Here is a 47,112-nt window from a genome sequence, read left to right as displayed (position 1 = left end):
CAGCCCGAGCGCATCCTGGTCGGCGGCTGGGCCGGCCTCCAGCTCGGCACCCGCTTCCTCGAAACCGTGTCCGGCTACGCGCGGGAGTACGCCCTCACGCACCCGGCCAGCCGAACCGGCATCGGTCTCGGCACCCTCGGCCCGGAGGCGGTCACCGTCGGCGCGGCCCTGCTGCCGCTCGTCGACTTCTTCGCCCAGGGCGGCCGACGCCCCGAGAGCAAGCCACCGATCCCCGCCCCCGCCTGGCAGTCGGCCCTCCAGGACCGGGTGTCTCCCTGAAGACGACCGGGTCCCGCGTCAGGCGGTGACGGACGCCGGGCGGAAGGTGCGGCGATAGGCCTGGGGTGTGGTCCCGAGGGCGGCGTGCAGGTGTGTGCGGAGAGAGACGCCCGTGCCGAAGCCTGCCCGGTCGGCGACGAGATCGACGGGCCGGTCGGTGGTCTCCAGCAGGTGCCGGGCGAGGTCGACGCGCCGGAGGACGAGCCACTGGCCGGGACTCATGCCGACCTCGGCGCGGAACCGCCGGGTGAAGGTGCGCACGCTGACGTGGGCGTGGGCGGCCACGGCGGCGAGAGCGAGGGGTTCGGCAGGCGTTCCATGGCCCACGCCTGGGTGGGCGCGGTGCCGGCGGCGGTGGGATCGGGGACAGGGCCCGACCACACGGGACTGCGCGAGATCACCTCGCTGGTCGAGGACGGCCGCCTGCGCGTGATCGTCGACCAGGTCTTCCCTCTCGACGAAGCGGCCCGGGCCCATGCCTCGGGTGAGACCGGGCGCACCACCGGCAAGATCGTCCTCGCTGTCATCCCCTGACTTCAAGAGTCGTCAAAGAGGTTCTGAGCGTTGAGCAATGGGTGGAGCAAGGCCCGCCCGGGCGGGCCCACCGGGCCGTACGTTCCTCGTGTGACTCCTCCTTCCTCTGAACCTCACATATCCCAGAGCCCTTCCGCGGCCACGCCCTCCTCGCGCCGCACCCTGCTGCGCACCGCCCTCACCGGAGCGGCGCTGACCGCAGGGTCCTGGGCGTGGGACCTTCCGTCGGCGTCGGCGACGCCTCGGCCGAACGGAAAGCCGCGACCCGCCACGCCCGCAGCGGCCTTACGCGAGCTGAACGCGGGCAACCTGCGCTGGCGCACCCGCCACGAGCGGCACCCTCACGAGTCGCTCGCCGTCCGGAGAGAGATGGTCTCCGGACAGCATCCGTTCGCCGTCGTACTCGGCTGCATCGACTCCCGCGTAGCGCCCGAGCTCGTCTTCGACCAGGGACTGGGCGATCTGCTCACCGTACGTTCCGCCGGAGAGGTCCTGGACGAGGCGGTGCTCGGCAGCGTGGCGTACGGAGTGCTGGAGCTGGACATCCCGCTCGTCGTGGTGCTCGGACACCAGTCGTGCGGCGCCGTGTCCGCGGCCGTCCACGCCGAGCAGACCGGTGAGCGGCTTCCCGCGCACATCCAGTACATCGCCGACCGGATCAAACCCGCGATCGACCACGCTCAGGAGGGCGCCGCCCGCATCGACGCGACCGTCTCGGCGCAGGTGCGGCGGGTGCGGTCGCAGCTCGCCTCGGAGCCCGACCTCGCTCCGAGGATCGGGGCGGGACGGCTCGCGATCGTCGGCGCGCGGTACGAACTGACCAGCCAACTGGTGCACCAGGTCGACTGATTGCCACCCGAACCCACTCCTCGGCCGGTGCACAGGCCGGTCGGCGAGTGGGTGGGCCGGCCCCGGGCCGCAGCCCCGCCTCGCAGGGGTCAAGAGGCGCGTGCGCTCTTCCACGCCAAAAAGTGGGTGGTCCGCGATGCGGTTAATGGCTGGGCGCCACCCTGTCCCGGCGTGCGCGGGCACCTAGCATTCGACCATCCCCGCTCACACCGGCGGGGCGGTCGGACAGAGTTCACACGCATGATAGTTCAACCATTGCCGGTTGGACTACCCCGCTGCGTAGGTCCGGCCTACAGGATTCCCCGCACCAGGTCTCCACCGAAGTAGGTCCGTGACGGCCGCCGCCCCTGAGCGTGGCGCGCCGCATCCCAGCCCGTGGCGCGACGCACCCGTGCGTCCGCGCCCGTCGGGAACCGAAGCACCGGATGGGAGAAACATGAGAGTTCCCCTGCTCGTCAGCGCGGCGGTCGCCGCCCTGTTCGCCTCGGCCCTGCCCGCCCAGGCCGGCCCGGGGTCGATCGTCGACCCGCCGCCGGACAGGATCGTCATCGACATCGCCACGGTGAACGGATCCGGCTGCCCCCTGGGCACCGCCGCCATCGCCGTGTCCGAGGACAACACCGCCTTCACCGTCACCTACAGCGAGTACCTCGCACAGGTGGGCGGCGGATCGTCCCCCACGGCGGCCCGCAGGAACTGTCAGCTGAACCTTCTGGTGCACGTGCCGCAGGGGTTCACCTACGCGATCGCCAGCGCCGACTACCGGGGCTACGCCTCGCTCCAGCGCGGAGCGAGCAGCACGGAGAAAGCCTCGTACTACTTCCAGGGCTCGCCGAACACGGCCTCCCGCACGCACACCTTCAGGGGCCCGTACGAGGACAACTGGCAGGCGACCGACGACACCGACTGGGCCCAACTGGTGTGGGCGCCCTGCGGTGTACAGCGCAACTTCAACATCAACACCGAACTCCGGGTGAACGCCGGCACGTCGAGCCCGGGCGCCACCAGCTACATGACCATGGACTCCACGGACGGTGACATCAGCACCGTCTACCACCTGGCGTGGAAGGAGTGCCCGGCCGGCTGACGCGCGCGGCGGCCGTGGCACCCCGCCGCGGCCGCCGCCCGGCTTCGGCCGCCGCACGGCGGCCCTCCCACACCGCACCGCGCTCCGGCGTCCGTCTCACTGAGGAACCGCGGCTTCCGCGTAGTACTTGAGGATGATCCACTGCCCATACGGAGACGGACATTGCCACCGATGAGGAACCCGGGCCCGGCACAACCGTCTTGATCCACGCGTCGGCTTGATCGTCGAGCCGACCCGAGGAGGTTCTGATGGCAGGTCAGGTGACGGAGATGCCGACGATGGCGTCGGCGCCGGAGTACCAAGGGGCGCTGGGGTCGCTGTCGGTGAACGCCTCCCTGCCCGAGGTACTCGCCCGGGGCGTCCGGGAACTCCGGGCGGCGGAGGAGGCCGGAGACCGGCGGGAGGCCGCGCGCTGCGGGCTGGCCGTGGCGGAGGCATGCCGCAGGCTCGGGCGGATCGATGAGGCCGACCGGGCGTGGAAGGCGAGCTATCGGGCGGCACGTTCGGCCGGTCACGAGGGAGCCATGGCGTGGGCGCTGTGGAGCGGCGGCACACTGGCCCGCCAGCGCGGTGCGCTCAGGCTGGCGTACCGGCTGCTGGGGCTCGCGGCCGAGGCGGGCGAGCGGGGCGGGGACGTCGTCGTGCGGGGCTACTCGCTGGCGGGGCTCGCCGAGACCGGGCGCATCCAGGGCGACTACGAGGCGGTGGGGCGGCTGCACGAACAGCTGCTGGCCGAGGCCCGCCGTCGCGGCGAGGCCCGCCACACGGTCTGGGCCCTGGAGGGCATCGCGCAGATGCACCGCAACACCGGCTCCTACGACAAGGCGCTGGCCCTCTTCGAGGAGGCGGCCGAGACGGCGTCGCGCGCCGAGGACCGACGCGGATGGGCATGGGCCCTGCGGGGCATCGCCGACGTGGTGTCCGTACGGGACGGGGACGTGGAGCGCGCGCTGTCCCTGCTGTCGCGGGCGGAGGAGGCATGCCGGGAGGTACGGCTGGCCGGCGCGCTCGCCTACAACCACAAGATGCGTGGCAACGTGCTGTACCGGGCGGGCCGCTACGAGCAGGCCCGTGAGCTGTACGCGCAGGCCCTTGAGGAGTTCCGCGAGATGGAGGAGCCGAGGGGGACGGCACTGTCGACGCTGGGACTGGTCAAGGCCGACGCCCGACTGGGCCGCGACGCCGCGCACACCGCCGCGGAACTCACCGGACTCCGCACGACGCTGGACCGCATCGGGCTGCGGCACGCCCGGGACATGGTGGACAAGGCCGCGGCCGAGCTGGGTGTCGGCCCACTGCCGGACCCCGCCGGAGACGGACCGGGGGAAGCCGGCCCGGTGCTGCCGGCAGTCGGGGCGGAAGCCCTGCGGAAGGTCGACGTGGAGGGGCTGCGGTGAGTGCCCTCCCGACATCCGCCCGACCGGTCTGCACCCTCACCGGCGCGCCCGGCGCCACGGCCGTGACCGCGGTGAACGGCTCCCGTGTGCACGAGGCCTCGGCGACCGGCCTCCTGGACCGGTGCCGCGACCGGGTGCGGCCCTCGCTGGTGGAGGCGGTGGCCCGGCTGCACCCCTGGACCGGTGAGATGGCGGCGTACGCGCTGGGCTGGGCCGATACGGCGGGAACCCCGGATCCCGGCGGATCCGAGGGCAAGGGCGTGCGGCAGGCGCTCGCCCTGCTCGGGGCGGAGGCGGTCGGCGCGGACGCGGCAGAAGCCGTCCCGGGTGCCGTCGCCGTCGAACTCGTGCACACCTTCTCCCTGCTGCACGACGACATCATGGACGCCGACGCGCTGCGCCGGCAGCGCCCCGCGGTGTGGAAGTCCTACGGGACCGGCCCGGCCGTGCTGGCCGGCGACGCGCTCCTCGCCCAGGCCGTGACGAGCCTGGCGGAGGCCCCGGGACCCTGCACGGGGGCCGCGGTGCGACACCTCTGCGGGACCCTGACCACGCTGGTGTCCGGCCAGGCGGAGGACCTGCGCTTCGAGGACCGCCCTTGGTCCGGACCCGGCGCGGTCGAGCCGGACGAGTACCGGTCCATGGCCGAGCACAAGACAGGCGCCCTGCTGGGCTGCGCGCTCGCGCTCGGCGCGGTCCTCGGCGGCGCCCCCGACCGGACCGTGACCACGCTCGACCGAGCCGGCCGCCACCTCGGCCTCGCCTTCCAGGCGGTGGACGACATCCTCGGCATCTGGGGCGACCCGGGAGTCACCGGAAAACCCGTCCACGCCGACCTCCGGCAGGGCAAGAAGACGTACCCGGTCCTCGTCGCACTGGCCGGCGGAGGCAAGGCCGCACACGAACTCGACGCGCTGCTCGCGTCCGGCCGGCCGATCGACGGCGCGACCGCCGCACGCGTCGCGGCGCTCGTGGAGGAGGCCGGCGGGCGGACCCGGACCCGCGAGGAGGCACGCCGGCACCAGGACGCCGCCCGCCACGCACTGCGAGAGGCGCCGCTGAGGCACTCCGCGGCACGGGAACTGGACGTGCTCTTCACCCACTTGCTCGACCGCACCTGGTGACGTGACGGCGACCGGCGCCCCCGTCGAGGACACGCGGGTGCCACCCGATCAGGACGGGTCGCGCACCCCGCGAGGAATCGCCAGGCCCGTCAGGAGCGCCTCGCCGGGGCGCAGGTCGGTCCACGGGCCGTACAGGGCGAGGAAGGCGATCGCGGACGTCGGGAACTTGGTCCGTACCCGGTCCAGGACGTCCTGGACCGTGCCCGCTGCGGCGGCCGCCCCGTCCGCCCCGGCCGCCAGCAGCAGGACCAGGTCCTCCAGGCCGGGGTTGTGCCCGACCAGGAGCAACGTCCCGACCTCGTCGGACACGCCGTGGAGGACGTCGAGCAGTTCGGGGCCGTCGGCGCCGTACAGCCGCGGGTCGTGACGGGTCGGCACGGCGTCGTCCAGCTCCGCGGCTGCGAGTTCCCAGGTGTGGCGGGCGCGCCGGGCCGGGGAGCACAGGACCAGGTCGGGCGGTCCGCCGGCCTCGGCCAGGAAGCGCCCGACGGCCGGGGCGTCACGCAGCCCGCGCGGACCGAGGGGCCGGTCCCGGTCGGCCACGTTCTCGGGCCAGGCGCTCTTGGCGTGTCGCAGGACCAGCAGTCGGCGCGGTCGGCCGTCGGAGGAGCGGACGTGCTCAGGGGGCTCGGTCGAGGGCTGCACGTCGTCGAGCGTACGGGGTGGGTCGCCGAGCGGCCATGGACGCCACGGGCGGGCCCGCGGTTCAGAGGCGGATGACGACGAGCGCCGTGTCATCGGTGTTGCGGTCGGTGTTCAAGAGGTCCGCGAGGAGGGCGTCGGCCAGAACCTCGGGGTCTTCTCGCCCATGCCTCCGCAGGGAGTCGGCGAGGCGCGCGAGGCCGACGTCGATGTCCTCCGTGCGGCGCTCGATCAGGCCGTCGGTGTACATCACCAGCGTGGCGCCCTCACGGAAGGCAGCGGTCGCCTGGGGGCCCGACACGTGTTCCGGGCGGGCGCCGAGCGGCGGGTCCGTCGCCCGGTCGAGGAAGACCACGTCGCCGCCGGGGGTCAGCAGTGCGGGCGGAGGATGGCCGGCGCTGCTGTACGTGAGGGTGTGGGTGCTCCAGTCGATGAAGGTCGTCGCCACGGTGGACGCCTCGGCGCCCTCGACGGAGCGGGCGTAGAGCCCGAGGACTTCGAGCGCCTGGGCCGGGCCGTCGGCGACGAGCGTCGCCGCGCTCAGTGCGCTGCGCAGTTGTCCTATGACGCAGGCGGCGGTGAGGCCGTGACCCACCACGTCTCCCACGGCCACCGCCATACGGTCCCCGGGGAGGCCGACCAGGTCGTACCAGTCGCCGCACACGTTGAGGCCGCCGACCGCGGGGCGGTAGCGCACGGCCGCCCGATGATGTCCGACGGGCCCGGGGGAGGGGAGCATCGCCGCCTGGAGGGCCAGCGCCACCTTGCGCTCCCGGGCGTGCGCCTTGCGCAGGCGCTCATTGACCTCCTGCAGCTCCCGGGAGCGCGTGTAGAGCTCGGCCTCCAGCCGGGCTGCCTTGGTGGTACCCGCAAGACCGCCACGGGCACGGATGAGCGAAGTGACCTCCTCCACCCGGTGCACGATCAGCACCACCTGATCGTCGGCGCCCAGCACGGGCGCGTTGACCGGGCTCCAGTAGTGCTCCTGCCAGTGGCCGGGCCGCTGGGAATCCTCGATGTCGTAGCGGAGCAGAGCCATGGTGTCGCGCTCGCCGGTGGCGACCACGCGCAGCATCGACGCCTCGGTCTCCCGCATGCCGGCGGCGGCCGGGTCGCCGGGGTTCTCGGGAAAGGCGTCGAAGATGTAGCGGCCGACCAACTCGGCGCGGGAACGCCCGGCGAGACGTGCGAAGTCCTCGTTGACGTCGACGTACACCAGGTCGGGGGTGAGCAGCGCGACCATGCCGGGCAGGGCCTGGAACACGGCTGCGTAGTCGACCTGCTGTACGTTCATTCCGCTGCCCGTCCCGAGGTCGACCGCCGTCGTGTGCTGTTCCACGATAGGAGCGATCGTGTCGCGGCGGCCGAAATGCTGTCCTTCGGAGCCTCGGACCGTCACCTGGTTGGCCCCATGGAGGGGTACGGCGAGGTGGCCGCCGACTGTCGTCGGCACCCGCGCGGCAGGGCGTCGCGGCCGTGCCTGCACGCCGGCCGGCAGAGCGCACCGTCGCGAGCAGGATCCGTGCGTGGCCCACGAGTTCGCGCAGGGCTCGTGGAGTCCGGCGGTGGGTCCGCGCCCTCGGGCACGGCGGTCCGGAGTTCCCGTGCGACGACCCCAGCGGCCGGCCCCGGCTCACCCCGCCCCGGTGGCTGCGACAGCCGGAGGGCCCGGGGCCGCCGCCCCGCCGGGAGCACCCGTACGCCCCGCCGTCCCGGTGGGCCCGCCGGCGGCGAGGGCTGTGCGGCCGCACGGCTCAGCCGACCGCGGCGAACGCCTGCTCCGAGTGGACTCCTTGAGTGGTGAGCCCGCCGGCACGGACGCAAGCTGGCGAGCGCCGACCTCGCCGGACCACGCGGCGGGCGGCCACGCCCACGCCCCCCGGCCCCGAACGGCAGGGGATGTCCGAGAGACGGGATCACATGGCGGAACAGAACATCGGTCCGGACGACCTGCCGTCCGTTCGCGGGAGCGCCCGGACCGTACGGCGCCGGACGGCGCGACACATCCCCCTGGCGAGGAGCCCCCACCGCGCGCGTACCCGGACGGCGCTCGTCGCGGCAGGCCTGGCGGTGATCGGCGCGCTCAGCCCCACCCCCGGCAGCGCGCTGTCACCCTCTGCCGAGGGGCCCGGGCCGGGACACCCGGCACGCTTCGTGCCCGGTCCGTGCCCCGAGGCTCCGGAGCCGATCCCCGGGCGGTGCGGGTTCCTGGAGGTGCCCGAGAACCGCACCCGCAAGAAGACCCGGACCATCCGGACCGCCGTCGTGATCATTCCGGCGACCGCGGCGAAGCCCGCCGCGGACCCGGTGGTGTTCATGGAAGGCGGGCCCGGCGGCGACGCGATCGGGGCCATCCCCTTCCTGATCGCCTCTCAGGTGAACCGGGACCGCGATCTGATCGTCATGACCCAGCGCGGCGCCCTCCACTCGCAGCCGAACCTCGCCTGCCCGGAGATGGACCGGTTCAACGCGACCGCCGTCGGACTGCCCTACGACGCGCCGTCCACCGGACGAGGGCTGGTCCGCGCGGCGAAGCAGTGCCGGGACCGCCTCACGGCCGAGGGAAGCGACCTCTCGGCCTACAACACCACCGAGAACGCCGCGGACTTCGCCGACCTCCGCAAGGCCCTGGGCATCAGGAAGTGGAACGTCTACGGCTACTCGTACGGTACCGACCTGGGCCTCACCTACCTGCGCCGGCACCCCCAGGGCATCCGCTCGCTGGCGATCGACTCGGTCGTGCCGCCGCAGACCGTGAGCCTGCCGTGGGCCTGGGACAGCGCCCAGGAGGGGATCAACGCGATCTTCGCGGCATGTGAGGCCCAGCCCGCCTGCAAGTCCCGCTACCCGGACCTCTCCCGCACGCTCACCGAGCAGGTCCGGCGGCTGGAGGCGAACCCCCTGAAGCTGACCGTGCCGCCGCCCGGCGGCGGAACCCCGGTCAAGGTGGTCCTCGACGGGGGCACGCTGGTGAACCTGCTGGTGACCAACGGTCAACTCGTCCCGTCCGCCGACGTCCCCGCCGCGCTCTACGAACTCGCCGCAGGCGATCCGGAGCGCCTCGCACGGGCCCAGGCCGCCGGCGCGACGCCCGCCATCGGCGAGTTCGCCCACGGGCTGACGCACTCGGTGGCCTGCGCCGAGTGGGCACCGGGCTACTCGAAGCGCGACGTGCTGGAGGCGGGCCGACGCGCCTTCCCCGGCTTCCCGGACTCCGTGCTGGCCCACGCCCCGCAGCTGCCCTTCGAGCACGACCTGTGCCGTGCCTGGAACGTACCGGACCGCACCCCGGTCCAGCGGATCGCCGCCCACAGCAGGGTGCCCGCGCTCATCATCACCGGGACCTTCGACGCGAAGACCGGAGCGAGCTGGGGGCCGTTCGCCGGCCGCACACTGCCCCGCTCGACCGCGGTGATCGTCCCCGGGATCACCCACTGGGTGGTGCCCCAGGAGCCCTGCGCCGCGTCGGTCCTGCGCTCCTTCCTGGCCCGGCCGACCGCGCCCGACACCCGCTGCGTGGCGGATGTCGTACCCAGACCCTTCACCATCATCCCCTGACCCGGAGGACGCACGATGTCCCCTCGCACGACCCCTCGTCGGCGCCCCGCCCGACGGCTACCGGCGACGCTGGCAGGAGCCACGGCCGGCGCCCTCGTCGTCGGCCTCGCCGCGATGCCCGCACACGCCGAGTCCGGCACCGACGTCCCGATCGGCACGGTCGCCCGCACTGTGGGCGACGCCCGCTTCGAACCGGGCCCCTGCCCCAGGACGGCGGACCCGATCCCCGATCTCGCGCGCGCCCGCTGCGGCACCCTCACCGTGCCCGAGAACCGTTCCCGGGCGAACGGACCCCACGGACCCCACGGCCCGAAGGAGTCCAAGGGCCCCAGGGCGCACGAAGGACGCAGGATCACCCTCGCCGTCGCGATCATGCCGGCGGAGTCCAGAAGACCGGCGCCCGACCCGATCGTGTGGCTCGCCGGCGGACCCGGCGACGACGCGGTCTCCGAGATCCCGATGGCGCTGGCCGGCCACCTGAACCGCGACCGTGACGTGATCTTCATGTCCCAGCGCGGCACCTACTCGGCCGACCCGGTGCTCACCTGCCCGAACATCGACGAGTTCAACGCCCGCGCCCTCGGTCTCGTCTCCAACGCGCCGTCCACCGGCCGCCTGCACGTCGACGCCACCCGGGCCTGCCGTGACCGGGTGGACGGCCTGGGCGCCGATCGCAGCGCCTACAACGACATCGAGAGCTCGGCCGACTACGACGTCCTGCGCAAGACGCTGGGCGTCAAGAAGTGGAATGTCTTCGGCATCTCCTACGGCACCCACCTGGCGCTCAACTACATGCGCCTGCACCCGAAGGGCATCAGGTCGGTCGGCATCGACGGCGTCCTGCCGCCGTCCCTGGGCGGCGGAGCCGTCACCTGGAAGGCCGCACGAGAGGGCTTCGACGGTCTGTTCAAGGCCTGTGCGGAGCAGCCCGCCTGCAACACCCGCTACCCGAACCTGAAGGCCGTCTTCCTCCGCCTCGTCAGTGAGCTGGAGGCCAACCCGATCACCACCACCGTCACGGTCCCGGTACACCCGGAGCCGGTGAAGGTCGTGCTGGACGGGAGCAACCTGGTCACCTGGCTGACCTCGGCCACCCACGTGGCGGAAGGAGTGCCCCGCTCCATCGACGAACTCGCCCACGGCAACGGGCAGCGGATCGCCGAGCAGCTCGCGGGCGGCAAGTACAGCCCGCAGGCCATCGGAAGGGTCGCCCACGGGCTGGTCTACGGCATCTTCTGCAGCCAGTGGACCCCGTACGAGAGCCGCGCCGACGTCATCCGGGGCGGACACCGCGCGTTCCCGTCGTTCCCCCGGTCGATGCTGGCCAACGCCCCTCAACTCGCCTGGCTCCACGACGACTGCCGCGCCTGGGACGTCCCCCCGGCACCGCCCTGGATCCGGGACGTGACCCGCAGCGACATTCCCACCCTCGCCCTGTCCGGTGGCTTCGACGCCCAGACCGCCGCCAGCAACGGGGCCTACGTGGCCCGGACGCTGAGCCGGTCCCACGCCGTCACGGTCCCCTACGTGGCCCACGTGGTCTTCGCCGACTCGCCGTGCGCGCAGACGATCACCACCTCGTTCTTCGCCGACCCGGCCGCGCCGGACACCCGTTGTCTGGCGGGCCTCCAGCCGCCGCAGTTCGAGATCGCGCCCTAGGCACGCCCGGCCCCGCACCGGAGGCACTCGACCGCCCGGCTCCCGCTCGTATCGGAGCAGGGGGCCGGGCGGCTCCACGCGGTCTGCGGCCGATGGTCCGGGCGGTGAGCACGGCACTTCCTCCCCCTGTCCGCCCGGCACCGTCCGAGAGCGGCGTTGGCCCGACCGGGTCCTTCGTACGGGCGCCCGCCGGTGTCGCCCCCCGGTCGGCCGCCGCCCCGGTGAGGATCGGGGTCCATGGGCGTCGTCCTGCCGGTCCTCTTCTCGCTCTTCGCCGCGTTCAGCAACGCGCTGGCCACGGTGCTGCAGCGGCGTGCGGCGCTCACCGTCCCGCAGTCCGACTCCTTCCGGCCAGGACTGATCCTCGACCTGCTGCACCGCCCCCTGTGGCTGGCCGGCATCCTCGCCGTCATCGCCGCCGGTGTCGGACAGGCGGCGGCCCTCGCGACCGGGCCGCTGGCCCTCGTGCAGCCCCTCTTCGTACTCGAACTTCCCCTCGCCCTGCTGATCGCCACCCTCCTGACACGCGAACGACTGCCCGCCCGGCTCTGGGTCGCCGTGGCGGGAGTCGTGCTCGGCCTCGGGGTGGCGCTCGGGGCCGCCTCGCCCACCGGCAACCGCACCCATGTGGCACTGGACCGCTGGGTGCCGGCCCTGGGGACCTGTGCCGTCGCCGTGGTGATCCTGGCCGCCATCGGACTGCGCAGACCGCCCGGGCGCGCGAGGGCCGGCTGTCTCGGCGCCGCGACGGCGATCTGTTACGCGCTCACCGCCGCCCTCATGAAGACGTCCATGCACATTCTCGGCGACGGCGGCATCGGCGCCTTCCTGACGTCCTGGCAGACCTACGCCTTCTGCGCGGCGGGGATCGCGGCCCTGCTGCTGCTCGAACACGCCATGCAGGGCGGTCCGCTCGTCGCCTCGCAACCTGCCCTGACACTCGGCGACGCCACCGTGAGCCTGAGTCTCGGTGTCCTGCTGTACGAGGAGCACGTACGGTCGGGCTGGTGGCTGTTGCCCCAGCTCGCGGGTGTCGCGCTGATCGTCCTCGGGGTGTTCACGCTGGCTCGTAGCGGCGTCGGCACGTCCTGACCACGTACTCCTCCCAGGGCGTCCGCGGCGGCCGCCGGACCCACCGACGGCGCCGCCTTCAGCGCCCGGCGAGGTGGGTCACTCCGGACGGCGCTGTGTCACTCCGGACGGCTGAAGCGTCGCGCCGCCCAGAGGAGCGCGATGACGCCCGTGGCGAGGAGGAGGCCGGCTTCGAGGGGGAGGGACGGCTGCCGGCCCGCCCATTCGATGCTGGCGGCCGCCTGCTGGTCGGGCACGCGGTGGGTGACGCAGCGGCGGAGCAGGTCCACCGCGTAGGCGAGCGGGTTGGCGGCGGCGAGGGTGTGAGCCCAGCCGGGCAGGGCGTGCAGGGGGAAGAAGCCGCCGGAGAGGAACAGCAGCGGCATCATGATCAGGCCGAGGAGGGTGTGGAACGTCTCCGCCCTGCGGAGGGACACGGCCAGGGCCAGCGCCAGAGCGGTGATGGTGAACGAGGCCAGGATCATCCCGCCGAGAAGCAGGACGAGGAGCAGCGGGTCGTAGGGCAGGCCGACCGTGCCGGCGAGGCTGAGCAGTACGGCGCCTTGCGCCGTGGCGGTCATGGTGCCGCCGGCGCAGAGTCCCAGGAGGAGGGTGGCGCGGCTGACCGGGGCCATGAGGAGCTCCCGCAGGTAGCCGCTCTGCCGGTCGGTGATCAGACGGATGCCGACCATGATGGCCGGTGTCTGCACCGTCATCATCAGCATGCCGGGGAAGAGATACGTCTGGTAGCCGACGCCCAGGGAAGCACGGGGGATGAGGGCGGCCAGTCCGCCTCCCAGCACGAGGAGGTAGAGCATCGGGTGGAGCAGCATCAGCGCGGTGTGGGTGCGCTGGCCCGCCAGCCGGAGCAGGTCGCGGTGGACCAGGGCGTGGATCGCGCGCAGTTCGTGCCGGAGACGGGCCGGCCACCCGCTGCCGTGGACGCCCGTATCGCCGGACGGGGCGGCGGCACCCGGGGCACCCGGGCCTTCCGGAGTGCGGGGAGCGTCCGGGGCCTGCACGGTGAGGTCGGTCATCGGCTGCCGCCGGTCTCCGACGTGGTTGCGCACGGCGCTGCGGGGGCGGCCGGCGTGGGGTGGCGCTCGGTGGTGTCGAGGCTCCGCCCGGTGTGGTGGAAGAAGACGTCGTCGAGCGTGGGCGGGGCCGCGGCAGCGGCGTGTACGGCGATGCCGTGGCGTTGCAGTGCCGCGCAGAGGCGCGGAATCCAGGTGCTGCCGTCCGGCACGCGCAGGGAGACTCCGCCGCTGTCCGCCGCGACGGCGCGGTCCGGCGGAACGACGCCACGCACGACTCGTCGGGCCGCGGTGTCGTCGCTGGTACGCAGGACGACCAGGTCGTCCCCGATCGCGGCCTTCAGCGCGAGGGGCGTGCCCATGGCCACCACGCGGCCGCGGTCGATGATGGCGATGCGCTCACAGTTCTCCGCCTCCTCCAGGTAGTGGGTGGTGACGAAGAGGGTGCTGCCCTGCCGGTCGCGCAGCGCCCGCAGATGGTCCCAGACCTGGGCGCGGGCGTGCGGGTCGAGTCCGGTGGTCGGCTCGTCCAGGAAGAGCACACGGGGGGAGTGCAGCAGGGCCCGCGCGATCTCCAGACGGCGCCGCATGCCGCCCGACAGGGTGCGTACCGGGGAGCGCCGCCGGTCGGTCAGCCCGGCCGTCTCGAGTACCTCCGCGGCGCGTGAACGGGCATGGCGGCGGGACAGCCCGTAGAGCCGTGCGTGGATGTGGAGGTTCTGATCGGCTGTCAGGTCCGCGTCCAGAGCGCTGTGCTGGAAGAGCATGCCGACTCGTCGCCGCACCTCGTGGGGTCGGCTGAGCACGTCGGCGCCGGCGACGGTGGCGTGACCTGCGGTGGGGCGGGCCAGGGCACACAGCACCGCGATGGTCGTGGACTTCCCCGCGCCGTTGGGCCCGAGGAAGGCGAAGGTCTCGCCCTGCGCCACGTCCAGGTCCACGCCGCGCACCGCGTGGGTGGTGCTGCCCCGCGGGCCCGGGTAGCTCTTGACCAGGCCGCGCACGCTGATGGCGTACACGGGCTCGGGGACGTGCTGGGCGACGTGCCGGCCGGTGACGGCGGTCGGCACGGGGACGGTGGGGGCGAGGACGTCGGCACCGGCGAGGCGTTGCACGGGGTCGGGTCGGTCCGCGTCACCGGCGGGCAGCTGCATGCGGTCGGGCTCCTCTACGGGTTCGCCGGCCGTGGCCACCTGGGCGCACGGCAAGGGGGCGCATCCGGCCGGCGGCTTCCCGGGTGGGCCGCCGGCCGGATGGTGGTGCCTGTCCTACGCGCAGCTGATGCCGATACAGACCGTGTTGAGCAGGGTCAGCAGGCCGACGCACTCACACGTCGCGGCGAACGGCGCTCCGTCGACGCCGACCGGGTCGGTCTCCGGAAGGGCGTGGAGACGGGCCAGCAGTTCGATGTCGTGGTTCTCCATGGGTCTCTCCTTTTCGTTCTGCGAGCTGGCGGCAGACGTGCTGCCGCTCAGACCGGCATCCGGACCATCCAGTGCCGGGGGTCTGCGTGACGGATCCGCAGGAGGAAAGCCAGGATTCCGGCGGATCCGTCGCTCCAGCTGGTCGAGACGTCCCCGTACTCGTTGGGGAAGACCACCTGGGCATGGCGGTGGGCCCTCTCGCTGACGATGAGGCGGGCCAGGTCCTCGGCCATGGCGCGGTGGACGGGGTCACCCGTGGCGTCGGCCATGTCGAGGAGGAAGTCACCGTTGCCCGCCAGGCCGTGGCACTGGCCGAGGGCCGCGCGGGAGGCGCGCTCGGTGACGGCGTACGTACTACGGCGGGCGAGTTCGCCGAACCTGTCGTCCCCAGTGGCCTGCCACAGCCGGACGAGGAACGTTCCGATACCGGCCGCGCCGTGGCACCAGTACGGTGCCGTGGGCAGGTCCCCGGCCTGGGCGGGCCACTGGGCCGCTTCGCCGGTCAGCACGGCGTCGCCCAGCAGGCGCTCGCCCACTTCCACCGCGAGCTCCCTGTGCTCCGGGCGCCGAGAGACGGTCGCGGCGGCGAGGAGGAAGCAGCCGATGCCGGCGCTTCCGTGGGCGAAGCCGAGGTACCGTGTGCCACCCTCGGAGGACACGGCCTCCGCGGGTACCGGCCAGCTCACACCGGACGGATCCCGCCGGGCCGCGGCGACCAGCCGGTCGGCCGCGTCGACGACAAGTTCGGCGAAGCGCGGATCACCGGTGCGGTGCCACAGGTGGACCGCGGCCAGCCCGCTGCCCGCGCTGCCGTGGGTGATGTCGTGATGCGGTGTCGACTGCTGAGGGGCCAGTGCCAGGGCCAGAGCGTGGTCCGTGAGCCCCGGGTCGTCCACGGCACGCCCGGCGTCGTACAGGGCCCAGGCGGTTCCGCGTCCGCCGAAGTGCAGGCCGGGGCGTGGGGAGCGGAGATCGGTGCGGCCCGCGATCCAGTGGCCCGCGGTGGAGATCAGCTCGGGCAGGCGGTCGTCACCGGTGAGTTCCCAGCAGCGCGTCAGCACGGCCAGGACACCGGCCGCGCCCTGCTGCACGGTGCAGGGGTCGGCCTCCCCGGCCATGGTGGACACGGGCCACAGGCGGCCCTCGTCCCCCGGGGTCATCGAAGCGATGAGATGGCCCACGATCCCGGTCACCGCGCGGTCCACGGTCCCGCTCACCGCGTCGCGCGGACGACCGTCACTCCGGCTGGCGTCACGGCGTGCGTTCCCCGGCGGGCGTGCCGCGGAGCGGTTCTGTGGCGGCAACGGGTACGTCCTCCGGACGGCCTCGCGCGCCCGGGCAGGGCCCCACCGCTCGGCGGGGTCGTCCTTCATCAGCCCGAGGACGGTCTCGGCGAGGCCGTCCGGCAGTCGGAGCGGCCCCGTGCAGGCGGTCAGCCAGGCGGCGAGCCGCTGCTCCGTGGTCCTGACGGCAGGCTCCTCCGGCAGCAGGTTCGGTACTTTCCCGGCCAGCACGAAGCACGCGGTGGCACCGAGGCTGTAGTAGTCGCCCGTAGGGCTGACGGGTGCGTCGGCCAGGCGCTCGGGGGCACTGAATCCGGGGGTTCCCACGCGGGTCGGCAGGGCGGCCTCGTCTTGCAGGACGGCGAGTTCGAGGTCGATGAGGCGCAGCTCACCGTTCGGACGGACCATCACGTTGCCGGGTGTGAAGTCCCGCAACACACAGCCTCGCGCGTGCGCCGCCGCGACCAGGTCCACCAGACGCGCGACCTGCGCCACCGCGTCGGCGCGATAGCGCTCCGCTCCGACGTCGCGGAAGTGCTCGGCGACCCAGGTGCGCAGGGTGACGCCCGGTACCTCCTCCTGCGCCAGGAAGAGGTGCCCGCCGTGCTCGAACAACGCGAGCGGCTCCGGAACCAGCCCCGTGCCCTTGAGCTTCTCCAGCGTCCGGGCCTCGGCGCGCAACCAGTCACGGACGTCACAGCCGGAGGAGTCGGCCTCCACGTGCGGGCGGGCCTCCTTGATCACCACGAGGGCGCCCGTACGGACGTCGGCCCCCCGGTAGACCCCGCCCTTGTTGGTGTGCCGGATCGCCTCCCGTACCGCGAAACGACCACCGAGCAGCACCGGAGCCTTCGCCCCGTCAGCCCCGTCAGCCCTGCCAGCCCCGCCAGCCCCGTCAGTCCCTTCCGACGCGCCTGGCACGACAGGAACCGTGGTGGGGAAGGGGCAGACAGCCCAAGAGGGCGGAGAGTACTGGCCGGTGCGCTTGTCCTCCACGGGATTGCCGTCGGGGTCCTCGATGAACCACACCAGCAGACCGTCGTCCGAGAGCCGCCTCCGGCCGACGAACGAGCCGTACCGGTAGTGCACCAGCGAGTGCACGACGTACGGCTGGTCGGACAGGATCCGGGGGCCGGCCAGCCCCGCCGTGGCCTCGTGCAGCTCGTGGGCGAGCCGGGCCGCCTCGGCGTCGGAGCGCGGGTAGACGGTGATGAACTTGCCCGAGCTTCCCCGGGGCGTGGCACGGGAGTTGAGCGCACTCACCCGGTCCAGCGACCGGGCGAACTTGAACGCCGACTCCTCCCGCAGCAGCACCTCCAGGGCCTTCCCGAGGACAGCCGGCGCGGAGGCGGCCGTCGCCGACACATGCAGCTTCCACCCCTGCTCGCGCCGTGTGCCCGACCCGGGCGTGACACGGCACCACATCTCGTCCGAGTCGGCCGCCCAACGTGCGCCCGTACCCGTGGTGTGCAGCGCCTTCCGGAGAAGGCCTTCCAGTTCGGCTTCGGTCACCTGGCTCGTCATTCGTGTCCTTCGCGACGGTGAGGTCCGCTGACCGGAAGGTGCCCGAAGGCATGACGAGACCAACACGCCCCCGCCCGTATTCACTTGATCCGGCGAGCGCACAGCGCGACGGCGCGGTCCACGGGTGCGCCCAGCGCAGAAACAGGCTCACGAATCCCGAGCGGGGGTGGCGCGCCGAGCGCGCCCGCACAGCGGCACGGCCGCCGGTGTCTCCGTTACGGCAGGATGGAGTCGACGTACCCGCCGTCCACGCGCAGCGCGCCGCCGGTGGTGGCGGACGCCTGCTCCGAAGCGAGGTACACCACCATGTGGGCGATCTCCTCGGGTTCGATGAGCCGCTGCAGCAGGGACTGCGGACGGTACTCGCGCATGAAGACGCGTTGCGCTTCGTCCCAGGGAAGGGCGCGGTCCACCAGCTCGTACACGAACTGCTCCACGCCGCCCGTGTGCGTGGGGCCGGCGATGACGGAATTGACGGTGACACCTGTCCCCGCCGCCTGCTTGGCGAAGCCGCGCGTCACCGCCAGAAGGGCGGTCTTGGACATGCCGTAGTGGATCATCTCGGCGGGGATCACCACCGCCGAGTCGCTCGCGATGTTCTGGATCCGCCCCCAGCCGCGCTCGCTCATGCCGGGAAGGTACTGACGGATGAGCCTCACCGCGGCCAGGACGTTCACCTCGAAGTAGCGTCGCCACTCGTCGTCGCTGATCTTCAGCGGATCGGCCTCGCCGAAGACGCCGAGGTTGTTCACCAGGATGTCCACGTGCGGCAGTGCCTCGGCGGCCAGCCGTGCGCCTTCCTCGGTGGCGACGTCGGCGACCACTGGAACCAGGTCCGCGTGGGGGACCTCGGCCCGCATGCCCGCGATGGCGTGCTCGACGCGTTCCCCGGTCCGCCCGTTGACGCCGACGCGGGCTCCTGCCCGAGCCAGTCCGGTGGCGATGGCGGCGCCGATCCCCTGGGTGGACCCGGTGACCAGCGCGGTGCGTCGTGTCAGATCGATGAGCATGGCCGGACTGGCTCCTTGAAGAACTCGACGAGTGCGTCGGTCATTCCGACCCGTCCCGTCTACCCGCCCGGTGACAGAAAGCATCGGACAATCCCGCACCACCCTTCGTACGGCCCACTGGGCGCAGCGCGGCACGGCGCGCTACCGCTCCGCCGCGACGGGGCCGCCGTTCCCGGCCCGCCGGGGAAGACACGGTGGCCGAACGGAGTTGACCTCCGTGTCGTTGCATTCCGAGGAGAAGGAGCGGTCATGGCGGGAGCGTTGATCGTCGGGGCGGGGCCGGGGATAGGGCAGGCGGTGGCCCGGCGGTTCGCCCGGGAGGGGCTGCCGGTCGCCCTGATCGCGCGGTCGAAGGAGACGGTGGAGTCGGCGGCCGAGGCCATCGGCTCGCTGGGGGTGCGGGCCGTGCCCCTCACTGCCGACGCCGCCGACGACACGGCCCTGCGCGCCGCCCTGGACACCGCCGCGGGTGAACTCGGCGAACCCGACGTCGTGGTCTACAACGCGGCCGTCATCCGGCCCGACGCCGTCGGCGAACTCCCGCTCCGCGACCATGCGCACACCTACGCGGTCAACGTCCTCGGCGCCCTCACCGCCGCCGCGCACATCCTGCCCGGGATGGCACGGCGCGGGCGGGGAACCTTCGTCGTCACCGGCGGGATGCCCGAGATGAAGCCGCAGTACGTGAGTCTGTCCCTGGGCAAGGCCGGTGTGCGGGCCCTGGTCGAGCTGCTGGACACCGAGTACGGACCGTCGGGGGTGCACGTCGCCACGGTCACCGTCGGCGGAGTCGTCGCACCCGGGACGGCGTACGACCCCGACGACATCGCCGAGCACTACTGGCGCCTGCACACCCAGCCGCACGGGCAGTGGGAGCGAGAAGTGCTCCACCGGGCAGGTCCAGGAGAGGCTCGCTGACGCGTGTGCGGCGGCTCGGGAGCGGGACCGCCGCACGGTCCGTCACGGCTCAGTAGCGGAGCAGTCCCGCGTCGATCCGCTCCCAGGCCGCCCGCAGCTCGGCGAGTCGCGCCGGCTCGAACGGTGCCCGGTCCGCCTGCTCGCGGGAGTCCTCGGACAGACGGAAGAGCTGGTCGCGGCCGGACTTGCCCCGGTAGTACTTCCAGTCGCCGCGGCGCAGCGCCCGCTCGCCCCGCACCCGCCAGAAGAGATCCCGCTCGGGCACGTCGGCGCCGCGGAGCAGGTGTCCGGCGAGGCTGGTGCCGTCGAGGGGGTACGCGGGGTGGGGGCGGGCTCCGGCCAGGTCGAGCAGGGTCGCCGTCCAGTCGGGCGTGAACACCGGCAGGTCGCTGACCTGGCCGCCGTCGATCCTGGCGGGCCAGCGCAGGATCGAGGGGGTGCGTATGCCGCCCTCCTGGAGCGAGCCCTTGTTGCCGGTGAGCGGCCAGTTGTAGGAGAAGCGCTCGCCGCCGTTGTCGCTGGCGAAGAAGACGAGCGTGTCCTGCTCCTGGCCGGAGCGCTTCAGCGCCTTGAGGACCTGCCCGATCGAGCGGTCGAGGTCCTCGACCATCTCCTTGTACTTCCCGACGGAGCCGCCGTCCTGGTGCCAGAGGGCGGAGCGGTCGCCGGCCTTGATCCGGCGGACGATCTCGTCGCTCGCCTCCTTGTCGCCGTCGGCGATCCAAGGCCAGTGCGGGGTGGTGAAGTTCAGGTTGAGCAGCCAGGGCTTGTCGTGGTCGCGGCCGACGTACTCGCCTGCCCTCTCGGTGAGGATCCGGGTGTAGTAGCGCAGGTCCTTGTACTCGGCATTGCCCTCGTAGAGGTCGTACTCGCCGCCGAGCCCGAGCTTGGAGTAGTACTCCAGGGCCCCGCCGAAGTTGCCGAAGAACTCGTCCCAGCCGGAACGGGTGGGCGAGTAGTCGGGCAGGTAGCCGCAGTGCCACTTGCCGATGAGGGCGGTGGCGTATCCGGAGTCCCGGAGGAGCGAGGCGAGCGTCGGATGGGTGGGTTCGAGGCCGACGGACCTGTCGGCGATCGGCTCGGCCAGCCCGCCCTCCGTACGACCCGGGTAGCGGCCGGTGTAGAGGCTGAAGCGGGTGGGGGAGCAGGTCGCGGAGCCGGAGTAGGCGTCGGTGAAGCGGACGCCCTCGCGGGCGAGACGGTCCAGATGAGGGGTGCGGATGTGCGGGGAGCCGTACGACGAGAGGTCGGCCCAGCCGAGGTCGTCGCCCAGGATGAAGAGGATGTTGGGGCGTCGTGAGTGGCGGCGTGGCTGCGCGGCTCGGAACGGCCGCTCCCGCGGGTCGGCCGCGGGGGCCGCTTGTGCGGCGGACGCGGTGGCTCCGAGGGCTGCGGCAGCTGCGGCACCGGCGGCGACCCCGCCGAGGGCACGGCGGGACAGGGGCGTGGACATACAGGTCTCCAGGAGGGCGTGCGGGCATGCCTCCGAGGCCCGGCGGGCGGGGTGAGCGGAGGAGGCGTGCGTGCGGGGCGAGTGGGAAGTCGGCCGGTCAGCCGCAGCGACAGACAGCGCTGGCGACACGGACGAGGTCCACGTGTCGGCGCTGGACGCGGGTGACCGAGCGGTCACGCAGGGGCTGCATGAGCCAGGAGTCTTGTCGAGCCGTCCTGGGCCGTCAACGGCGTACGGGCAGGTTGACGCGCGTAGTTCGCATGATCGACATGCCGGTGAACCCCAGGTCGAACCTCGGCCCGACTAGATCACCGTGTGGGTCAACGGCGGCTGCCTCCACCTCGGCGAAGTGGACGGCAACGCGATCTACGAGGCCGATGGGCACTGTCCTGCCCGGGACGCGGTCTCCTGACGGAGCACGTGTCCTGAAGGGACCAGGCGCGCTCCGGTCCGCGCCGGACTCGTCACGACGGGTACGGCTCACGTCGACGGCCCGGTGGCCGGCCTCAGCTCGGCTTGCGCCACACGGAGATGTGCTTCGTGGAGTCCTGGGTGAACGGCGACCCGTCCCAGTCCGCGACGCGCCGTTCGCACGCGAGCCCCGCGATGCGTGCCATCAGGTCGAGCTCCGCAGGCCAGGCGTAGCGGTGCCGGGAGTTGTCACGGCGGTAGTGGCCGTCGTCGCCGGCGCGGGTGAAGTGGTGCGAGACGAGGATCTGCTCGACGAGGTCGAAGGTGTCGAAGCCGAGATGCCGCTCGGAGACGTCGAACGGCACCGCGACCTGGCCGGGCGGCAGGAGCCGCAGTGGCGGCACGCCCAGCTCGATGACGAATCGGCCGCCCGGCGCCAGATGGCGTGCCGCGTTGCGGAAGCACTCGACCTGCTCGTCCTGCGTGAGCAGGTTCGTGATGGTGTTGTAGACGAGATAGACCAGGGTGAACTCGCCGGGAACGACGGTGGTGGCCATGTCCCCGATGACGACCGGGAGTGTGGCCTCGTCGGTCTTGCGCCGGAGCACCGCCGCCATGTGCTCGGACAGTTCGATGCCCACGACCGGCACGCCCCGTTCCCGGAGCGGGACGCCCACGCGTCCGGTCCCGATGGCGAACTCCAGTGCCCGGCCGTCTCCGGCGAGCTCGGCGAGGAAGGCGAGAGTCGGTCCGAGGACGGCGGCCGAGGACGTCTCGGTCTCCTCGGCGTCGTAGCGTTCGGCGGTCGCGCGGGTCCACAGCTCACTGCTCGTCACGGGCGGCCACTTTGCCGGGTACCGAAGGGCGCTGTCGACGCATTTTCCGTCCACCTGCTCCGATCAGGCGGTCCGGGACGCGCGCCCGTCGAACGCCGTGGCAGCGCCTGCAGCACTGTCTGCCCTGGATGCCAGAATCACCGGCATGCCGCTGTGCGATTACTTCTCCGCCACTGACGACCAGACCGCCGTCGCCGTCCTCCGCACTCCTGGAGGGCCGGGGGAGGCGGGACTCGACGTGGTCTTCCTCAAGAACATCGACCCGGTCGTCGCGATCGTCCAGCTCGAAGCCGTCATGACCGGGTGCAGCCATGAGGAGGCCGGCGAGCGCCCGCGGTCCGGCCGGCTGCTGTCCGAGCCGGAGGACGGCCCGCCGTTCGTGGTCAGCCTGACGGACACGCTGATCGATGCCCTCGCCACGGCAACGCCGGATGACCTCCTCCGCTCCGCCGAGCGGTGGTCGGCGACCGACGAACTCCGGCAGACGGGGATCGGCGTCGAGGCCGCGGCCGATGTCCTGGAGGCCCTGGCCGGACTGGCCCGGCGCGCTCGGGCTGCCGGCCGGCGGCTGTATTGCTGGTGGGCCCTGTGACGCGGCGGCGTCCGGCGCCGTTGCCCTTGCCCGGCAGTTCGCGGCGCCGACAGGTGCGGTAGGAGTCTTCGGCCGTCGGGGGACGTGGCGCGGCGCGGACGGCGACGCGTCGGGCGGAGCGGTCGCACCGCTCTCGCCCGGCGCCGCCGCCCTGTGGGCGCACGTCGTGCCCGTCGGGGGAGTACGGGTCAGCCGACGGGCGCAGCCGTGTCGTCGCCGGCCCTGGTGACCGCCGGGTGCACGGTCTCGGCGGGCGGGTTGGCCGTGCGCCGCACCCACAGCCAGTACAGGGCCGCGGTGACCACGAGCCCGACGATCCACGAGATGTCGGCGCCGTCGAGCCTCTTGGTGATCGCGCCGGTGTACAGCTTGGTGGCCAGGAACGGGATCTGGACGGCGACGCCCACGACGTAGCAGGTCAGAGCCGTGACGTTCCAGCGGCCGTAGCGGCCGTCCGGGTCGTACAGGGCGGGGATGTCGACGCGTTCGCGCGAGACCAGGTAGTAGTCGACCAGGTTGATCGCGCTCCACGGGGTGAACACCATCAGGATCAGGAGCACGAAGTTCTTGAAGTTGTTGAGGAAGTCGTCGCTCGCGGCCAGTGCGATGACCATCGACACGGCGGTGAAGCCGACGATGTAGGCGGCGCGGGCGGCGGCCGAGATGCGCGAGCGGCCGTCGAACGCGGTGACGGTGGTCAGGATCGACATGAAGCCGCCGTACGCGTTGAGGCAGTTGACCGTCAGCTTGCCGACCACGATCACCAGGTAGATGAGGAAGGCGAGGACCACGGGCCCGGCGAGGTCGCCGAGGAAGCCCACCTGGTCGCTGAGGAAGGTCTTGCCGGCGACGGCGGCGGTGAGCGCTCCCAGCGTCATGGCCCACTGGGAGCCGATGACGGAGCCGGCGAACGTGGACCAGAACGTCGCGCGCGTGCTGGTGTCGCGCGGCAGGTAGCGCGAGTAGTCGGCGACGTACGGACCGAAGGTCAGCTGCCATCCGGCGCCGAGCCCTACGGCGAGGAGGAAGGTCGCCGTCTCGAAGCCCTTGTTCCCGACGTGTGCGCCGACGTCGTACTGCGTGAACAGCCGCACCAGCAGGTAGCCGAGGCCGAGGACGCCGACGACGGTGGCGATGCGCCCTGCGATGTGGATGAGCCGGTAGCCGGTGACCGCGACCACGGCGGTCAGCGCGCCGAAGACGAGGATGCCGGCGTCGGTGTTGTCGATGTGCAGCATCTCGGAGAGTGCCTGGCCGGCCAGGACACTGCCGGTCGCGGCGAAGCCGAGGTACATGAGAATCACCAACAGCAGGGGCAGGACCGCCCCGTGGACGCCGAACTGCGCGCGGCTGGAGATCATCTGCGGGACGCCGAGCCGCGGTCCCTGCGCGGAGTGCAGTGCCATCACGATGCCACCGAGCAGGTTGCCGATGAGCAGCGCGGGTATCGCCCACAGGGCGTCGGCGCCGAAGACGACGGCCAGTGCACCGTCGACGATCGCGGTGATCTGCATGTTGGCGCCGAACCACAGAGTGAACTGGCTGCGCGGCGTGCCGTGCCGCTCGGCGTCGGGAATGACCTCGATGGTGCGAGTCTCCATCGAGAGTCGCTCCCCGGGGGTGTGTTGGACCGGCATGGTGGAGACCTCTCCCGCGGCGATTCCGGTGTGTTCGGACGGAGCGCAGCCGTTGACACGTGACTGCGTGCGCCGAATCTCGCATAGGGTTGAACAGGTATCAAGATCCTGAATGGAGAATTTCAAAAGGGCCCATGCCTCCCGCACTCGGGCCGCACCTCCTCTCCCGCTCCGGCCGGCGTGCGGCTGGACAGGGGAGTCGCCGGAGCGCCGCGCACAGGGCCGCACCCGGCGCGAGGCAGGCTGGCCGGACAGTGACGGCGAGCAAGGAGAGAGATCATGGCGAACGAAGAGATCTGGGGCTACCCCACCGGTTCCGGCTACGAGACAGGGAGCGACCTGGTCGGATTCAAGGTCGAGGCAACCGACGGGGACATCGGGAAGGTCGACGAGCACACCGACGAGGCCGGAACCGGCTACATCGTCGTCGACATCGGCGTCTGGATCTTCGGCAGGCATGTACTGCTCCCCGCCAGCGTCATCCGGCGGGTCGACCGGGACGGCGAAACGGTCTACGTCGACCGTACGAAGGACCAGATCAAGCACGCCCCCGAGTTCGAGCGAACCAAGCAGCCACGTGACACCGGCTACCTCGAGCAGTTCGCCCAGTACTACGGGATGCCGCACATGTGAGCCGCCGCACCCCCCGGCAAACCCGCCATGACGTCCCGCACGACCGGGCTCGGTCACTTGCTCTCTCGAACGCGTTCTTTGCCGGACCGGCAAAAGCCGCGCCATCAGAGGGGCCGGTTGGGCATGGTGGGTCCGTGACCGAGAACATCGCAGCGGGATCGCCCGCGCACGACGCTCCCTCCCCCACCGACGCCTACGTCGGAGACCCCGCAGTGCGGGCGGAGTGGGACAACCGGTACGCCGACCGGCAACAACTCTGGAGCGGCCGGCCGAACGGCGCGCTCGTGGCGGAGGTCGCCGGGCTCACCCCCGGGCGTGTTCTCGACGTCGGCTGCGGTGAGGGTGCGGACGCCGTCTGGCTCGCGCGCAGCGGCTGGGACGTGACCGCGCTCGAGGTCTCGGGCGTGGCCCTGGAGCGGGCGGCCGGGCACGCGCGGGACGCGGACGTCGCCGTGCACTGGGTCCACGCCGCACTGGCGGACGCCGCGCTCCCGCCCGCCTCCTTCGACCTGGTCTCCGCCCAGTACCCGGCCCTGCTGCGCACTCCCGACGCCGCCGCCGAGCGGGCGTTGATCGCGGCCGTCGCCGTCGGCGGTGTGCTGCTGCTCGTCCACCACGCGGGAATGGACACCCGGCAGCCGAACGAGAGCGGCTTCGACCCGGCCGACTACGTCTGGCCCTCGATGGTCACGGCCCTCCTCGGCGACGACTGGGTGGTGGAGGTCGACGAGCAGCGCGCCCGCGTGGCACCCGAGGGCGGAGCCGGCGCGCACCACACGGATGACCTGGTGCTGCGCGCCCGCCGACTGCGCTGATCCTGATCCGACGCGCAGGGATCCGGTCCCGACCGGCCGATCCTGTAGGCGGCGACGTACCGGGGCGAGGAGGGAGATCACCCCGGTCCTCGCAGAGTGGCGAGGTCGAACTAGTCTTCGCGCCATGGCTTTGCGACCTGACGAGTTCTACGACCACGCGCTCGCCGCTGCCGACGCCGAGCGTCGGCTCCCCCTCGCGCGCATGACAGGGTGGAGCATCAGCCCGTTCGAAGCGGACGGACTGCGCGTCTCGCCCCTGCGCCCTCCCGTTCTGCCCGAGCCTCCGCGACACGGAGAGGACCCGTCGGACTGCGCGTCGTGCCGTGACCGGGGCGAGGGGATCTGGTTCAACGACGGTTGGCGGCTCACGCGGATCGCGGGAGTCGGTGTGCCGCTGGTTCTCATGCTGCATCCGCTCGAGCACTACGACATGGCGGACCTCCCCGACGAACTGGCGGCCGAACTGGGGGTCCTCTCCGCTCACATCGTCCGCCACGTGCAGGCCCTGCCCCACATCTCGCGAGCCCACGTCTACCGCATCGGGGACGGAGGAGCGCACCTGCACATCTGGTTCTTCGCCCGCCCCGAGGGACAGTCCCAGCTGTACGGATCGTGGATGCCGGTCTGGGACGATCTGCTGCCGGAATACCCGGCGGACGTCGCCGACGCGGACGCGGCGGTCGTGGCAGACGCCTTGGTCGCCTCCGCCGGCGGGCGTCGCGCGGCTGCCGACGAGTCGACCGACGACTGAACCACCGGCGGACGCCGGGGCTCGCCCTCGGCGCCGACACATGGTCATGCACAGGCGTCCTGGCCGCAGTTTCCCGGCGGAGGGTTGGTTGCCGGTCCTCGCGCACGTGCGGGGACGCGAGGACCGGCCCAGGGGATACCCGTCCTGAGGGTTCCGACACGACCGTACGAACTGCCGAGTGCTTCCGCACCCGCTGAGCCGCCGCCGGGGGCCACATGAGCGCGCACCGCGTCCTGACACCGGACGCCGGCCCGGCGGGGGAGTCCCGCCGGGCCGGCGTCCGGGTGCGGGTGACGTCAGCAGGCGGAGACCCACAGGTGTGACCCGACCCGGTCGTCGACGAGCTCGCTCGTGCCGCACACGAGGATGCGGTCAACCGGCCGCGCAGGCGGGGAACATGCTGTTTCAGCAGGTCGGAACCGTCGAACGCGGCCGATCTTGGTGGCAACCGGATCCACCCTCCCGGAGGAGTCCCGCCGCCGCGGTCGACGGTCCACCACGCCCGCCCGTTGCTCACGTGGCGTCACGCCCCCACGGTGCAGCGCACCCAGGCTCCGCCCTGTCCGATGGCTCCGGGTGCGCACGGCCCCTGTGCGGCCGGTGCCGGACCACGCGGCGTGTGAACGCGACAGCGGACCGTGAGTGTGTAGCGTCCGACTCGATCGGGCCCGCAGCCACGCAGTACCCCTGGCGTGGCCTCGGCGGGCCGCGAGATCAGGAGGCTGACGTGACGGGTGAGCAGATCGGGCTGGCCGAGGTCCTGGCAGTGGCGGAGAACGCGGCGCCGGTGGACTCCCTCGATGTCGTGACGCGCGACCTGCGCGACCGGATCGATGCCCGGTACGTGTCGTTCCATTGCGTCGACGTCGTCGGCAGGCTTCTGATGCGCGTCCACGACACCGCGGCCGTACGCCAAGAGGAGCGAGAAGCAGAGGTTCCGCTCTCCGGCACCGGGGTCTACGACGAGGTCCTGCGCGGTCAACGCCTGGTGCTGGTCCCTGAAGGCGAGCAGGGGCAGCGGGTGCTCGCCCCGGTGACCCACCGCGGCGACATCATCGGAGTCCTGGAAGTGTCGCTCGACCGTGCGCCCCTGACTGTGCTGGAGCAGGTCGAGACGGCCGCGCACGCGCTCGCCTACGTCATCGTCACCGACCGCCGGTTCACCGACCTCTACCACTGGGGGAACCGCACGGCGACGGTCAGCCTCTCCGCGGAGATCCAGCGCCAGCTCCTGCCGTCGGCGTCCTGCTGCGAAGCGCTCCAGTTCACCCTCGCCGGCGCCCTGGTCCCGGCCTCCGACATCGCCGGCGACACCTACGACTACAGCCTCGACGCCCGTACCCTCCACCTGTCCATCACCGATGCCATGGGCCACGACGTGAGCGCCTCCCTCATGGCCACCTTGCTCGTCAACGCCTCCCGCGGCGCCCGTCGAGCCGGAGACGACCTGGCCGAACAGGCCCGCCAGACCCACGAAGCCCTCCTCCACCACGGCCGCCACTCCCTGGCGACCGGCCAGCTCCTGCGCATCGCCCTGGACGGATCCAGCGCCCAACTCGTCAACGCCGGCCACCCGTGGCCGCTGCGGCTGCGTGACGGAGAGGTCGACGAACTGAAGCTGACGGTCAACCTCCCGTTCGGCATCGCGGAGCAAGGTGCCTATCAGGTGCAGGACCTGGACCTGCGCCCCGGGGACCGCCTGCTGCTGCACACCGACGGGATGCAGGAACGAGACGCACGGACGGTCGACCTCCGCGGCCTCCTGCGCGAGACCGCGGAGGAGCATCCGCGCGAGGTCGTCCACACCCTCGTCGCGGCGGTCTCCGACGCGTACGGCGGCGAGCCCCCGAAGGACGACGCGACGGTCCTGTGCCTGGACTGGCGTGGCCCCTGGGGAGGACACGGCCGATGAGCGGTACGCCCGACGCCGCGTCTCCCGCGCTGCAGATCCGCGAGACACGAGGCACGCGGGGAGGCCGGGAAGGGGCCCATGGACACTCTGGAGGCGCCCGGCCACCGGCATCCCCGCGCGCGGCGGCCGAGCGGACCGGCGACTCTCCCGTTCCGCGCCTCCGCGCGCGACGATGGAAGCGTGAACCTGTCCGAGAAGTCGGGTCCGGGCCTGCGTGAGCGGGTCGGCACCAGCCTGTTCAGCCACGTCGCGGGACCCTCGGGAGCGCAGAACCGGGCCCGTATCCACGGCGCCCCCGGCCCGCGCTGGTTCGGCCCCGAGCGGCCCATCCGCACCGTCCACGGGGACGCGTCCATGTTCATCGGCGGCCTGAGCGCGCTCCTCCTGCAGTCCCTGCACCCGCGCGCCATGGCCGCCGTCGCAGGGCACTCCGGTTTCCGTGGCGACCCCTGGGGACGCCTCCAGCGGACCAGCACCTTCCTCGCCTTCACCACGTACGGCACCGCCGAGGACGCCCAGCGCGCCGTGGACCACGTCCGGGAGGTGCACGAGCGGATCAGGGGTGTCGCCCCCTCCGGCGAGCCTTACCACGCCGCCGACCCGCACCTGCTGTGCTGGGTGCACGTGGCGGAGGTGGACAGCTTCCTGCGCGCACACCAGCGTTTCGGGGCCGGTCCGCTGGACGGCGCCGGCTGCGACGCGTACATCGCCGACGCGGCTCGGGTCGCCCGCGCCCTCGGCGTCCCCGATCCGCCGCTCGACCGCACAGCCCTCGCTGCCAGGCTGGCGCTCTACCGCCCCGAACTGCGTGCCACGTCGCAGGCCCGGGACGCGGCCCGCTTCGTACTCCACGAACCCCCGCTGCCGCGTGCCGCCCGCGGCCCCTACGCCGTACTCGCCTCGAACGCGGTCCGGCTGCTGCCACCGTGGGCCCGAGCGCTGCTGGACCTCCGCACGGCGCCGTACCTGCCGGAGGGCTTCGTACGGCTGTCCGGACGGGTGCTGACGGGGACGATCCGCTGGGCGATGGCGGCTCTCCCACCCCGCGAGGAGACCGCGGCGCCACGCTGATCCGGCGCCGAGGGCGGGCGATCTCGTACGGGTGCACCGCCACGACCACGGGACCACGCCCGGCCGCTCGGTCGTGCGTCGCCCGGTCGGCCCGCCGGGACGTGCCGGACTGCCGTGACGGCTCCACAGTGGGCCCCATGAAGCAGATCGCAGGAGGAGATCACGTCGTCTGCCCCGTGGCCGTCGTGTCCCACCCATGAGGCGCCGACGGGGCCGGGGCGCGACCGGATCCTACGCGGCGCCGCGGATCCGCGCGTCCTGACGAGACCCGATGCGCGAGCCACCGACGCGGCACGCGCGCAGTGGCCCGACCACGCAGACCGCAGAAGCCCCACAGAACCCGCCAGGCGCGCCCCCTCGGCGAATCCACCGGCGAAACCCACTCCGCGACGCACGGCGAGCTCGGCGGCCGCGGCGAAAGGAAGATCCGACGTGGCCACACCCCCCGGCTCCGGCGGGCCCACCCCCGACGACCACGTCATCGTCATCTCCGGTGCCACCGGCGACCTCGCCCGCCGCAAACTCCTGCCGGGTCTGTACCACCTGGCCAGAGCGGGGCTGCTCCCCGGCCACTACCGGATCATCGGATCCGCCCCCGCCGCAGTCGCCCTCAACGACGACGCGTTCCGCGCACACGCGCACGAGGCGGTCGCCGAGTTCGGCCGGACCAAGCCCGAGGGCCGGGAATGGCGGGAATTCGAGAGCCGGCTGACCTTCGGCGCCGCCGACCCCGAGGACCCCGGCCCTCTCATCGCCGCCGTGCGGGAAGCCGAGCGGGCGATCGGCGGCACTCCAGGACTCCTCCACCACCTCGCCGTACCCCCTCAGGCATGCGCCTCGGTCGTGCGGATGCTCGGTGCCGCCGGACTCGCCCAGGACGCCCGCGTGATCGTGGAGAAGCCCTTCGGCACGGACCTCGCCTCCGCCCGAGCCCTCAACCAGGCCATCCACACCGTCTTCGACGAGTCCCGCGTCTTCCGCATCGATCACTTCCTGGGCAAGGAGTCCGTCGACAACATCCTCGCCCTGCGCTTCGCCAACGGACTCCTCGAACCGGTCTGGAACCGCGACCACATCAGCCACGTACAGATCGACGTCCCCGAGCACATCGACATCCAGGGCCGCGCCCACTTCTTCGAAGGCACCGGCACCTTCCGCGACATGATCGTCACACACCTGTTCCAGCTCCTCGGGTTCATCGCCATGGAACCGCCGGCCACCCTGGACGCGAACTCCCTGCGCGCGGAGAAGGACAAGGTCTTCCAGAGCCTGCGCCCCCTCGACCCGGCCCGGGTGGTCCGCGGGCAGTACGCCGGCTACCGCGACGAACCCGGAGTCGACCCGGCCTCCGACACCGAGACCCTCGCAGCCCTGCGCCTCGAGATCGACAACTGGCGCTGGGCCGGCGTCCCCTTCTACCTGCGCTCCGGCAAAGCCCTCGCCGAGAGCCGCCACGTCATCACCCTCGGATTCCGCGAACCGCCCCTGCGCATGTTCCCGCTGGCTGCCCGGGAGTCCGCCGACGGCCGCCACAACGAACTGGTCATCGACTTCGACGACCCCGGAACCATCACCGCACGCTTCCTCGTCAAACAGCCCGGCCCCGACATGCGTCTGACCCAAGCAGAAATGGTCTTCGACTACGCCGGTTCCTTCACGCAGGACCACGCACTGGAGGGCTATGAGCGCCTCATCCTGGACGCGATGCTCGGTGACCAGTCCCTCTTCACCGACGCCGCAGGCATCGAACGTCTGTGGGAGGTGGCTGCCCCCCTGCTCCAGTCGCCACCGCCCGTCGAGCCGTACGCCCCGGGATCCTGGGGTCCGGACAGTTTGCGACACCTCATCCGGCCCCACCGCTGGCATCTGCCCGAGGCGAGCTGACGCCGAGACCGCGGCCCCTCTCAGCCTCCGGGGCCCCGATCTCACAGCATGCGGGCCAACAGATGGTCACGGTCGAGCACCTGGTGCTTGAGAACAAGTCCGACATGCGCTGCGACAGCGACGTAGAGGAGCACCTGGGCGGCGATGTGGACGGGGAGCAGGTCGTCACCGGACAGGAGCAGGGCGAGACCGGTGGCGGGGACGGCGAACGTCGCCGCGTACAGGACGACTTCCGTGGCGTGGGCGAGGCGACGCTCCCCTGCGGTGAGGGCAGGTGCCCACGGCGGAAGCGGCGTGGCAAGCCGCCAGACGAGCCGGATGACACCCAGCAGCAGCACGGTGCCGCCGAGTACGACGTGCACGGTGAGCAGCGCGTCGTCCCCGAAGGGGGTGTACGCGTCGCCGTCCCCGCCACGCCCGCGCCCCCGTCCGGAGTCCTCGCCGCGTCCCCGACCACGTCCCCGGCCGCGGCCGCTGTCGTCCGTGTCCAGGAGGTAGCCCACGGCGAACTGCACGGCGATGGCCGCGAAAAGCGCCCAGTGCAGGGTCTTGGTGACGATCCCGTAGCCATGTGGACCGTTGCGGAAGTTGGAGCCCATGGCTCCAACGTGCCCCATCCGAAAGCCAGTCCCTGTCGCGACACAGCGAGGTCCTGCTCGGGTCGCCCCGGCCGCCGGGTCCGTCGTTTCAGGGCTGCACCTTCGAAGGGGAGGCGGGCCGGACTGCGAGACTGAGCCCATGTTCGTTCAGCTTCTCGCGGCGACGGGTGTGCTCGCCGTTCTGACCCTGGTCCCCGGCCCGGACATGGCGGTGGTGACGAAGCGAGCCCTCGCGTCCGGCTGGCGGGACGGCCTGCGCACGGTCGGCGGCATCACGGCGGGGCTGCTCGTCTGGGGCACGCTCACAGTCGTCGGCCTGGCCGCCGTTCTGGCGGCGTCCGCTACGGCCCGTCGGCGCTCTCTCAGCAACGCGTGGGCCGTCTCGTCGAGTCCCGGCGTGTCGTCGCCCCGGAGGGTGTAGGCGGACTCGTGGGGGTCGACGGTGCCGCACCAGGGGTAGCCGTGCTGCTCGAACGCGGACCGCAGGCGACCCGCGAGGCCGCTGTCCAACCGGGTACGGACATGTTCCCCACCGTCGGCACCCCGCAGCACCGGATCGTGGCCGTCGGTGACCACCTCGGCGAGCTGATCCCGCTCGACGTGGCGACCGCCGCCGGTCCTGCCGTACCCGCCCGGACCGTCGAGGCGGGTACGGCAGGACGGAGACAGGCGGTCTCCGCTCCGTCACTCCTTGACGAACGCCAGGAGGTCGGGGTTCACGGTGTCGGGATGCGTGGTCAGCATTCCGTGGGGGAGGCCCTCGTAGCTCTTCAGCCGGCCGTTGCGCAGCAGCTTCGCCGACAGGGGCGCCGAGTCGTCGTAGGGGACGATCTGGTCGTCCGTGCCGTGGACGACTAGAACCGGCACGTCGATCTGCTTCAGGTCCTCGGTGAAGTCCGTTTCGGAGAACGCCTTGATGCAGTGGTAGTGGGCGTTGGCCGCGCCGCTCATGCCCTGCCGCCACCAGTTGTCGATCACGCCCTGGGACACCTCGGCGCCGGGGCGGTTGTAGCCGTAGAACGGCCCCGCCGGAACGTCGACGTAGAACTGGGCGCGGTTGGCGACGAGCGAGGCACGGAAGCCGTCGAAGACCTCGATCGGCAAGCCGCCCGGGTTGGAGTCGGACTTGACCATGATGGGCGGGACGGCCCCGACGAGCACGGCCTTCGCCACTCGTCCCGGCTTGGCGCGGGCGACGTACCTGGCGACTTCTCCGCCCCCGGTCGAATGGCCGATGTGGACGGCATCGCGCAGGTCCAGCGCGTCGGTCACCGCTGCCACGTCGGCAGCGTAGGTGTCCATCTCGTGGCCGGTCGCGCTCTGGCCGGAACGGCCGTGTCCGCGCCTGTCATGGGCGATGACCCGGTAGCCGTGCTCCAGGAAGAAGAGCATCTGGTTGTCCCAGTCGTCGCCGCTGAGAGGCCAGCCGTGATGGAACACGATCGGCTGTGCGTCGCGTGGCCCCCAGTCCTTGTAGAAGATGCTGGTGCCGTCTTGTGCAGTCACAGTTCCCACGGATTTCCTCCGCCCAGATGTACCGATGAGATGCCCCCTGTGGGTCTGTCCACGGAAAGAGGCGGTCCGTGACTCGGACACGGCCCACGCGGAGCGACCGGCCGAGTCGCAGCCTCGTTGCAGAAACTTACCCGCATACGGCATTTCTCTCATTTGGTGCAATAAGCGCCCGAGGGGGAACTTCGTCGACTCGCGAGCGTCGTTAATCGGTCGTACTGAACGGCCGGTCGGTAAACCTGGCGTGTCCTTGCGCAGGCCGGCGGTCGCTGCGGGGCTGGAGCGGGCGGGTGCGCGGCCGCGACGGAGCCGTCCGGGACGGTCCCTGACCTGCAGAACATTCATTCGATCATCGATATGCGGGGGCACCTGTCCGGATACCGACCACGAAGATGCGATCGCTCTGCGTGTCAGACACACTCCAAAGCGCAATCGAGGCGGTGATCGCAAGGTAGATGACGCCTCAACCCTTTGAATTGAAAGCGAGTCCCCGTCATGCTTCGCCGTTTCGCTGCGGTTTCCGCGTCCGCTCTCCTCTGCCTCGCCGGCACCGCCACCGTCGCGGAAGCCCGGACCGAAAGCCTGTACACCCCCTCCGCCGTCGTGCTGAGCATCAGCAAGGGCGCGGACGCGAGTTCGGTCACCGTCCTGCGCGCGGTCACGCTCAGCTGCGCGCCGACCGCCTCCGGAACGCACCCCGCCCCCGAGGCCGCCTGCGCCGAGCTCAAGGCCGTCTCCCAGAGCGGTGCCTTCGAGGGCCTGCTGGCCTCACCGGCCCCGGACCGGATGTGCCCGCAGCACTTCGACCCCGTCACCGTCACCGTGGACGGTGTGTGGGAGGGGTCCCGGACCTCGTGGCAGTACACGTTCGGCAACGCCTGTGCCATGGGTGTCACCCTGAACGGCGGGGCGGCCTTCGCGTTCTGACGGCTCGGCCGGTGAGCCATGTGGTCGTGGCGTACCCACGCCACGACCACGGATCTCCGGGAATCCCCTTGAGGGCCGGGCACCGCGTCGACGATCGACGATCGCCGGCCCGGCCGGGCGTGTCGCAGTCCACGGACGACCGGAGCCCGTTGGAGCCTGAGGACATGACCGACCCGACTCAGGAACCCCGATTCCTCCAGGACCCCTATCCGGCCTACGCGGCCATGCGCTCCATATCCCCGGTGCGGCCCGTCCCCGGCTCCGGCGGGCGCCCCGGCTACCTGGTGACGGGCTATGCGGAAGCCCGAGAGGCCCTTGGTGACGCTCGCCTCTCGAAGGACACGACCGCGTTCTTCGCGGGCAAGGGGTCACGGCGCCGTCTGCACCCCGCAGCCGCCCGCACGATGCTGGCCGTCGACCCGCCCCAGCACACCCGGTTGCGCACCTTGGTGACCCAGGCGTTCACCACCGGGGCCGTCGCGCGGCTACGCCCGTTCATCGCCCGCGTGACCGACGAGCTGCTGGACCAGTGGCCCGCCGGCGGCACGTTCGACTTCGTGGCCGGCCTGGCGGTGCCCCTGCCGGTCATCGTGATCTGCGAGCTGCTCGGAGTTCCGCAGGCGGACCGGCACGACGTCCGGCGCTGGTCGGCGCAGCTCTTCGCGGCAGGGCAACCCGAAGTCATCGATGCCGCCTCGCACGCGATGGCCGACTACATGACGGATCTCATCGCAGCCAAGCGACAGGATCCCGGCAGCTCACTCCTCGACCGGCTCATCGCCGCTCGCGACGGAGACGATCACCTCAGCGAGGAGGAACTGGTCTCCCTGGGTGTGCTTCTGCTCGTGGCCGGCCACGAGACCACCACCAACGCACTGGGCAACGCCCTTCTGGCACTGCTCCAGCACCCGGCCGCGCTGGATCGCCTGCGGGCGAAGCCCGACGGCATCCCAGCCGCGCTGGACGAACTGCTCCGGTTCGACTCGGCGGTGAGTACGGCCACCTTCCGGTTCACCACGGAAGCCGTCACGCTCGGCGGTACCACTGTCCCGGCCGGGGTCCCCGTCCTGATCGCACTGGGGGCAGCCAACCGGGACCCCGCGCGGTTCCCGGCGCCGGACCGGCTCGACCTGGACCGGAACGCGACGGCCCACCTCGCCTTCGGCCACGGCATCCACCGCTGTGTCGGTGCGCCACTGGCGAAGGCAGAGGTGGCGATCGCCCTGCGAGCACTTCTGACCCGGTTCCCCGGCGTCCGTCTCGCCGTCCCGGCGGACCAACTGGAACGGCGGCACACCCGACTCGTCCGAGGGCCGGCATCGCTACCCGTTCTGGCTCGCCCGAATACCGCACAGTCGCCGTACGGGGTCATCGCCGAAGGCGTGTTCAAGCCGTAGTTCCGTCACCTGATCGGATCAGCAAGACCTAGAGTGTGCGCGTGACCGAGCAGAATCCCGAACTCATCGCCGGCCGCTACCAGCTGGTCGAACGCATCGGCCAGGGTGGCATGGGCCGAGTGTGGCGTGGCCTCGACCAGCAGCTCTTCGGGCGCGAGGTCGCCGTGAAGGAGATCCTGTTCCCGCCGGGCATGGACGACGACGACCGGGCCGTGCTGCTCCGGCGGTTCACCGGCGAGGCCCGCGCAGCGGTCACTCTCAGCCACCCCGGCGTCATCACCGTCCATGACGTCGTGGAGCATCACGGAGCCCCCGTCATCATCATGGAGTTGATCCGTGGGCAGTCCCTGGCCGGTGCCATCCGGAGCAGCGGCAGACTGCCCGTACGGCGGGTCGCCGAGATCGGCGCCGCCATGCTCGACGCGTTGGCCGAGGCGCACCGGGCGCGCATCATCCATCGCGACATCAAGCCGGACAATGTGCTGCTGACCAAGGACCGTGTCGTCCTGACCGACTTCGGCATCGCCCACCTCGCCGACGCCACGACGAAGCTGAGTCACAGCGGCATCGTGATCGGCACCCCGCAGTACATGTCGCCGGAGCAGCTGGACGGCAAGCGCCCGACTCCGGCCAACGATCTGTGGGCCCTCGGCGCGACCCTGTACCACGCCGTCGAGGGACACCCGCCGTTCGAGGCGGACGGGCTCCACGCCCTCGCCGTGGCCGTGTTCACCAGCCCGCACCGGTCGCCGGTCCATGCCGGCCCGCTGAAGCCCGTGCTGGACGCGCTCCTCACCAAGGATCCGGCTCAGCGCGTGAGCGCCTCGGAAGCGGCCGAGATGCTCGCGTCGGTGTTGCGGTCCTCGGCCGGTCCCGACGTATCGGCCGAGCACGGTCCGGCGCGCGAACACGCCCCCGAACCCGACCTCGCGCCCACGCCCGCCCACCGGCCCGATCCGCGGGTGACCCCTGTGCCCGAGCCTGCACCGACACCCGTACCGCCACTGTCACCGGACGCGGCCCCGGAGAACGCGTCCGCCCCGACGATGCCGCGGCAGGCGCCCTCACCGACCCCGCCACCACCGACCCCCACGGTCCCGGACTCCGGGTCCGCAGCCGGCACGCCCCGCGGTCCCGTGCCGGACCGCCCGACCACCCCGCACGTGCCCGTACCCCCGAGCGAGAACCCGGTCACGCTCGATTCGACAGCGGACTCCGCACACCGACGGCCGACGCCGGCCCAGGGGCGTGGCCTCACCCGGCGTTCCGCGATCCTGGGCACCGCTCTGGCGGTGCTCGCCTCGGGCTCCCTCCTGACCTGGGCCCTCGCCCGTGACGAGGACGCCGCCCACGGAGGAACCGGCGGCAGCGGGGCGAAGAACCCCACCGTCAGCGTGGTGATCGGGGTGGACGCGCCCCTGAGCGGCGGACTGTCATCGATGGGCCTCGGCATCAGGAACTCCGCCGACCTGGCGGTCAGAACCGCCAACGAGTCCCGCCACGTCCCCGGCGTGACGTTCGAGATCAAGCCCCTGGACGACGCGGCCGATCCCTCCAAGGGCGCCTCCAACGCCACCCGGTTCGTGGCCGACGAGAAGGTACTGGGGGTCGTCGGTCCGCTCAACTCGGCTGTCGCCCGCACGCTGGTGCCATCGCTCGCGCGAGCGGACCTGGTCAACGTGTCACCCGGTAACACCGACCCCACCCTGACCCTGGGCCCCGACTGGTCCGCGGGCCACAGGTCCCGTCCCCACTCCACCTACTTCCGCACCATCGCCACGGACGTCGATCAGGGGCCGTTCGGCGCCCGACACCTGTACGAGGCGAAGAAGACCAAGCTCTACGTCATCGACGACACGAGCGCCCACGGCACCGCGCTCACCGCCGGTCTCACGGCCGAGTTCACGAGACTCGGCGGGACCGTCGTCGGCACCGAGCAGGTCGACCCCGCGGAACGCGCCTTCGCGGGCCTCGCCGTCAGAGTACGGTCCTCGGGCGCCGACGCCGTCTACTTCGGCGGCTATCACGACACCGCGGCGCCCCTGTCCCAGCAGCTCAAGCAGGCGGGGGTGAACGTCCCCCTGATGGGCGGCGACGGCATCTTCGACCAGCAGTACCTCACGCAAAACCCGCAGGCCGAGGGTGACCTCGCAACCCAGATCGGCGTACCCGCCGAGGAATCGGAGACGGGACGGGACTTCCTCGCCCGGTACCGGAAGGCGAACTATCCCGACCCGCCCGGCTGGTACGGCCCCTACGCCTACGACGCGACCTGGGCCCTCATCGAGGCGGTGAAGACCCTCGTGACGGTCAACGGCGGCACGCTCCCGGACGACGCCCGGGCGAAGCTCTCACAGGCGGTCTCCGGTGTGGCCTTCGACGGTGTCACCGGTCGTGTCGCCTTTGACGGGGACGGCGACACGGTCAACCGCAGCCTGACGGTGTACGTGGTCGACAACGGGAGCTGGAAGGCCGCCCCGAGCACCCCCGCCACCCCCTGACCGCCGCCGCAGCGAGCCGGGCCGGAGGCAGTCCGGCCCTGCTGCTCCCCGGTGTCGGAGCGATGCTGCCGTCGCCCGTACGCGGCGTCCTGGACGGTCGTACCGCCGCCTGAACTGCTCGCCGCACGGCCAGGTCTGCCGACGTGGGGCTAGGCTCCGTGAAATGGAGCGAGCTGAGGTTCTGAAGCGAGTGATCGGCATCCTGACGGAGGCTCAGGAGATCCGCAGGGCGGTGGAGAACGAGAGCGAGGGCGATGAGGCCTACGAGGCCGCGTCCGAGGTCGAGCCGCGTGTGGTCACGCAGATGCTGAACGAGATGCTGCCCCACATCAGCGTGCCCGCCGACGCCGCTCCGCAGGACGTCGCCCACCTCCTGGCCGCAGCGCTCGGTCCCGCGCTGTACACCATGGTCTCGGGGTTCACCCTCGCCTTCACCAGTCTTGCCGTGGCGCACGACGAGGGGAGGACCGACGTCACCTCCGCCGAGGTGCTGCAGGCCTTGGCCCTCCAGGTGGAGGCGGGCCGTTTCGACGAGGGCGCCTGACCGGTCCGTCCGTGCCGCGGCCGGCGGCGCGCTCCCGTCCCCGCCGGGAGGGTGGTGACGTACGGCGCGTCACCGCCCTCCCCGGGGGCCCGGAAGCTCAGGTTCAGCGCAGCGCGAGCGCGACGATCTGCGTCACCGCCTCCTTGTCGAAGTTGTCGTCGCTGACGAGGATCAGGGTTCGTTCACCGGACGGCAGGGCGGGACCCCAGGTCATGCCTTCCGTGTTGTCGACGGTGGACAGGCCGAGGGTGTGGAAGTCGGCGACGAGCCTCTTCCGCATCGGTACGACGGGCTGCCCGGCCAGGGAGTCGACGGCCCGTACGTCGGTGGCGCCCCGCGTGGTGGTGTCGTACCGGCGGATCTTGTACCCGGATCCGGCGACCCACGTGCGTTCGAGCACGAGGTAGCGCTCGGGGTCGTTCGGGAAGGCGAGGAGGGACGGTACGCCGGTATCGGGGCCCCACGGGCTGGTCGGGTCGGACTCGGCGAAGATCTTCTCGATGGGGTACGCGAACTGTCCGAGCACCCGGCCGCCGCGGGTCTGCCGCGTGACGCGGACGAGCGCGCCGTGCGTCAGGTCCGGCACCGGGCCGTCCTGGAGCAGGGGGCCCTCGATCGCGCTGGTCACGACAGTGCCGCGGGCGCTGAAGGTCAGCGCCTCGACGGCCTGGTTCCGGCGCGGCCCGCGCTCGGCGGTGATCATGTAGTTCTCCGGCAGCCTCAGCCGGCCGTGGTGGGTGCCGTCGGGGTCGGAGATCTCGATGGACGGCTGGATCACCGGCGGCCCGGCGACGGCGGGGCGGTCGCCCTCCTGCCCCCACCAGTAGCGGCAGTCGCGAGGGTCGACGCGGATCTCCTCGGGGTCGATCGCCTTGCCGTCGCCGAGGGCGGGGGACGGATAGACCGAGCCGTCCGGCTGGAGGAGGGGGCGGGTCGAGGTGAAGTCGACGGCGTGCACGCCGTCGGCGTCGACGTCGAGCTTCGCGGTGTAGAAGCGCGCGGGCTGGAGGAAGGACCGGTCGTCGCTGATGAGGACGTACTCGCCGGTGCACCGGTCGCGGTCGATGCCGGAGAGGCCGCCGACCGTGGTCCCCTGGAAGTCGAGCTTGTGCGGGACGGTCTTCTCGCCGAGCAGCCGGGCCTGCAGCGCACGCTTCGACTCCGCTGCGGGCGCGCCGGGTTGGGGTGCGGCGGCCACGGCGGGGACGAGGGTGGACGTGACGAGCAGGGCCGCGGCGCACGCGCGGCGGATCAAAGAGGCACTCATGCCGATGATCATGTCCCGGCCCTCACCTGCCCCGCAGTCACCCAGGCGAGTGTTCCTTCCGTCGACCGGACCGACTGTCGGATGATGGGCGTGGCTGAGGGATCCTCGGATCCTCGCCGGGGAAGCGCGGCGTGAGAGGCCTGCCGGTCAGGTCGATTCGCGGACCACGAGTTCGTTCGGGATGACGACCGGATCCCTGGGGCCGCCCTCGATGAGACCCAGGAGCAGGTGAACCGTGGCGATGGCCTGGTCGGCCATGGGACTGCGCACGGAGGTGAGGGCCGGCGCGGTGTACGCGGCAGCCTCGATGTCGTCGAAGCCGACGACGGCCACGTCCTCGGGGACGCGGCGCCCCGCCTGGCGCAGGGCCCGCAGTGCTCCGATCGCCATGAGGTCGCTGCACGCGAACACCGCGTCCAGCGCGGGGTCGTCCTCCAGGAGCTGCTGCATCGCCTGGGCGCCCGACGCGCGGGTGAAGTCGCCCAGCGCGACGATCGGCCGGCGCCCGGTGCCGCGAAGCGCTTCGCGATACCCGTCGAGCCGCTCGCGCGCCTCGAACAGGTCCAGCGGACCGGTGACGGCGGCGATCCTGCGGCGGCCCCGTTCCAGCAGATGCCGTACGGCGAGCGAGGCGCCGCCGATGTTGTCGAGGCTGGCGTAGGGAACCTGGGGTGCGGACGTGCGACGCGGCACTGGGGCACCGAGTGAAGGACTGCATCGTGCAGAGCGCCAAGTGCAACTCCGCCGGCACCTTCTGACCCTGCGGATGGCGTGGGCCCTGCTCGCGGCGCTCATGGTCACCGGCTGCACCACGCAGCCGGTGACCGGCCCGCCGCGGGCAGGGGCGTTCAACGCCACCGACACCGCATGGATCCAGCTGATGATTCCCATGAGCGAGCGGGCCCACCTCCTGACCGCCCTGGCACCCTCACGCGCGGCAGATCCCGCCCTCGCGGACCTCTCGGCCCGGGCCGGAACGCGACTGGAGCAGGAAGGGGTGAGCCTGCGCGCACTCCTGGACCTCTCAGGGATTCCCGACACCCGCCCCCACGAGGGGTACGACATGCCGGGCATGGTCAGCCTGGACACCCTCGCCAGGGCGAAGAGAGCGACAGGCAGGGAATTCGAGCGGATCCTCACCGGCAGTCTCCGCGCCCACTTCGCCCAGTCCCGGACGCTCTGCGCGAGCGAACGGGCTTCTGGCGGGGCGAACGAAGCGAAGGACCTGGCCGCCCTCGTCGAAAGGAGTGCCACGGAGGAACTCGACCGACTCGGCGGCCCATCCCGACCGTCACCCTGACCGGATCGGTCGGCCCTCGCCCTGCGTCAGAGGAGTTCTTCTCGCTTCACCGCGCACAGTGCCCAGATGACGAATCCCGACATGGCGACCATCAGGATCGACCAGGCCGGATAGTAGGGCAGGGAAAGGAAGTTGGCGATGATGACGAGGGCGGCTATGCCCACGCCGGCCACGCGTGCCCATGTGGACGTCCGGTACAGCCCGAAGCTCACGAGGACCGCGATGACACCGAGGACGAGGTGTATCCAGCCCCATGACGTCAGGTCGAACTTGAAGACGTAGTTGGGCGTGTTGACGAAGACTTCGTCCTCTGCGATCGCCATGATGCCGCGGAAGATCCCGACGAGGCCGGTGATCCCGAGCATGACGGCGGCGAAGACGGTCAGTCCGCCGGCCCAGGCCTGTCTCGTCGTGTCCGCTGCCCGTGTGGAGTGAGTGGAGGTCATCGCGATTCCTCGCTTCTCGGTCGAATCGTCGGGCGCGGTCAGCGTCCGGGGGTGGGGGGAACGCCGGGCTCGGGGCTCGCGGCCGGCCGGTCGTCGTTCAGGATCAGCGCCTTCGCCCGGCCGAACTCCTCGTCCGTGATGTCTCCACGGGAGCGGAGCTCGGCGAGCCGGGTGAGTTCCTCGGCGCTGCTGGGTCGCTTGGCGCCGGACGCGGTCTCGCGAATGTAGGCGTCGAATTCGCGCTGCTGGTCGCGGGCCTGGGCGATCTCGCGGCGGCCCATGTGCTTGCCGCGGGCGATCACGTAGACGAGGACACCGAGGAAGGGCAGCAGGATGACGAAGGCGAGCCAGCCCGCCTTGCCCCATCCGTTCATGTCCTTGTCCCGGAAGATGTCGGTGATGATCCGGAAGAGCAGGATGAACCAGAGGATCCAGAGGAAGAACCAGAACATGGTCCAGAAGACGTTGAGCAGCGGGTAGTCGTATGCGAGGTACACGATTCCTCCGATTCCGCGGTCGCCGGGCATGCCGCGGCGTACCTCGGGTCGTGTGCGTGGCGGATTGCGTGAGCCTCACGCCGAAGGCCGGGCGCGAGGCTGCGTCGGCGACGTGGCGGTCAGACGGGGCCCGGCGCGTCGCGGCCGGTGACGCCCGGCCTGCGCAGTGCCGACCGCCACGCCAGCGCGACGGCCGTCTCGGCCAGGCCGAGGAGGACGAGCCAGAGACCGAGCAGCCTGGTCAGGGCCCGGGCCGACTCCGTCGGCAGCGCCAGCACCACGATTCCCGCGACGATGCCGAGGGCCGCGACGGCCATGACGATGCCGCGGTGCGGCATGCTCTTGGAGGCGATGGCCGTGTAGAGGGTGACGATTCCGGACACCAGCCACACGGCACCGACGATCAGCGAGAGCGCGGCGATCGTCTGGAGCGGGTTCCTCAGACACAGCACCCCGCCCAGGACACACAGGACCGCCACGATCAGACCGGGCACGCGGTCGCTGCCGCGCCCGAAGACGGTCACGAACTGGAAGGCGCCGGTCAGCAGCAGGTACACCCCGATGAGCACGGCCAGGACGTGCAGGGTGACATCCGGCCACACGAGCGCCAGGATGCCCGGGATGAGCGTCGCCATGGCGGCTCCGAGGAGCCAGACCCACGAACGGCCGAGACGCGCCAACTGGTCCGCCGGGTCGACCGCGGGAGGGGGCGCTGCCCCGCCGACGCTGTCCTCCGGTCCGGCACGGGGTTCGGAGCCCTGCGACGTTGCCATGTGTCCTCCTCCCGCCGCCCGGGTGGATCGTCCCGGAACTCCGCAGAGTTCCAGGATTCGCCACGTCCCACGACGCTCGGATCGAGCGAGGAGCGGGCCGGCAGTCCGTACAGATGAGCCTTGCCGAGGTTTCTCGGAGGTCTCGTAGTGCTTGAAGCGCTTCTCGGAGGGGCCAGAAACGGGAGCCCCGCGGGGCTCAAGGACCAGTGTGCACCCTGCGCCTGTCCGCCGCCTCACCTCGTGAGGAAGGGACAGGGCGGCCCTGGGCGCGACGACCGCTGCGGTGGTCAGCGTCACCGGCGTGCCCGGGGCGGTCGACGGTTGCCGCCGACGGAGGAGGCAGGGTCATGCGAGTGCCCCATGAGCGAGTGGGCGAAGCCGTAGGAGGTCGGAAGCCACACGGCGACGGTGATCCACAGCAGCACCCGGCCCAGCGTGTCCAGCCACCCGACTCCGGTGGCTGCCGCGACCGACAGCGACGCCACGGCCGTCATGCCGAGCGGGAAGACCGTCGCCCAACGGCGGACGTCGTAGGCGAGGCGCGGGCGGGCGAACTCGCCGCCCAGCAGGACCGCGTACCAGGCCAGATCGAGCGCCGTCAGGACGAGCGTGGCCGTCCGCAGCGTCGTGGCCGCGCCGCCCGACCAGACGCCCGAGGCGAGGAGCTTCGATCCGGCGAGCGCCGAGATCGCCAGGGCCCCGCCCGCGATCCAGTGGTCGCCCGCGCCGGTCACCACCTGGCGGAGATCGAAGCGGGCCAGGGCGTCGACGTACCACACGAGTCCCAGCAGGAAGAGGCCGAGAGCCACCTGAGCGAGCCAGTCACCGGCCTCGGGCGCGAGGAGGGCACACAGCACCGCGAGCCCTTGGGTGGCCACACAGATGAGGAACACGGCTCCCGGTGCCTGTCGGGGCAGGTGTCGGAGGACGGCGATCAGCATCACGGGCCACACCACCGCGGCGAGCACCAGGAGTGACACGGCCACCGGAGTGAGGCCGAGGAGCTCGAACCGGACGCCGAGCACCGTCGTGGCGGCTACCGCGGTGAGCGCGGGCGGGGTGTCGGCGGTCGCCTCCCAGCGGCGCCGGTCCCCCAGGAGCAGGGCCGAGAAGCCGAACGCCAGGAGCAGCCACAGCGCCGTGGCCAACCACAGCGCCACGACAGAGACCACCTCGAAGCCGGTCAGACTCAGACCGACCGACAGGATGCCGGTGGCCATCACCGCCGCACCGGCCACCGGCGGCCACGCTGCCCCGTGCCCGGCGTACCGGTTCACGACGTGCTCACGCTCGTGCATCGCGCCCCATTGCGTCGCTCATGGCCGTGTCCGTCTCACGCGCGGGCAGGGGGGAGCGGGCGCTGGTTCCAGCCCGCCACCACCGGCAGCCCGTGCTCCGTGGACAACCTGCCCAGCGTCGCCGTCCGCAGGAGGAAGAGCCGCCCCTCGGACGCCGGCAGGCCGAGGTAGCGGGCGGTGAGGACACGCAGCAGATGAGCATGAGCGACGACCACGCCGTCCTCCTGCGAGCCGGCGAGGAGCGGCACGACGCGCGCCAGCACCCGGTCGGCCCGTCGCCCCACGTCCTCGGCGGACTCGCCCTGCCGCCCGTCGGCGTGCGGGGGTACGCCGTCGTTCCACAGCGACCAGTCCGGCCGGGTCTCGTGGATGCGGGCCGTGGTCAGTCCCTCGTACCCGCCGTAGTCCCACTCGCACAGGTCCTCGTCCGTCACCGCACCCCGCAGCCCGGCCAGTTCCGCCGTGTGCCGGGCCCGCCGCAAGGGACTGGTGAGGACGAAGGAAGGGGAGCGGCCCTCGAAGTACGGGGCGAGCGTGCGTGCCTCACCCTCGCCCTCCGGCGTGAGCGGCAGATCGGTGCGGCCGGTGTGTCGCCCGGTGGCGCTCCACTGTGTCTCGCCGTGCCGGATCAGGATGAGGTCGCTCATGGAAGCGGTGCTCCTTTCGGGGACACGACGACGTGGGCCTTCGGCGGCGTGGGGCGGCCGGGGGTCAGGTCACGCTCTCCAGCGTGCGGCCTCGGTCTCTGTCACGCACTTGAGGATGACGAAGAGGATGACGAAGAGGATGAAGAAGGCGTGGGCCTCAGCCCTGCTCCAGTCCCTCGGCGTGCGGCGGACCGGCGGCAGCCTTTCGTTCGTCATCGGCCGGCTCACCGGGTCCGCAGCCGGTTCGTGACGGCCGGCGCCGGAGCACTCCGCCGGTTCGACCGGATCGGCCCCGAGAACCGTCACCCTGATCCGCCGGACCCGCGCGCACGGCAGTGACCACGCGGGAAGCGGCGGCACGCGTCAGCTGTGGGATGCCGCGCCGCGCCGGTTGAAGGGGAGCCGGCCCAGGACCACCGCCATACCGCAGGTGTCGGTGAGCGCCGAGAACACCAGACCTCCGGCGATCCCCGCCGAGAGCACCTGGAACGCAGGATGGACGACCAGCCCGAGAACCAGGCCGAGCAGGACCAGGACCCCTGCGGTGAAGCGCACCTGACGCTCCATCCCCCAGACCTTCCGTACGGGCCCCGGCGGGTACTCGAGCGGGTGGCCGGCCGAGGCCCAGCCCCGGGTGCCGCCCGTGAGACTCGCCGCGGCGACGCCGTGGGAGGCGAGCGCCGCGACGGCCTTCTCGGAGCGGGCGCCGGAGGCGCACACCAACAGGAGCGGCCTGCTCGTGGTGGCGTCCCGCAGGTCGGGCACCCTGTCCTCGATGCGTTCCAGAGGGACGTTGACGGCGCCGGGCAGACGGCCGGACGCGAACTCGCCCGGGGTGCGGACGTCGATCACGCTCAGCTCGGACAGCCGAGCCTCTGCTTCGCCGACGGTGAGGGTGCGGGATGAACTCATGACGAACCTGCCCTTGGCAGCGACCGGGTACGACCCCACACCGGCAGCGGCGGAGCCGTTCCCCGGATGCTAGACGTGCGTCGCCACCCGTACAGGACGACAGGCACCGCTGCCACGAGCCCGCCATGACTCCGCCACACCGCGGCAACATGCCGCGCCGTGCCGCACGCCCGCGGGCTGCTCAGGCTCACCGGGAGGCGCTTCGGGCCGGGCACCTACGTGTCTCCGGGGGAGCGGCGGGGCGATCCTGAAGCATGGGGACCGGGCCCCTCCGCCGACCGAGGCAGCCTTGCTCAGCCGTCCGTCGTCGGGCCGGTGCGTACGACGGCCTGGTCCCCTCGGGGGCCGAACAAGTGCAGGATCTCCACCGCTTCACGGCCGGCCGGGCCGAACCAGTGCGGTTCGCCGGTGTCGAACTCGGCGACCTCGCCCGGCCGGAGGACGACCTCGCGTTCTCCGAGGACGAGGCGGAGCTCCCCGGCGAGCACGTAGAGCCATTCGTACCCCGCGTGGGTCACCAGCCGAGGTTCGCGGTGCGCGAGGACCTGCTTGAAGACCTGGACCCGGCCCGGGTACTGCGTCAAGGGGACCAGGACGCTCCCGTTCCCCCGGCTCCGCGGTCTCAGATGGACCCGCGGATCGCCGGTCGCCGGGGCCGCCACCAGCTGGTCGAGGGCGACGCGGTGGGCCCTTGCGAGCGGGACCAGGAGGTCGAGCGTCGGACGCCGAAGGCCCGACTCCAGGCGGGACAACGTGCTCACGGAGATCCCGGTGTCCTGCGCGAGGACTTCGAGGGTGAGGCCGCGGTCGAGCCGCAGCGCGCGCAGCCGTGGCCCGATGCCGTCGAGGAGTTCGGAGAGTTCGGCGTCCATGCCGCCATTTTGCGGTCTCCGCAAATTTCATGGTCCGCGGCCCCCGGCTCGCCGGAGTGTGGGCGGCGTCCGATCTCGTCGAAGGGTCCCACCGTGCTCACGAAATCCCTGGCCGCTCCGCCCTCCCCGCCGAGCCCCCGCAAGCGCTGGACGGTGCTTGCGGTCTGCGCGCTCAGCATGTTCCTGGTCGGTGTCGACACCACCATCGTCAACGTGGGGCTGCCCGAGATCG

General features: G+C 71.9%; 45 protein-coding genes and 4 pseudogenes (1 of these 49 only partly in view). 25 read left to right on the top strand and 24 right to left on the bottom strand.

Annotated features, from left to right (window positions below):
* Window positions 1-279, top strand: a pseudogene (locus tag IF00_RS0118055) (sugar kinase); the annotation flags it as partial.
* A gap of 18 nt (window positions 280-297) precedes the next feature.
* Here IF00_RS0118055 and IF00_RS0118050 read toward each other — a convergent pair.
* A pseudogene (locus tag IF00_RS0118050) lies at window positions 298-650 on the bottom strand (helix-turn-helix domain-containing protein); the annotation flags it as partial.
* Here IF00_RS0118050 and IF00_RS0118045 point away from each other — a divergent pair.
* The 5 genes from IF00_RS0118045 to IF00_RS0118025 all read left to right on the top strand — a co-directional run bounded on the left by IF00_RS0118045 (window position 598) and on the right by IF00_RS0118025 (window position 5,270).
* Complete coding sequence (locus IF00_RS0118045) at window positions 598-813, top strand: zinc-binding dehydrogenase (protein ID WP_030319259.1); 216 nt, start codon at window positions 598-600, stop codon at window positions 811-813. The pseudogene IF00_RS0118050 and the gene IF00_RS0118045 sit on opposite strands and share 53 nt — an antisense overlap.
* Window positions 814-930: 117 nt before the next feature.
* Window positions 931-1,662 carry a carbonic anhydrase gene (locus IF00_RS0118040; protein WP_030319258.1) on the top strand — a complete coding sequence of 244 codons (732 nt, stop codon included), beginning with the start codon at window positions 931-933 and terminating at the stop codon, window positions 1,660-1,662.
* A gap of 436 nt (window positions 1,663-2,098) precedes the next feature.
* Window positions 2,099-2,749: a DUF4360 domain-containing protein gene (locus IF00_RS0118035; RefSeq protein ID WP_030319257.1), complete on the top strand. Its 651-nt coding sequence runs from the start codon at window positions 2,099-2,101 to the stop codon at window positions 2,747-2,749.
* 248 nt (window positions 2,750-2,997) lie between these two features.
* Complete coding sequence (locus IF00_RS0118030) at window positions 2,998-4,146, top strand: tetratricopeptide repeat protein (RefSeq protein ID WP_030319254.1); 1,149 nt, start codon at window positions 2,998-3,000, stop codon at window positions 4,144-4,146.
* A gap of 71 nt (window positions 4,147-4,217) precedes the next feature.
* A complete protein-coding gene (locus tag IF00_RS0118025; RefSeq protein WP_030319253.1) occupies window positions 4,218-5,270 on the top strand; it encodes a polyprenyl synthetase family protein in 1,053 nt (350 codons plus the stop codon).
* A gap of 48 nt (window positions 5,271-5,318) precedes the next feature.
* Here the strand turns inward: IF00_RS0118025 and IF00_RS0118020 are convergent, their stop codons facing one another.
* Both IF00_RS0118020 and IF00_RS0118015 read right to left on the bottom strand, forming a co-directional pair.
* Window positions 5,319-5,915 carry a SixA phosphatase family protein gene (locus IF00_RS0118020; RefSeq protein WP_030319251.1) on the bottom strand — a complete coding sequence of 199 codons (597 nt, stop codon included), beginning with the start codon at window positions 5,913-5,915 and terminating at the stop codon, window positions 5,319-5,321.
* Between the two features lie 61 nt (window positions 5,916-5,976).
* Window positions 5,977-7,206 carry a PP2C family protein-serine/threonine phosphatase gene (locus IF00_RS0118015; RefSeq protein ID WP_030319249.1) on the bottom strand — a complete coding sequence of 410 codons (1,230 nt, stop codon included), beginning with the start codon at window positions 7,204-7,206 and terminating at the stop codon, window positions 5,977-5,979.
* Window positions 7,207-7,832: 626 nt separating this feature from the next.
* Between IF00_RS0118015 and IF00_RS0118010 the strand changes: the two genes are divergently transcribed.
* The 3 genes from IF00_RS0118010 (at window position 7,833) to IF00_RS0118000 (ending at window position 12,221) form a co-directional block, all read left to right on the top strand.
* Complete coding sequence (locus tag IF00_RS0118010; RefSeq protein WP_245234555.1) at window positions 7,833-9,470, top strand: alpha/beta hydrolase; 1,638 nt, start codon at window positions 7,833-7,835, stop codon at window positions 9,468-9,470.
* A gap of 15 nt (window positions 9,471-9,485) precedes the next feature.
* A complete protein-coding gene (locus IF00_RS0118005; protein ID WP_030319244.1) occupies window positions 9,486-11,129 on the top strand; it encodes an alpha/beta fold hydrolase in 1,644 nt (547 codons plus the stop codon).
* Between the two features lie 237 nt (window positions 11,130-11,366).
* On the top strand, window positions 11,367-12,221 hold the full coding sequence (locus tag IF00_RS0118000) for a DMT family transporter (RefSeq protein WP_030319243.1): 855 nt from the start codon (window positions 11,367-11,369) through the stop codon (window positions 12,219-12,221).
* Between the two features lie 98 nt (window positions 12,222-12,319).
* Here the strand turns inward: IF00_RS0118000 and IF00_RS0117995 are convergent, their stop codons facing one another.
* The 5 genes from IF00_RS0117995 to IF00_RS0117975 all read right to left on the bottom strand — a co-directional run bounded on the left by IF00_RS0117995 (window position 12,320) and on the right by IF00_RS0117975 (window position 18,475).
* Window positions 12,320-13,237 carry an ABC transporter permease gene (locus IF00_RS0117995; protein WP_030319242.1) on the bottom strand — a complete coding sequence of 306 codons (918 nt, stop codon included), beginning with the start codon at window positions 13,235-13,237 and terminating at the stop codon, window positions 12,320-12,322.
* The gene (locus IF00_RS0117990) at window positions 13,234-14,388 is read right to left on the bottom strand and encodes an ABC transporter ATP-binding protein (RefSeq protein ID WP_078944733.1); all 1,155 of its coding nucleotides are present in this window, start codon (window positions 14,386-14,388) and stop codon (window positions 13,234-13,236) included. The genes IF00_RS0117995 and IF00_RS0117990 overlap by 4 nt, the downstream gene beginning before the upstream one ends.
* Before the next feature lie 114 nt (window positions 14,389-14,502).
* Entirely contained in the window at window positions 14,503-14,658 is a 156-nt protein-coding gene (locus tag IF00_RS46150; RefSeq protein WP_167346868.1) for a VenA family class IV lanthipeptide, read from the bottom strand.
* A gap of 47 nt (window positions 14,659-14,705) precedes the next feature.
* Window positions 14,706-17,465 carry a class IV lanthionine synthetase LanL gene (lanL, locus tag IF00_RS0117980; RefSeq protein WP_030319239.1) on the bottom strand — a complete coding sequence of 920 codons (2,760 nt, stop codon included), beginning with the start codon at window positions 17,463-17,465 and terminating at the stop codon, window positions 14,706-14,708.
* A 215-nt stretch (window positions 17,466-17,680) separates the two neighbouring features.
* Entirely contained in the window at window positions 17,681-18,475 is a 795-nt protein-coding gene (locus IF00_RS0117975) for an SDR family NAD(P)-dependent oxidoreductase (RefSeq protein WP_030319234.1), read from the bottom strand.
* A gap of 249 nt (window positions 18,476-18,724) precedes the next feature.
* Between IF00_RS0117975 and IF00_RS0117970 the strand changes: the two genes are divergently transcribed.
* Window positions 18,725-19,393: an SDR family NAD(P)-dependent oxidoreductase gene (locus tag IF00_RS0117970; protein WP_030319232.1), complete on the top strand. Its 669-nt coding sequence runs from the start codon at window positions 18,725-18,727 to the stop codon at window positions 19,391-19,393.
* A gap of 49 nt (window positions 19,394-19,442) precedes the next feature.
* Here IF00_RS0117970 and IF00_RS0117965 read toward each other — a convergent pair whose 3' ends face one another.
* From IF00_RS0117965 to IF00_RS0117955, 3 genes are all read right to left on the bottom strand, one after another.
* On the bottom strand, window positions 19,443-20,846 hold the full coding sequence (locus IF00_RS0117965; protein ID WP_106975827.1) for a sulfatase family protein: 1,404 nt from the start codon (window positions 20,844-20,846) through the stop codon (window positions 19,443-19,445).
* 97 nt (window positions 20,847-20,943) lie between these two features.
* Window positions 20,944-21,036, bottom strand: coding sequence for a putative leader peptide (locus IF00_RS48050; protein WP_388311199.1), 93 nt, complete (start codon window positions 21,034-21,036; stop codon window positions 20,944-20,946).
* A 316-nt stretch (window positions 21,037-21,352) separates the two neighbouring features.
* Window positions 21,353-22,093: a class I SAM-dependent DNA methyltransferase gene (locus IF00_RS0117955; RefSeq protein WP_030319228.1), complete on the bottom strand. Its 741-nt coding sequence runs from the start codon at window positions 22,091-22,093 to the stop codon at window positions 21,353-21,355.
* Between the two features lie 145 nt (window positions 22,094-22,238).
* Between IF00_RS0117955 and IF00_RS42700 the strand changes: the two genes are divergently transcribed.
* A complete protein-coding gene (locus tag IF00_RS42700) occupies window positions 22,239-22,685 on the top strand; it encodes a hypothetical protein (protein ID WP_030319227.1) in 447 nt (148 codons plus the stop codon).
* A 188-nt stretch (window positions 22,686-22,873) separates the two neighbouring features.
* Here IF00_RS42700 and IF00_RS0117945 read toward each other — a convergent pair whose 3' ends face one another.
* A complete protein-coding gene (locus tag IF00_RS0117945; protein ID WP_388311202.1) occupies window positions 22,874-24,286 on the bottom strand; it encodes a purine-cytosine permease family protein in 1,413 nt (470 codons plus the stop codon).
* A gap of 315 nt (window positions 24,287-24,601) precedes the next feature.
* Here IF00_RS0117945 and IF00_RS0117940 point away from each other — a divergent pair, with 315 nt between their 5' ends.
* The 6 genes from IF00_RS0117940 (at window position 24,602) to zwf (ending at window position 31,388) form a co-directional block, all read left to right on the top strand.
* On the top strand, window positions 24,602-24,955 hold the full coding sequence (locus IF00_RS0117940; RefSeq protein WP_030319224.1) for a PRC-barrel domain-containing protein: 354 nt from the start codon (window positions 24,602-24,604) through the stop codon (window positions 24,953-24,955).
* Window positions 24,956-25,089: 134 nt separating this feature from the next.
* The gene (locus IF00_RS0117935) at window positions 25,090-25,770 is read left to right on the top strand and encodes a class I SAM-dependent methyltransferase (RefSeq protein WP_030319222.1); all 681 of its coding nucleotides are present in this window, start codon (window positions 25,090-25,092) and stop codon (window positions 25,768-25,770) included.
* Window positions 25,771-25,894: 124 nt separating this feature from the next.
* On the top strand, window positions 25,895-26,521 hold the full coding sequence (locus IF00_RS0117930) for an HIT family protein (protein ID WP_037638455.1): 627 nt from the start codon (window positions 25,895-25,897) through the stop codon (window positions 26,519-26,521).
* 727 nt (window positions 26,522-27,248) lie between these two features.
* Window positions 27,249-28,433 carry a PP2C family protein-serine/threonine phosphatase gene (locus IF00_RS0117925; protein ID WP_030319219.1) on the top strand — a complete coding sequence of 395 codons (1,185 nt, stop codon included), beginning with the start codon at window positions 27,249-27,251 and terminating at the stop codon, window positions 28,431-28,433.
* A 180-nt stretch (window positions 28,434-28,613) separates the two neighbouring features.
* Window positions 28,614-29,504, top strand: coding sequence for an oxygenase MpaB family protein (locus tag IF00_RS0117920; protein WP_030319217.1), 891 nt, complete (start codon window positions 28,614-28,616; stop codon window positions 29,502-29,504).
* 432 nt (window positions 29,505-29,936) lie between these two features.
* Entirely contained in the window at window positions 29,937-31,388 is a 1,452-nt protein-coding gene (gene zwf, locus IF00_RS0117915) for a glucose-6-phosphate dehydrogenase (protein WP_030319216.1), read from the top strand.
* Window positions 31,389-31,429: 41 nt separating this feature from the next.
* Here zwf and IF00_RS0117910 read toward each other — a convergent pair whose 3' ends face one another.
* Complete coding sequence (locus IF00_RS0117910) at window positions 31,430-31,987, bottom strand: cytochrome b (RefSeq protein ID WP_030319214.1); 558 nt, start codon at window positions 31,985-31,987, stop codon at window positions 31,430-31,432.
* Between the two features lie 139 nt (window positions 31,988-32,126).
* Between IF00_RS0117910 and IF00_RS0117905 the strand changes: the two are divergent.
* Window positions 32,127-32,336: pseudogene (locus IF00_RS0117905) on the top strand (LysE family transporter); the annotation flags it as partial.
* A 110-nt stretch (window positions 32,337-32,446) separates the two neighbouring features.
* On the opposite strand, the pseudogene IF00_RS48045 reads toward IF00_RS0117905, so the two are convergent.
* Window positions 32,447-32,656, bottom strand: a pseudogene (locus IF00_RS48045) (YqeB family protein); the annotation flags it as partial.
* Window positions 32,657-32,671: 15 nt separating this feature from the next.
* Window positions 32,672-33,502 (bottom strand): alpha/beta fold hydrolase, encoded by an 831-nt coding sequence (locus IF00_RS0117900; protein ID WP_030319211.1) that lies wholly within the window; start codon window positions 33,500-33,502, stop codon window positions 32,672-32,674.
* A 492-nt stretch (window positions 33,503-33,994) separates the two neighbouring features.
* Between IF00_RS0117900 and IF00_RS0117895 the strand changes: the two genes are divergently transcribed.
* From IF00_RS0117895 to IF00_RS0117880, 4 genes are all read left to right on the top strand, one after another.
* Window positions 33,995-34,426 (top strand): subtilase-type protease inhibitor, encoded by a 432-nt coding sequence (locus IF00_RS0117895; RefSeq protein WP_030319210.1) that lies wholly within the window; start codon window positions 33,995-33,997, stop codon window positions 34,424-34,426.
* 164 nt (window positions 34,427-34,590) lie between these two features.
* Window positions 34,591-35,823 (top strand): cytochrome P450 family protein, encoded by a 1,233-nt coding sequence (locus IF00_RS0117890; protein WP_051820366.1) that lies wholly within the window; start codon window positions 34,591-34,593, stop codon window positions 35,821-35,823.
* Between the two features lie 41 nt (window positions 35,824-35,864).
* Window positions 35,865-38,324, top strand: coding sequence for an ABC transporter substrate-binding protein (locus tag IF00_RS47825; protein WP_158710478.1), 2,460 nt, complete (start codon window positions 35,865-35,867; stop codon window positions 38,322-38,324).
* A gap of 163 nt (window positions 38,325-38,487) precedes the next feature.
* A complete protein-coding gene (locus IF00_RS0117880; protein ID WP_030319204.1) occupies window positions 38,488-38,868 on the top strand; it encodes a hypothetical protein in 381 nt (126 codons plus the stop codon).
* A 103-nt stretch (window positions 38,869-38,971) separates the two neighbouring features.
* Here IF00_RS0117880 and IF00_RS0117875 read toward each other — a convergent pair whose 3' ends face one another.
* Window positions 38,972-40,135: an esterase-like activity of phytase family protein gene (locus tag IF00_RS0117875; protein WP_030319202.1), complete on the bottom strand. Its 1,164-nt coding sequence runs from the start codon at window positions 40,133-40,135 to the stop codon at window positions 38,972-38,974.
* Window positions 40,136-40,282: 147 nt separating this feature from the next.
* Complete coding sequence (locus IF00_RS0117870; RefSeq protein WP_245234554.1) at window positions 40,283-40,828, bottom strand: substrate-binding domain-containing protein; 546 nt, start codon at window positions 40,826-40,828, stop codon at window positions 40,283-40,285.
* A 40-nt stretch (window positions 40,829-40,868) separates the two neighbouring features.
* Between IF00_RS0117870 and IF00_RS41325 the strand changes: the two genes are divergently transcribed.
* Window positions 40,869-41,435, top strand: coding sequence for a DUF305 domain-containing protein (locus tag IF00_RS41325; RefSeq protein ID WP_051820365.1), 567 nt, complete (start codon window positions 40,869-40,871; stop codon window positions 41,433-41,435).
* A 26-nt stretch (window positions 41,436-41,461) separates the two neighbouring features.
* Here IF00_RS41325 and IF00_RS0117860 read toward each other — a convergent pair whose 3' ends face one another.
* From IF00_RS0117860 to IF00_RS0117840, 5 genes are all read right to left on the bottom strand, one after another.
* Window positions 41,462-41,881 (bottom strand): DUF7144 family membrane protein, encoded by a 420-nt coding sequence (locus tag IF00_RS0117860; RefSeq protein ID WP_030319198.1) that lies wholly within the window; start codon window positions 41,879-41,881, stop codon window positions 41,462-41,464.
* Between the two features lie 38 nt (window positions 41,882-41,919).
* Entirely contained in the window at window positions 41,920-42,408 is a 489-nt protein-coding gene (locus tag IF00_RS0117855; RefSeq protein WP_037638453.1) for an SHOCT domain-containing protein, read from the bottom strand.
* An 89-nt stretch (window positions 42,409-42,497) separates the two neighbouring features.
* Complete coding sequence (locus IF00_RS0117850; protein ID WP_030319195.1) at window positions 42,498-43,151, bottom strand: HdeD family acid-resistance protein; 654 nt, start codon at window positions 43,149-43,151, stop codon at window positions 42,498-42,500.
* 293 nt (window positions 43,152-43,444) lie between these two features.
* Complete coding sequence (locus IF00_RS0117845; RefSeq protein ID WP_078944727.1) at window positions 43,445-44,449, bottom strand: tellurite resistance/C4-dicarboxylate transporter family protein; 1,005 nt, start codon at window positions 44,447-44,449, stop codon at window positions 43,445-43,447.
* Between the two features lie 35 nt (window positions 44,450-44,484).
* Window positions 44,485-45,096 (bottom strand): histidine phosphatase family protein, encoded by a 612-nt coding sequence (locus IF00_RS0117840; protein ID WP_030319191.1) that lies wholly within the window; start codon window positions 45,094-45,096, stop codon window positions 44,485-44,487.
* Window positions 45,097-45,223: 127 nt separating this feature from the next.
* On the opposite strand from IF00_RS0117840, the gene IF00_RS47655 reads away from it, so the two are divergent.
* Window positions 45,224-45,346 (top strand): hypothetical protein, encoded by a 123-nt coding sequence (locus IF00_RS47655; protein ID WP_280922621.1) that lies wholly within the window; start codon window positions 45,224-45,226, stop codon window positions 45,344-45,346.
* A 113-nt stretch (window positions 45,347-45,459) separates the two neighbouring features.
* Here the strand turns inward: IF00_RS47655 and IF00_RS0117830 are convergent, their stop codons facing one another.
* The gene (locus IF00_RS0117830) at window positions 45,460-46,008 is read right to left on the bottom strand and encodes a rhodanese-like domain-containing protein (protein WP_030319188.1); all 549 of its coding nucleotides are present in this window, start codon (window positions 46,006-46,008) and stop codon (window positions 45,460-45,462) included.
* A 293-nt stretch (window positions 46,009-46,301) separates the two neighbouring features.
* Entirely contained in the window at window positions 46,302-46,880 is a 579-nt protein-coding gene (locus IF00_RS0117825; protein ID WP_030319186.1) for a helix-turn-helix transcriptional regulator, read from the bottom strand.
* Window positions 46,881-46,973: 93 nt separating this feature from the next.
* Here IF00_RS0117825 and IF00_RS0117820 point away from each other — a divergent pair, with 93 nt between their 5' ends.
* On the top strand, window positions 46,974-47,112 hold the beginning of the coding sequence (locus tag IF00_RS0117820) for an MFS transporter (RefSeq protein WP_051820364.1). 1,262 nt of this gene lie beyond the right edge of the window; only the first 139 of its 1,401 coding nucleotides appear in the window; it begins with the start codon at window positions 46,974-46,976; the stop codon falls past the right edge of the window.

This window comes from Streptomyces flavochromogenes (assembly GCF_000717595.1).
Taxonomy (GTDB): Bacteria; Actinomycetota; Actinomycetes; order Streptomycetales; family Streptomycetaceae; genus Streptomyces; species Streptomyces flavochromogenes.
This window is presented reverse-complemented; position numbering and strand designations above follow the sequence as displayed.

Bases quoted from the DNA above. Each gene is read 5' to 3' on its own strand.
- IF00_RS0118045 (WP_030319259.1), top strand. From the start codon at position 598: ATGGCCCACGCCTGGGTGGGCGCGGTGCCGGCGGCGGTGGGATCGGGG.
- IF00_RS0118035 (WP_030319257.1), top strand. From the start codon at position 2,099: ATGAGAGTTCCCCTGCTCGTCAGCGCGGCGGTCGCCGCCCTGTTCGCC.
- IF00_RS0118030 (WP_030319254.1), top strand. From the start codon at position 2,998: ATGGCAGGTCAGGTGACGGAGATGCCGACGATGGCGTCGGCGCCGGAG.
- IF00_RS0118015 (WP_030319249.1), bottom strand. From the start codon at position 7,206: ATGAACGTACAGCAGGTCGACTACGCAGCCGTGTTCCAGGCCCTGCCC.
- IF00_RS0118010 (WP_245234555.1), top strand. From the start codon at position 7,833: ATGGCGGAACAGAACATCGGTCCGGACGACCTGCCGTCCGTTCGCGGG.
- IF00_RS0118005 (WP_030319244.1), top strand. From the start codon at position 9,486: ATGTCCCCTCGCACGACCCCTCGTCGGCGCCCCGCCCGACGGCTACCG.
- IF00_RS0118000 (WP_030319243.1), top strand. From the start codon at position 11,367: ATGGGCGTCGTCCTGCCGGTCCTCTTCTCGCTCTTCGCCGCGTTCAGC.
- IF00_RS0117995 (WP_030319242.1), bottom strand. From the start codon at position 13,237: ATGACCGACCTCACCGTGCAGGCCCCGGACGCTCCCCGCACTCCGGAA.
- IF00_RS0117990 (WP_078944733.1), bottom strand. From the start codon at position 14,388: ATGCAGCTGCCCGCCGGTGACGCGGACCGACCCGACCCCGTGCAACGC.
- IF00_RS46150 (WP_167346868.1), bottom strand. From the start codon at position 14,658: ATGGAGAACCACGACATCGAACTGCTGGCCCGTCTCCACGCCCTTCCG.
- lanL (WP_030319239.1), bottom strand. From the start codon at position 17,465: ATGACGAGCCAGGTGACCGAAGCCGAACTGGAAGGCCTTCTCCGGAAG.
- IF00_RS0117975 (WP_030319234.1), bottom strand. From the start codon at position 18,475: ATGCTCATCGATCTGACACGACGCACCGCGCTGGTCACCGGGTCCACC.
- IF00_RS0117970 (WP_030319232.1), top strand. From the start codon at position 18,725: ATGGCGGGAGCGTTGATCGTCGGGGCGGGGCCGGGGATAGGGCAGGCG.
- IF00_RS0117965 (WP_106975827.1), bottom strand. From the start codon at position 20,846: ATGTCCACGCCCCTGTCCCGCCGTGCCCTCGGCGGGGTCGCCGCCGGT.
- IF00_RS48050 (WP_388311199.1), bottom strand. From the start codon at position 21,036: ATGCAGCCCCTGCGTGACCGCTCGGTCACCCGCGTCCAGCGCCGACAC.
- IF00_RS42700 (WP_030319227.1), top strand. From the start codon at position 22,239: ATGCCGCTGTGCGATTACTTCTCCGCCACTGACGACCAGACCGCCGTC.
- IF00_RS0117945 (WP_388311202.1), bottom strand. From the start codon at position 24,286: ATGGAGACTCGCACCATCGAGGTCATTCCCGACGCCGAGCGGCACGGC.
- IF00_RS0117940 (WP_030319224.1), top strand. From the start codon at position 24,602: ATGGCGAACGAAGAGATCTGGGGCTACCCCACCGGTTCCGGCTACGAG.
- IF00_RS0117930 (WP_037638455.1), top strand. From the start codon at position 25,895: ATGGCTTTGCGACCTGACGAGTTCTACGACCACGCGCTCGCCGCTGCC.
- IF00_RS0117910 (WP_030319214.1), bottom strand. From the start codon at position 31,987: ATGGGCTCCAACTTCCGCAACGGTCCACATGGCTACGGGATCGTCACC.
- IF00_RS0117895 (WP_030319210.1), top strand. From the start codon at position 33,995: ATGCTTCGCCGTTTCGCTGCGGTTTCCGCGTCCGCTCTCCTCTGCCTC.
- IF00_RS0117890 (WP_051820366.1), top strand. From the start codon at position 34,591: ATGACCGACCCGACTCAGGAACCCCGATTCCTCCAGGACCCCTATCCG.
- IF00_RS0117880 (WP_030319204.1), top strand. From the start codon at position 38,488: ATGGAGCGAGCTGAGGTTCTGAAGCGAGTGATCGGCATCCTGACGGAG.
- IF00_RS0117875 (WP_030319202.1), bottom strand. From the start codon at position 40,135: ATGAGTGCCTCTTTGATCCGCCGCGCGTGCGCCGCGGCCCTGCTCGTC.
- IF00_RS0117860 (WP_030319198.1), bottom strand. From the start codon at position 41,881: ATGACCTCCACTCACTCCACACGGGCAGCGGACACGACGAGACAGGCC.
- IF00_RS0117855 (WP_037638453.1), bottom strand. From the start codon at position 42,408: ATGCCCGGCGACCGCGGAATCGGAGGAATCGTGTACCTCGCATACGAC.
- IF00_RS0117850 (WP_030319195.1), bottom strand. From the start codon at position 43,151: ATGGCAACGTCGCAGGGCTCCGAACCCCGTGCCGGACCGGAGGACAGC.
- IF00_RS0117845 (WP_078944727.1), bottom strand. From the start codon at position 44,449: ATGCACGAGCGTGAGCACGTCGTGAACCGGTACGCCGGGCACGGGGCA.
- IF00_RS0117840 (WP_030319191.1), bottom strand. From the start codon at position 45,096: ATGAGCGACCTCATCCTGATCCGGCACGGCGAGACACAGTGGAGCGCC.
- IF00_RS47655 (WP_280922621.1), top strand. From the start codon at position 45,224: ATGACGAAGAGGATGAAGAAGGCGTGGGCCTCAGCCCTGCTCCAGTCC.
- IF00_RS0117830 (WP_030319188.1), bottom strand. From the start codon at position 46,008: ATGAGTTCATCCCGCACCCTCACCGTCGGCGAAGCAGAGGCTCGGCTG.
- IF00_RS0117825 (WP_030319186.1), bottom strand. From the start codon at position 46,880: ATGGACGCCGAACTCTCCGAACTCCTCGACGGCATCGGGCCACGGCTG.